50 protein-coding genes (2 of these 50 running past the window's edge) are annotated in these 57,671 nt (G+C 69.4%); 15 read left to right on the plus strand and 35 right to left on the minus strand.

The features are described 5' to 3' along the window. Positions 1-406 carry the end of an NAD(P)/FAD-dependent oxidoreductase gene (locus NQV15_RS14355; RefSeq protein WP_257125059.1) on the plus strand. The gene continues 815 nt to the left of window position 1, outside the view, so the window shows 406 of its 1,221 coding nt (coding positions 816-1,221); its start codon lies off the left edge, out of view; it ends in the stop codon at positions 404-406. An 84-nt stretch (positions 407-490) separates the two neighbouring features. Here the strand turns inward: NQV15_RS14355 and NQV15_RS14360 are convergent, their stop codons facing one another. Both NQV15_RS14360 and NQV15_RS14365 read right to left on the minus strand, forming a co-directional pair. Beyond that, positions 491-1,600, minus strand: coding sequence for an LLM class flavin-dependent oxidoreductase (locus NQV15_RS14360; protein WP_232401212.1), 1,110 nt, complete (start codon positions 1,598-1,600; stop codon positions 491-493). A 126-nt stretch (positions 1,601-1,726) separates the two neighbouring features. Further along, on the minus strand, positions 1,727-2,224 hold the full coding sequence (locus tag NQV15_RS14365; RefSeq protein WP_232401211.1) for a flavin reductase family protein: 498 nt from the start codon (positions 2,222-2,224) through the stop codon (positions 1,727-1,729). 122 nt (positions 2,225-2,346) lie between these two features. Here NQV15_RS14365 and NQV15_RS14370 point away from each other — a divergent pair, with 122 nt between their 5' ends. Then, positions 2,347-2,649 (plus strand): hypothetical protein, encoded by a 303-nt coding sequence (locus NQV15_RS14370; RefSeq protein ID WP_232401209.1) that lies wholly within the window; start codon positions 2,347-2,349, stop codon positions 2,647-2,649. A 118-nt stretch (positions 2,650-2,767) separates the two neighbouring features. Here NQV15_RS14370 and NQV15_RS14375 read toward each other — a convergent pair whose 3' ends face one another. The 3 genes from NQV15_RS14375 to deoC form a co-directional block, all read right to left on the minus strand. After that, positions 2,768-6,118, minus strand: a complete 3,351-nt coding sequence (locus tag NQV15_RS14375) for an ExeM/NucH family extracellular endonuclease (protein WP_232401199.1) — start codon at positions 6,116-6,118, stop codon at positions 2,768-2,770. Between the two features lie 87 nt (positions 6,119-6,205). Further along, positions 6,206-9,001 (minus strand): 5'-nucleotidase C-terminal domain-containing protein, encoded by a 2,796-nt coding sequence (locus NQV15_RS14380; protein ID WP_232401190.1) that lies wholly within the window; start codon positions 8,999-9,001, stop codon positions 6,206-6,208. A 176-nt stretch (positions 9,002-9,177) separates the two neighbouring features. Then, a complete protein-coding gene (deoC, locus tag NQV15_RS14385) occupies positions 9,178-9,897 on the minus strand; it encodes a deoxyribose-phosphate aldolase (protein WP_232401188.1) in 720 nt (239 codons plus the stop codon). Between the two features lie 39 nt (positions 9,898-9,936). Here deoC and NQV15_RS14390 point away from each other — a divergent pair, with 39 nt between their 5' ends. Beyond that, positions 9,937-10,515 (plus strand): uridine kinase family protein, encoded by a 579-nt coding sequence (locus tag NQV15_RS14390; protein ID WP_232401186.1) that lies wholly within the window; start codon positions 9,937-9,939, stop codon positions 10,513-10,515. A 245-nt stretch (positions 10,516-10,760) separates the two neighbouring features. Beyond that, positions 10,761-13,091: an endopeptidase La gene (lon, locus tag NQV15_RS14395; RefSeq protein WP_232401184.1), complete on the plus strand. Its 2,331-nt coding sequence runs from the start codon at positions 10,761-10,763 to the stop codon at positions 13,089-13,091. Between the two features lie 10 nt (positions 13,092-13,101). Here lon and cofC read toward each other — a convergent pair whose 3' ends face one another. The 20 genes from cofC to NQV15_RS14495 all read right to left on the minus strand — a co-directional run bounded on the left by cofC (position 13,102) and on the right by NQV15_RS14495 (position 35,495). Next, positions 13,102-13,776 carry a 2-phospho-L-lactate guanylyltransferase gene (gene cofC / locus NQV15_RS14400; protein WP_232401182.1) on the minus strand — a complete coding sequence of 225 codons (675 nt, stop codon included), beginning with the start codon at positions 13,774-13,776 and terminating at the stop codon, positions 13,102-13,104. After that, on the minus strand, positions 13,773-16,313 hold the full coding sequence (locus NQV15_RS14405; RefSeq protein WP_232401180.1) for a bifunctional FO biosynthesis protein CofGH: 2,541 nt from the start codon (positions 16,311-16,313) through the stop codon (positions 13,773-13,775). Before NQV15_RS14405 ends, cofC begins: the two co-directional genes overlap by 4 nt. A gap of 178 nt (positions 16,314-16,491) precedes the next feature. Next, complete coding sequence (locus tag NQV15_RS14410) at positions 16,492-17,493, minus strand: TIGR03557 family F420-dependent LLM class oxidoreductase (RefSeq protein ID WP_232401168.1); 1,002 nt, start codon at positions 17,491-17,493, stop codon at positions 16,492-16,494. Positions 17,494-17,502: 9 nt separating this feature from the next. Continuing rightward, entirely contained in the window at positions 17,503-18,585 is a 1,083-nt protein-coding gene (locus NQV15_RS14415; RefSeq protein ID WP_232401152.1) for an adenosine deaminase, read from the minus strand. A 12-nt stretch (positions 18,586-18,597) separates the two neighbouring features. Further along, the gene (locus NQV15_RS14420) at positions 18,598-19,053 is read right to left on the minus strand and encodes a MaoC family dehydratase (protein WP_232401150.1); all 456 of its coding nucleotides are present in this window, start codon (positions 19,051-19,053) and stop codon (positions 18,598-18,600) included. A 9-nt stretch (positions 19,054-19,062) separates the two neighbouring features. After that, positions 19,063-20,346 carry a thymidine phosphorylase gene (locus tag NQV15_RS14425; protein ID WP_232401149.1) on the minus strand — a complete coding sequence of 428 codons (1,284 nt, stop codon included), beginning with the start codon at positions 20,344-20,346 and terminating at the stop codon, positions 19,063-19,065. Beyond that, entirely contained in the window at positions 20,343-21,530 is a 1,188-nt protein-coding gene (locus NQV15_RS14430; protein WP_232401148.1) for a cytochrome P450, read from the minus strand. The genes NQV15_RS14425 and NQV15_RS14430 overlap by 4 nt, the downstream gene beginning before the upstream one ends. Positions 21,531-21,600: 70 nt before the next feature. Beyond that, positions 21,601-22,020 (minus strand): cytidine deaminase, encoded by a 420-nt coding sequence (locus NQV15_RS14435; RefSeq protein ID WP_232401147.1) that lies wholly within the window; start codon positions 22,018-22,020, stop codon positions 21,601-21,603. After that, positions 22,020-23,258, minus strand: a complete 1,239-nt coding sequence (locus NQV15_RS14440; protein ID WP_232401145.1) for an ABC transporter permease — start codon at positions 23,256-23,258, stop codon at positions 22,020-22,022. Before NQV15_RS14440 ends, NQV15_RS14435 begins: the two co-directional genes overlap by 1 nt. Next, complete coding sequence (locus NQV15_RS14445; protein ID WP_232401143.1) at positions 23,255-24,346, minus strand: ABC transporter permease; 1,092 nt, start codon at positions 24,344-24,346, stop codon at positions 23,255-23,257. The genes NQV15_RS14440 and NQV15_RS14445 overlap by 4 nt, the downstream gene beginning before the upstream one ends. Further along, positions 24,343-25,932 (minus strand): ABC transporter ATP-binding protein, encoded by a 1,590-nt coding sequence (locus NQV15_RS14450; protein WP_232401141.1) that lies wholly within the window; start codon positions 25,930-25,932, stop codon positions 24,343-24,345. Before NQV15_RS14450 ends, NQV15_RS14445 begins: the two co-directional genes overlap by 4 nt. A gap of 131 nt (positions 25,933-26,063) precedes the next feature. Further along, positions 26,064-27,140, minus strand: a complete 1,077-nt coding sequence (locus NQV15_RS14455) for a BMP family lipoprotein (RefSeq protein WP_232401130.1) — start codon at positions 27,138-27,140, stop codon at positions 26,064-26,066. 149 nt (positions 27,141-27,289) lie between these two features. Next, the gene (locus NQV15_RS14460; RefSeq protein WP_232401128.1) at positions 27,290-28,462 is read right to left on the minus strand and encodes an amidohydrolase; all 1,173 of its coding nucleotides are present in this window, start codon (positions 28,460-28,462) and stop codon (positions 27,290-27,292) included. Positions 28,463-28,497: 35 nt separating this feature from the next. Next, positions 28,498-28,935, minus strand: a complete 438-nt coding sequence (locus tag NQV15_RS14465; protein ID WP_232401126.1) for an SRPBCC family protein — start codon at positions 28,933-28,935, stop codon at positions 28,498-28,500. Continuing rightward, on the minus strand, positions 28,895-30,193 hold the full coding sequence (locus tag NQV15_RS14470) for an MFS transporter (RefSeq protein ID WP_232401125.1): 1,299 nt from the start codon (positions 30,191-30,193) through the stop codon (positions 28,895-28,897). The genes NQV15_RS14465 and NQV15_RS14470 overlap by 41 nt, the downstream gene beginning before the upstream one ends. Then, entirely contained in the window at positions 30,190-30,603 is a 414-nt protein-coding gene (locus NQV15_RS14475) for a MarR family winged helix-turn-helix transcriptional regulator (protein ID WP_232401123.1), read from the minus strand. Before NQV15_RS14475 ends, NQV15_RS14470 begins: the two co-directional genes overlap by 4 nt. Before the next feature lie 61 nt (positions 30,604-30,664). Further along, a complete protein-coding gene (locus NQV15_RS14480; protein WP_232401121.1) occupies positions 30,665-31,948 on the minus strand; it encodes a lipase family protein in 1,284 nt (427 codons plus the stop codon). A gap of 183 nt (positions 31,949-32,131) precedes the next feature. Beyond that, positions 32,132-32,878, minus strand: coding sequence for a succinate dehydrogenase/fumarate reductase iron-sulfur subunit (locus tag NQV15_RS14485; RefSeq protein WP_232401119.1), 747 nt, complete (start codon positions 32,876-32,878; stop codon positions 32,132-32,134). Continuing rightward, positions 32,875-34,836, minus strand: a complete 1,962-nt coding sequence (locus NQV15_RS14490; RefSeq protein ID WP_232401117.1) for a fumarate reductase/succinate dehydrogenase flavoprotein subunit — start codon at positions 34,834-34,836, stop codon at positions 32,875-32,877. The genes NQV15_RS14485 and NQV15_RS14490 overlap by 4 nt, the downstream gene beginning before the upstream one ends. Beyond that, complete coding sequence (locus NQV15_RS14495) at positions 34,836-35,495, minus strand: succinate dehydrogenase cytochrome b subunit (RefSeq protein WP_404801306.1); 660 nt, start codon at positions 35,493-35,495, stop codon at positions 34,836-34,838. Before NQV15_RS14495 ends, NQV15_RS14490 begins: the two co-directional genes overlap by 1 nt. A gap of 152 nt (positions 35,496-35,647) precedes the next feature. Between NQV15_RS14495 and NQV15_RS14500 the strand changes: the two genes are divergently transcribed. Then, a complete protein-coding gene (locus tag NQV15_RS14500) occupies positions 35,648-36,559 on the plus strand; it encodes a LysR family transcriptional regulator (RefSeq protein WP_232401113.1) in 912 nt (303 codons plus the stop codon). Between the two features lie 11 nt (positions 36,560-36,570). On the opposite strand, the gene NQV15_RS14505 is transcribed toward NQV15_RS14500, so the two are convergent. Continuing rightward, on the minus strand, positions 36,571-37,083 hold the full coding sequence (locus tag NQV15_RS14505) for a 2'-5' RNA ligase family protein (protein ID WP_232401111.1): 513 nt from the start codon (positions 37,081-37,083) through the stop codon (positions 36,571-36,573). Beyond that, a complete protein-coding gene (trpS, locus tag NQV15_RS14510; RefSeq protein ID WP_232402068.1) occupies positions 37,080-38,108 on the minus strand; it encodes a tryptophan--tRNA ligase in 1,029 nt (342 codons plus the stop codon). The genes NQV15_RS14505 and trpS overlap by 4 nt, the downstream gene beginning before the upstream one ends. Positions 38,109-38,162: 54 nt before the next feature. Between trpS and galK the strand changes: the two genes are divergently transcribed. From galK to NQV15_RS14550, 8 genes are all read left to right on the plus strand, one after another. Continuing rightward, on the plus strand, positions 38,163-39,284 hold the full coding sequence (galK, locus tag NQV15_RS14515) for a galactokinase (RefSeq protein ID WP_232401095.1): 1,122 nt from the start codon (positions 38,163-38,165) through the stop codon (positions 39,282-39,284). Further along, positions 39,281-40,126 (plus strand): prephenate dehydratase, encoded by an 846-nt coding sequence (locus NQV15_RS14520; protein ID WP_257125060.1) that lies wholly within the window; start codon positions 39,281-39,283, stop codon positions 40,124-40,126. Before galK ends, NQV15_RS14520 begins: the two co-directional genes overlap by 4 nt. Continuing rightward, positions 40,123-41,232, plus strand: coding sequence for a GNAT family N-acetyltransferase (locus NQV15_RS14525; RefSeq protein ID WP_232401093.1), 1,110 nt, complete (start codon positions 40,123-40,125; stop codon positions 41,230-41,232). The genes NQV15_RS14520 and NQV15_RS14525 overlap by 4 nt, the downstream gene beginning before the upstream one ends. A gap of 159 nt (positions 41,233-41,391) precedes the next feature. Further along, the gene (locus NQV15_RS14530) at positions 41,392-42,873 is read left to right on the plus strand and encodes a DHA2 family efflux MFS transporter permease subunit (protein ID WP_232401091.1); all 1,482 of its coding nucleotides are present in this window, start codon (positions 41,392-41,394) and stop codon (positions 42,871-42,873) included. Between the two features lie 122 nt (positions 42,874-42,995). Further along, positions 42,996-44,027 carry a sulfate ABC transporter substrate-binding protein gene (locus NQV15_RS14535; RefSeq protein ID WP_232401089.1) on the plus strand — a complete coding sequence of 344 codons (1,032 nt, stop codon included), beginning with the start codon at positions 42,996-42,998 and terminating at the stop codon, positions 44,025-44,027. Beyond that, positions 44,024-44,869 carry a sulfate ABC transporter permease subunit CysT gene (gene cysT / locus NQV15_RS14540; protein WP_232401087.1) on the plus strand — a complete coding sequence of 282 codons (846 nt, stop codon included), beginning with the start codon at positions 44,024-44,026 and terminating at the stop codon, positions 44,867-44,869. Before NQV15_RS14535 ends, cysT begins: the two co-directional genes overlap by 4 nt. Then, complete coding sequence (locus NQV15_RS14545; RefSeq protein ID WP_232401085.1) at positions 44,862-45,692, plus strand: sulfate ABC transporter permease; 831 nt, start codon at positions 44,862-44,864, stop codon at positions 45,690-45,692. The genes cysT and NQV15_RS14545 overlap by 8 nt, the downstream gene beginning before the upstream one ends. Beyond that, the gene (locus tag NQV15_RS14550; RefSeq protein WP_232401083.1) at positions 45,682-46,650 is read left to right on the plus strand and encodes a sulfate/molybdate ABC transporter ATP-binding protein; all 969 of its coding nucleotides are present in this window, start codon (positions 45,682-45,684) and stop codon (positions 46,648-46,650) included. Before NQV15_RS14545 ends, NQV15_RS14550 begins: the two co-directional genes overlap by 11 nt. Before the next feature lie 14 nt (positions 46,651-46,664). Here the strand turns inward: NQV15_RS14550 and NQV15_RS14555 are convergent, their stop codons facing one another. Beyond that, positions 46,665-47,840: an MFS transporter gene (locus tag NQV15_RS14555; RefSeq protein WP_232401081.1), complete on the minus strand. Its 1,176-nt coding sequence runs from the start codon at positions 47,838-47,840 to the stop codon at positions 46,665-46,667. A 305-nt stretch (positions 47,841-48,145) separates the two neighbouring features. Then, positions 48,146-50,371: an NADP-dependent isocitrate dehydrogenase gene (locus tag NQV15_RS14560; RefSeq protein WP_232401079.1), complete on the minus strand. Its 2,226-nt coding sequence runs from the start codon at positions 50,369-50,371 to the stop codon at positions 48,146-48,148. Positions 50,372-50,582: 211 nt separating this feature from the next. Between NQV15_RS14560 and NQV15_RS14565 the strand changes: the two genes are divergently transcribed. Next, positions 50,583-51,572, plus strand: a complete 990-nt coding sequence (locus NQV15_RS14565; protein ID WP_232401077.1) for a malate dehydrogenase — start codon at positions 50,583-50,585, stop codon at positions 51,570-51,572. A 101-nt stretch (positions 51,573-51,673) separates the two neighbouring features. Here NQV15_RS14565 and NQV15_RS14570 read toward each other — a convergent pair whose 3' ends face one another. The 6 genes from NQV15_RS14570 to NQV15_RS14595 are packed head-to-tail and all read right to left on the minus strand — an operon-like array spanning position 51,674 to position 56,667. Next, entirely contained in the window at positions 51,674-51,949 is a 276-nt protein-coding gene (locus NQV15_RS14570) for a DUF3017 domain-containing protein (RefSeq protein WP_232401076.1), read from the minus strand. Beyond that, positions 51,946-52,797, minus strand: coding sequence for a bifunctional methylenetetrahydrofolate dehydrogenase/methenyltetrahydrofolate cyclohydrolase (locus tag NQV15_RS14575; protein ID WP_232401074.1), 852 nt, complete (start codon positions 52,795-52,797; stop codon positions 51,946-51,948). The genes NQV15_RS14570 and NQV15_RS14575 overlap by 4 nt, the downstream gene beginning before the upstream one ends. 48 nt (positions 52,798-52,845) lie before the next feature. Beyond that, positions 52,846-53,343, minus strand: a complete 498-nt coding sequence (locus tag NQV15_RS14580) for a hypothetical protein (RefSeq protein WP_232401071.1) — start codon at positions 53,341-53,343, stop codon at positions 52,846-52,848. Between the two features lie 9 nt (positions 53,344-53,352). Beyond that, positions 53,353-54,918 (minus strand): bifunctional phosphoribosylaminoimidazolecarboxamide formyltransferase/IMP cyclohydrolase, encoded by a 1,566-nt coding sequence (purH, locus tag NQV15_RS14585; protein WP_232401070.1) that lies wholly within the window; start codon positions 54,916-54,918, stop codon positions 53,353-53,355. Next, the gene (gene purN / locus NQV15_RS14590) at positions 54,915-55,517 is read right to left on the minus strand and encodes a phosphoribosylglycinamide formyltransferase (RefSeq protein ID WP_232401062.1); all 603 of its coding nucleotides are present in this window, start codon (positions 55,515-55,517) and stop codon (positions 54,915-54,917) included. Before purN ends, purH begins: the two co-directional genes overlap by 4 nt. Beyond that, entirely contained in the window at positions 55,453-56,667 is a 1,215-nt protein-coding gene (locus tag NQV15_RS14595; RefSeq protein ID WP_232401051.1) for a cell division protein PerM, read from the minus strand. Before NQV15_RS14595 ends, purN begins: the two co-directional genes overlap by 65 nt. Positions 56,668-56,735: 68 nt before the next feature. Here NQV15_RS14595 and NQV15_RS14600 point away from each other — a divergent pair, with 68 nt between their 5' ends. After that, positions 56,736-57,671: the 5' portion of a SigE family RNA polymerase sigma factor gene (locus NQV15_RS14600; protein WP_232401049.1), read on the plus strand. The gene runs 876 nt beyond the window's last position; the window shows 936 of its 1,812 coding nt (coding positions 1-936); it begins with the start codon at positions 56,736-56,738; its stop codon lies off the right edge, out of view.

A 57,671-nucleotide genomic window follows, 5' to 3' on the forward strand; every position in this document is an offset into this window, starting at 1 on the left:
GGTTGCCGCCGGCGATGCGACTGTCCTGCCCCACCCGTTGGAACCAGCGACATTTCTTCGTCTGGAGTCGGTGCAGAACGCCACCGACCAAGCCGACATCGCAGCAGCCACGATCTGCGGCCAGACGGCCGCCTACGACTCCGTGCCGTGGTTCTGGTCCGACCAGTTCGACCTCAAGCTGCAAATGGCAGGTGCTGCCATAGGCTACGACGAGGTCGTGCTCCGCGGATCCGCGCCCGACAGGCTCACCGTCCTGTGTTATCGCCGAGGCCAGTTGGTCGCCGGCGAGTGCGTGAATGCCGGGGCAGACTTCGTGGCCGTGCGCCGTGCGCTGGCGACAGGGAAGTCCTTTCCCCAGGACATGGCGGCTGACACCTCGATCAAGCTCAAGTCCTTGTTGTCGTGAGGTTGTCGTGAGCCCGGCCCATTGAACGGGCCACGGCCCTGACGCGACAGCGGCTGGGTCGCGCCAGGGCTGTGACCGCCGGTTCTACTCCAGGCCCAGCGCGACCTTGGCGAGCCGTTCCCTGCGCGCCATGTGCTGGTGCGACTGGAACTGCGGCATCACGTACCGAGCGAAGAGTTCCAGGGAGCGGTGCCACATGTCACTGGTGACCCAGTCGCGCGAGTTGATGAGGAAAGTGCCGAAGTCACCAACCTCTTCGCGAATGTGATGAATCTGGTCGATGCAGTCCTCCGGGCTCCCAATCACCCACGGGATGTGCTCGACCATCCAGTCGAAGGTCAGGTCCGCGTCGGCCATGTTCTCGTCCTGCTTCATCAACGCGCCGAGGCCAAGTCCGAGCAGGTAGTCGTAGGACAGTTTCACACCATCACGGATCTCGTTGAGCGCATCATTGCGACTGGACGAGACATAGACTTCGCGGCTCACCCGCCAGTCGGCGACCGCAGCGCCGGCGTCCAGGCCAGCATCGGCTGCACCCTTGAGGATGGCGTCGCGGTGGGCCACCAAGTCCGGCGCCGCCGGATTGTCGGTGCTGTGCAGCGGCGCGAAGTAGACGCTGAGCGGGATCCAGCCCCTGTTGCCGCACTTCTCGAAGTTGTGGGTGCCGGTGAGTCCAGCAACCGCGATCGGGGGCACTTCCTGGTGAGGCCCGACCTGAAGCTGACGGTCCTCGTAGTGCCAGAAGACTCCCTCGTGGGTGACTGGATCCTCGGAGGTCAAGAGCTTCCAGATGATCTCGAGCGACTCGTTGGTGCGAGGCGTCGCCTCTTCAGGGGCCATCTGAAAGAGCTTCTTGTCAGTGGGCAGACCGCCGCCCCCGAAACCATAGATGAGGCGTCCGTGGGTCAGGTGGTCCAGGAAAGCCAGTCGCTCGGCGACAAGGAAGGGATCCTGGTAGGGCAGGTTGACCACTCCAGTGCCGAGCCGGATACGGCTGGTGACGGCGGACGCCTTGGCGATCATCAGCTCAGGCATCGGGACGTTCTCGAATCCGCCGGTGTGGTGCTCGCCGATCCAGAACTCATCGAACCCCAGCGACTCAGCCTTGACGATCTCGGCGATGTCGCGGTCGTAGGAAAGCGTCCAGTTCTCTCGTGGCGGATGCTCCGGCATGGTGAAGATTCCGAACTTCATGATCGTCTTCCTTGTCCTCTCGGGGCTCGTTGATGAAAATCTCGAGGTGCGGGGTATGGAGTTCGAAACTGCTCGCCCTGGGTGTCGCGGGTCGAGATGGGCGTGTGCGTCGTGTCAAAGAGCCGCTCAGGCTCCGGCGAGGGTGCGGAACTTGCTGCCGTGAAACACCAAGGGCTCGACGTGTTCGTCGCACCAGAGCGCGTGCACGCGCAGAAGCGCGATGGCGTGGTCGCCAGCGGGCACGACGGTGTGGATGCCGCAGTTCAGCCAGGCCGCCGCACCCTTGATGAAGACCGATCCGTCGCTGCTCTTCTCCCAAGCAACGCCCTGGAAGCGGTCACCCTCTGGGCGAGCGAGCTTGCGACACGCTTCGTCCTGCCCACTGGCGAGGACGCTGACCCCCAGACGCAGCAGCGACCGAAGCTGCCGCCAGGTGCGAGAACTGTTCTGTATGCAGATTGACACCAGAGCCGGGTCCAGGGAGACCGAGGTGAAGGAACTGGCCGCCATGCCGGCTGGTTGGTCGTCGACGACGGCACAGACGGCCGTGATACCGCTGGGGAAGCAGCTGAAAGCGGCTCGCAGATGGTCGGGGTTAATTTCGTCCGGCGGCAACTCGATCACTGTCGATCACGACTCTCTCGGCGATAAAACTCCGGTGGCACGGCTTGAACCGCATAACCAACCATAGAGTAGGTTACGCCGAGTGTGTCAAGCATCACACCAAGGTCGACCCGGGAGGACCCATGCATCTGATTGTCGACAGTACGAGCGCTTCACTGCAGGACGAACACAACTTTCGCGAGCTCGACCTCACGCTTGCGCCCGGACTCAGCATCAACCGCCTGCAGCAAACCCTCGCGACGGTCCTGCCCGAGTCCGAGGTCCACAGCGACCATGTGTGGGTCCCGGTCGACTCACTACGCGAACTCGGCCACCCGCTGGACGCGACCTGGCTCGAGGCGTTTGCCGGGATGATTGACTATGCCGCCAGTTATGGCTGGACCCGTCATGAGGGCCGGGAAGTCAGGCTCCATGTGACCGCGTGATGACTGGCAATGCGGAGGCGGCCTCGCGTCTCGTGCATACCTCACATGACTGAACGCTGATGCCGACCAATGAGGGTTTCGGGTAGCCATGGCTGCCCGAAACCCTCATCCTTCGTCGCTACTTCGCGCGCACCTTCACGGTGAAGGACGTCTTCGAGCCCTTCGCAACGCTGTTGCCGGAGTAGGTCGCCGTGACCTTCTTGGCCGAGCCCTTCGAGGTGAACTTCGCCAGCCGGATGCGGACCTTGCCGTTCCTGACCGTCCCGGAGTAGTTCTTGCCGCCCTGGCGCAGGGTGACCTTGCCGCCGTCGACCGTGAACCCGGTGGCCTTGACCGACAGCGTCACGAACGCCTTGGTGCGCTTGACGACGATCCTGCTCGGGCTGACCGACACCTTCTTGAGCGTCGTCGACGCCTTCGCCACGGTCACCGAGGTCGTCGTGGTCGCCGGGTCGAAGCCTGCACTGCCGGCGTAGAACACCGTCAGCTGCGACGTCCCGACCGGCAACCGGCTGGACAGGGTGATCGTCGCCGTACCGCCCGTCATCATGCCCATGCCCGCGAGCTGGTCACCGGAGGCGACGTAGACCAGGCCGGACGCACCGGGCGCGCCCGTCACGGTCAGGGCAGCGCTCGTGCCGTAGGTGGCAGGGCCCGCCGAGGCCGTGAGGCCGGACAGCGCCTTGACCACCCGGGTGGCGACCGTCGTGCTCGAGCCCTGATGCGTCGCATCGCCGGAGTAGGTCACCGTCAGCAGGTGCGAACCGATCGGCAGGCCTGCGATCACGACCTCGGCGGCACCGTCGACCAGCGTTGCCCGGCCGAGCACGGTCCCGCCCTCGGTCACCGTGACGTCTCCGGTGGCGCGGCCCGAGACCGACACGGAGACCGTGAGGTCGGCGCCGGCACGGATCGACGCAGGAGCCGTCGCGGACGTGGTCGTCGCGTCGAGCTCCGCCCCGAGATCGACCCCGACGAGCTCCGGGTCGTGGTCGCTGGCCCGGTACGGATCCGCCCGGTACAGATCGGTCGCGTTGTAGTTGTAGCGGCTGTACTCGCGCGCCAGCGCCTCGTAGGCGTTGATGTTCCAGATGTCCGCCCCCGTCACGCGCGCGTACGCAGCCGGGGAGGCGAAGACATGGTCGAGCGAGCCGACCATCCCGTCGAACTGATAGGTCTCCTTCGTGGTCCGCTCGGCCGGGACGTTGGTGTACCCCGCCTCCTCGATGATGCGAACCGGGTCCTCCTTGTTGTACGCGTTGAAGTCACCGGTCAGGAAGATCTTGTCCGTGCCGGCCGAGGTGCCGAACCGGTCGGCGAATCCGACCAGCGCCGTGGCCTGCTGGACGCGGGAGTGGTTGGACGCCCCCTGCCCGTCGCCCTGGTCGGCGTCGAGCCCGGTGCCGGAGCCCTTGGACTTGAAGTGGTTGACGATGACCGCGAACGTCGTGGTGTCCGGCCCGCCGGCCCGCTTGAACGCCTGGGCCAGCGGCTGGCGGGCGTTGGTGAAGGCCGGGTCGTCCAGGATCGACGAGGCTCCCACGGGCGCCACGATCTTCGGCTGGTAGATGAACGCCGTGCGGATGACGTCCTCAGCGGCCGGAACGGTCGCCGGGGACGCGACGAAGGCCCACCGCTGCTTGCCGGCGGCCCCATTGAGGGCATCGACCAGCGTGGCCAGCGCCTCGTCGCGGTCGGCCTTCGGGTCGACCGCCTTGGAGTTCTCGATCTCCTCCAGCGACACGACGTCGGCGTCCAGGGTGTTGATCGCCGCGACGATCTTGGCCTGCTGACGCTCGAGGTTGGCGTCGTCGGCGGCCCCACGAGGACCGTTGTTGGTGCAGGAGTTGGCGGTGACCGGATTGCCCGCCCGGTCCTTGTACGTCGTGCAGGTGCCCAGGCCGGACTTCTCGAAGTCGGCCGCGGTCGTGGAGAAGTAGTTCAGGACGTTGAAGGTGCCGATCCGCACGTCGCCGCCGACATCGGTGGGGCCCGCGGTGCGCGTCGAGCTGAACGTCACCGGCTCCTTGCCGGAGGAGGTCAGGTGCTGCGTCGGCTGCAGCTTCCAGACGCTGTTGCGCCAGTCGAGGACGACCGGGTCGACGAACGAGACGGCGGCACCGACGCGCACCTCGTTGTCGGGGCGCAGCCACGGCAGCGCGATGCCCTGGTTCGCGGCCGACAGGAAGTTGACCGATGATCCGTCGTCGAGGTTGACCAGGCGCTGGGTGTTCTCGGCCAGCAGCGCCTTGGCCGGGGCGCCCGGGGCGACGACGTTGGTGGGTGTCTGCAGCGGCTCGCTGCCGTCGGCCAGACCGATCTCGCCGTACTGGTTGGTCGCGTAGTTGTCGGTGACCGTCATGGCGCCCTGCGGCAGCAGCAGCATGCTCTCGAACGACTCGCGCTGCACCTCGCTCAACGGGAACGAGATCGTCGCGGGGAGGACCGGTGCGGGTGTCTCGGTCAGCTTCGTGAACTTGCCGGCCGCCGTCGTGAGCTCGGTGAGACCGTTGAACTCCGACACGTCACCGGTGACCTCGACGAAGTCACCCTTGTCGACGCCCGCGGCGAACGCCGAGTCGAAGACGAACAGTCCGTCGGACGTCGTGTGCGTGGCCGCGTCGACCGCGCCGCCGGTGCCGGGCGTCTGGATGACGGCGCCGTTGAACCCACCGGTCTTGTAGACCGCGGTCACGACGCCGCGGGTCGTCACGGTCTTGCCGGCCAGGGGGCTGGCCGCACCGGCGCCCTGGATCTCGGCGATCGTCGCGTCGACCGGATCGGCCGGCGGGTCGACGGGACCACCGCCGGAGTCCCCCGGTCCGTCGCACGTCGTCCCGCACGCGGCCGGGCTCGGCGCCACGGCTGCGAAGTCGGCACCGTTGTCGTCGGAGTCGGCGCCGGCGGTCCTGCGCGTGACGGAGAGGGCCAGTCCTCCGGTCGCGGCACGCGCGGAGCCCTCGAACAGGTTCGCGGTCGTGCCGTAGCCGACCAGGTCCACCAGGTTGGCGTCGGTCAGGGAGGTGGTCAGCGTGGCGGTCGACCTCGACAGGGCGATGACGCCGCTGCCGGCGGCGGAGTTCAGACCGGTGTCCGGAGCGATGTCGGCGGTCACGGGGGCGCCGGGGTTCGTCGCCGCGTTGTTGCTGGCTCCGCGGACCACGAGGGTGCCGCCGGGCTCGAGGTGCTTGTCGCCCAGCTCGGTCTTGCCGGAGAACGTGGCGCCGGTCGCGGACTTGTACTGCAACGACCAGCCGTTGACGCTGATGTCGTGGTCGGTCGGGTTGTAGAGCTCGAAGAAGCGGTGGGCGTACGAGGCGCCTGCGCTGCCGCCGTTGTTGTACACCTCGTTGATGACCAGGTTGTCGCCGGCCGGTGTGGCCATGGCGGGCGCCGCCGGGACGGCGACGAGTGAGGCGACTGCGACGGCCGCGGCGGCCACCCATCGCGTGACGATCGTTGTCTTCATGATTCCCCGAGCTCTAGAGATGACCGTGCTGATGGGTGGCGCGGCGGGTCCCCGGGGTGGTCGGACCACCCCGGGAACCCGATCGGCCTACTTGCTGCGGACCTTGACCGTGAAGGTCGTCGACGATCCCTCGGCGAGCTTGTTGCCGCCGTAGGTCGCCGTGATCTTCTTGGCCGAGCCCTTTGACGTGAACTTCGCCAGCCGGATGCGGACCTTGCCGTTCCTGACCGTGCCGGAGTAGTTCTTGCCGCTCTGGCGCAGTGTGACCTTGCCGCCGTCGACCGTGAACCCGGTGGCCTTGACCGACAGCGTCACGAACGCCTTGGTGCGCTTGACGACGATCTTGCTCGGGCTGACCGACACCTTCTTGAGCTTGGTCGGCGCCTTGGCGATCGTCAGCGAAGCGGTCGTGCTGGTCGGGTCGAACTTCTCGTCCCCGCCGAAGTAGACCGCGAGCGAGTGGGTGCCCGGCGCGAGCGCCGTGCCGTCCAGCGTGACCGTGCCGGTGCCGGCCCGCAGGAAGCCCAGGCCGATCGCACGTCCACCCTCGGTCACGTAGACCAGGCCGGATGCCTCGGGATCGGCCGAGACCTTCACCGTGGTGGGCGTCCCGTAGGTGCCCGGCGCGGCGACCGCGCCGAAGCCGGACCCGCCCTTGACGATCTCGATCGTCCCGGCTGAGGCCGTCGACGCAGCGTGCACGCCGTCACCCGAGTACGACACCGTCAGGGCGTGCTCGTCGGCCGACAGCTTGCTGGCGTTGACCGCGACCGATGCCTTGCCGTCGGTCAGGGCGGCCGAGCCGAGGACGGTGTCGCCCTCCTTGACCGAGACGGTGCCCGTGGGGGTGACAGCGGAGCCCGCGGCGGACGCGACGGCGGCCTCGACCGTGAAGGTCGTCCCGGTCTTGGCCTTGGCCGGCGCCGTGCCGGTGGTGGTCGACACGATCTTCTCGACCGACAGCGGGATGCTGACCGACGTGTTCGTGGGAGCGGCGGTCGCAGTCAGCGTCACGCCCCCCACAGCGCCTGCCGGCAGGTCGAAGGTGACCGTCGAGGATCCTGCGGCGACGGGGAAGGCGCCCAGGTCGACCGTCTTGCCGCCGTACGTCAGCGTGGCCGCCACCGTCGTGTTGGCCGGGCTGTTGCGGGAGGTGAGATCGAGCTTGGGCAGCGTCACCGACACCGTGTCGAGGGCCTTGTAGGAGCTCTTGACGCCCGTGACCTCGACCGCGTGGGCCGAGAAGTCCGGGGTGATCGGGCTGTTGGCCGCGATGTAGTCGTTGAAGCCCGTGTAGTCGACGACACCGCTGTCGACCGCCGTGCCCTCGGTGAAGGCCCGGAAGTTGTCACCGCCGGAGGTCAGGAACGACGGAACGGCGACCTTGAAGCTGTCGGTGGGCTGCACGACCTTGCCGTTGATCGTGATCGACGTGATCCGGTCGCCCTCGGGACGAGTCGAGTCGAACGTGTAGGTCAGGTTCTTCGACATGCCCAGCTGCAGGTAGGCCCGCGTCGGGACGCTGCCATCGGCATTGCGCTGCCACTGCTGCTCGAAGACCTTCTTCAACGAGGACCCGCTCAGCGTCACGGTGCTCAGCTGGTTGGCGAACGTCAGGACGTTGAGTGCCTCGGAGAACAGGATCGTGCCGGGCGCGTCGGGCGCGGCACCGGCGGCGTACAGCAGGTCGGCCCGGACGCCTCCGGGATTGTTCAGGCCGATGTCGGCGCCTGCCGGGGTCCTGGACACGCTGGCGCGGAGGGACTCGGCAATCAAGTTGCTCAGGGTCGACTCGGCACCGCGGTTCTCGGTGTTGCCGGTGTACGCGCGGGTGATGTCGGCGGTCTGGGAACCGACCGGCTTGCTGCCGACCTCCGCGGCGTACGCGAGGGCGGCATCGGTGATGGTCTTGACCTCGGCGACCCGCGGGTAGCTCGTGGTCAGCTCGCCGGCGGCCGTCGTGGTGCGGGCCTGGTTCTTCTTGGTGTGGCCGGTGACCTCGCCCGTGTCGGGATCGAACGTGAGCTTGATCTGGCCGACGTTCGTGCCGTAGTTGCCCGTCTGCAGCACCGGACGCGTCTTGCCGGCCTGGCCGGGGATCGGGGCGTCGTAGGCGTAGGCCTGGTGCGTGTGACCCATGAAGATCGCGTCCACGGCGGGATCGGTCTGCTCGACGACCTTCTTGAACACCGGGCTCGATGTCGCGTTCTGCTCCAGCGTCTTGGAGCCGTCCGGGGCGCCCTCGTGGATCGATGCGACGATGACGTCGGGCTGCTGGGGGGCCGGCAGCGCCTCGATCTCGTCGACCGTGTCGTTGATCGAGTCGACCGGGTCGGCGAACGTCAGCCCCTGGATGCCCGCCGGCGAGACCAGCGAGGGGGTCTCCTCGGTGACCGCGCCGATGACGGCGATGTCGACGCCGTCGACCGTGAACAACTCGTACTTCTTCAGCAGCGGCGTCTTGTCGGCCTTGAAGGTGTTGGCCGACAGGAACGGGAAGTCGGCTGCGTCCGACAGGCGCCCGGTCAGGTCGTCCGCGCCCTGGTCGAACTCGTGGTTGCCGGCAGCCGACGCGTCGAGGTCGAGCGCGTTGAGCACGTCGATCGTCGGGATGTCCTTCTGCACGGACGACGCGAACAGCGACGCGCTGACGTTGTCGCCCGCCGAGATCAGCAGCGAGCTGGTCGGGTTCTCGGCGCGCAGCGCCTCGACCGTGCCGGCGAACTGGACGGTGTTGGCGTCGATACGACCGTGGAAGTCGTTGATGCCGATCAGGTTGATCGTGACGTCGTCGGCGGCATGGGCCGATGTGACGGCCAGCATCGGTGCGCCGAGCAGCGTCGCGGTGGCGACCACCGTCAGGCGGCGGAACAGAGAACTCACGCAGGTACCTCTCCGGGTTCGATCGAAGAGGCGGCCCAAGCGGCTCATCCCCCCGATGAGTGTGCCCCTGAGAGAGCTCTCAGGATGTCTTCAGCAAGAAGACCCTGAGCGGCCTGCGAAGTCAACGCATTTCACGGAGACGAAACATGTCGAAACGGTGAAGTTCCCGCTGGCGGTCAGTAGGAGGACTCGTCGGTGGAGGCGGACGACGCCTGGCCGGCCTCGCGGGCGGCGACCTCGTCGAGGATCGTGGCGGTCGCGCTGGTGCCGAAGCGGGTGACGCCGAGGTCGCGCATCTCCAGCAGGGTGTCCAGGCCGCGGACGCCGCCGGACGCCTTGACCTGAACGGCGTCACCGACGGTGGAGCGCATGAGCCGCAGGTCCTCGATCGTGGCCCCTCCCCCGGCGAATCCGGTGGAGGTCTTCACGAAGGCCGCGCCGGCCCGCTCGGCAGCCTGGCAGCCCGCCACGATCTGGTCGTCGTCCAGCAGGGCGGTCTCGAGGATGACCTTGACGACGTGCTCGCCCGCCGCCGTGACGACGGCGTGGATGTCGGCCTCGACATCGTCGACCAGGCCGCTGCGCAGGCGGCCGATGTTGAGCACCATGTCGAGCTCGGACGCCCCGTTGTCGAGCGCCTCGGTGGCCTCGGCGACCTTGGTCTGCGTCGTGGTGGTGCCGTGCGGGAAGCCGATCACGGCGCAGACGGCGACGCCCGAGCCCTCGAGCACGCGGAAGGCGTGCGCGACGTCGCTGGGACGCACGCACGCGCTGAAGACGCCGTACCGGGCCACGAGGGCCAGCTGCTCGTCGACCTCCGCGCGGGTCAGCTCGGGCTTGAGGATGGCGTGGTCGATGGTGGCGGCGATCTCGGCAACGGTGACGGGTGAGGACATGCCTCCATCCTAGGAGTGGGCGGCGACTAGGCTCGTCCGGTGGGCGCACCCTCTGGAGTCGTGATCGTGGCAGGACCATCGGGATCGGGGAAGTCCCACCTCGCGGAACGGCTGGGCTGGCCGATCCTGCGTCTGGACGACTTCTACCGCGACGTCGACGCACCCAACATGCCGCGGTCGACGCTCGGGATCATCGACTGGGACCACCCGGGTTCGTGGGACGCCGTGGCCGCGGTGGGTGCGATCGCCGAGCTGTGCGCGTCCGGGACGGCGGAGGTTCCGGTGTACGACATCGCCACCAGCCGGCGGACGGGAACGCAGATCCTGTCCGCCCCGGACGGTCGCTTCATCGCCGAGGGCCTGTTCGCGCCCGTCATCGTCGACGCCTGCCGCGAGGCCGGGCTGCTGCGCGCGGCGATCTGCCTGTACCGCCCGGCGTCGGTGACCTTCGCGCTGCGGCTGTTCCGCGATCTGCGGGAGGCACGCAAGCCGCCGTCGATGCTGGTGCGCCGCGGCTGGCGGCTCATGAAGGACGAGCCGCGCATCGTCGCCGAAGCGGTCGCGCACGGCTGCGAGGCGATGTCCCCCCGGGAGGCGCGCAGGCTGCTCGGCAGCTGACCCGGGCCCGCCCGCAGCAACGGTTTACCACGGTCCCCAGGCAAACCGTCGACCTCGATGACTCCGCCCGGGGCAAGCGTCGTCCGCCCCATGCAAATCTCCCCTGGGCGGACGAGGTTTGCGGAGGGACCGTGGTAAACCGATTTCCCCTGGGACGTCCGCCGTCAGCGAACAGGGGGGACGCGCAGGAACAAGGACGGCGCCCTGCAGGTTGAGCCGGTCAGACTCAACTTTCAGGAGCAGGCATGACCGAACTGCAGCAGTTCCCCGTTCTGGCCCTCGAGGACGTCGTCGTCCTCCCCGGCATGGTCGTCCCGATCGAGCTGGACGATGCGGCCCGCGCGGCCGTCGACGCGGCTCGCACCAGCAATGACGACCGACTCCTCGTGGCTCCCCGCCTCGAGGACCGCTACGCCACCCACGGCGTCATCGCCACGATCCAGCAGGTCGGCCGGCTCCCCGGCGGTGGGCCCGGCGCCGTCCTGCGCGCCGAGCAGCGCGCCCACATCCAAGGCGGGGTGACCGGCCCCGGCGCCGCCCTGTGGGTCGAGGCCCAGCTGATCGAGGACGCCGAGCCGTCCGAGGCCGTCCTCGACCTGGCCCGCGACTACAAGAGCCTGCTCGTCACGATCCTGCAGAAGCGCAACGCCTGGCAGGTCATCGACGGCATCCAGCGCCTCACGGACCCCAGCGCGCTGGCGGACACGGCCGGCTACGCCTCGTACCTCGAGAACGAGCAGAAGCGCCAGCTGCTGGAGACCGAGGACGTCGGGCAGCGCCTGACGTTGCTGATCGGCTGGGCACGCGAGCACCTGGCCGAGGCCGAGGTCAACGAGAAGATCTCCGAGTCCGTCCAGGAGAGCATCGACAAGAACCAGCGCGAGTTCGTCCTGCGCCAGCAGCTCGCCGCGATCCGCAAGGAGCTCGGCGACGACGAGCCGGAGGACACCAAGGACTACCGCGAGCGCGTCGAGGAGGCTGATCTTCCCGACGACGTCCGCAAGGCGGCGCTGCGCGAGGTCGGCAAGCTCGAGCGCGGCAGCGACCAGAACCCGGAGAACGGATACATCCGCACCTGGCTGGACACCGTCCTCGAGCTGCCGTGGGGCGTCAAGACCGATGACAGCACCGACATCGCCGCGGCCCGCGCCGTGCTCGACGCCGACCACCACGGCCTCGACGACGTCAAGGACCGCATCGTGGAGTACCTGGCCGTCCGGGCGCGTCGCAACGACCGCGGCCTGGAGGTCGTCGGCGGACGCGGATCGGGTGCCGTCATGGCACTCGTGGGCCCTCCCGGCGTCGGCAAGACCTCGCTGGGCGAGAGCGTCGCGCGCGCCCTGGGGCGCACGTTCGTCCGCGTCGCCCTCGGCGGCGTGCGGGACGAGGCGGAGATCCGCGGCCACCGGCGCACCTACGTCGGCGCGCTCCCCGGCCGTCTGGTCCGGGCCATCGGCGAGGCCGGCTCGATGAACCCGGTCGTGCTGCTCGACGAGATCGACAAGGTCGGCGCCGACTACCGCGGCGACCCGTCGGCGGCGCTGCTCGAGGTGCTCGACCCGGCGCAGAACCACACCTTCCGCGACCACTACCTGGACCTCGACCTCGACCTGTCGGACGTCCTGTTCCTGGCGACGGCCAACGTCATCGAGCAGATCCCCGAGGCGCTGCTGGACCGCATGGAGCTGGTGCAGCTCGACGGCTACACCGAGGACGACAAGATCGCGATCGCCCGGCAGTACCTGGCACCCCGCCAGCTGGAGCGGGCGGCCCTGAGCGATGACGAGGTCACCGTCACCGACGAGGCGCTGCGGCAGATCGCCGCGTCGTACACCCGCGAGGCGGGCGTCCGGCAGATGGAGCGGCTGCTGGCCAAGGTGTTCCGCAAGGTCGCGACCAAGCTGACCGATCCGGACACCGAGCAGCCGGTCGTCGTGGACGAGTCGACGCTCGTCGACTACGTCGGACGGCCGCGCTTCGTCCCCGAGGTGGCCGAGCGCACCGCGGTGCCAGGTGTCTCGACCGGGCTCGCGGTCACGGGCCTGGGCGGTGACGTGCTGTTCATCGAGGCCAGCGCCTTCGACGGCGAGCGCAACCTGGCCATCACCGGCCAGCTCGGCGACGTCATGAAGGAGTCGGCGCACATCGCGCTGACGTACGTGCGGTCGCACGCCCAGGAGCTCGGGATCGACCCGGCGACGCTGGAGCGCTCGATCCACCTGCACGTGCCCGCAGGAGCGGTGCCCAAGGACGGACCGTCCGCGGGCGTCACGATGGTCACGGCGCTGACGTCGCTCGCGCTGGGCCGCAATGTCCGCGCCGATGTGGGCATGACCGGCGAGGTCACCCTCAACGGCCGGGTCCTGCCGATCGGCGGCGTCAAGCAGAAGCTCATGGCGGCGCAGCGCGCCGGGCTGAAGACCGTCTTCATCCCGGCCCGCAACGAGGTCGACCTGGCCGATGTGCCGGACGAGGTGCTGGCCGAGCTGGACGTGCGTCCGGTCGCGGACGTCGCCGAGATCCTGGCCCACGCGCTCGAGCCGGCGTCCGGGACGGTCTCCACCGTCGCGGCCTGACCGACGCGGCTCAGCCGGCCGGCATCCTCATGCGATCGCGGCCCTCACGGATGGCAGACGTCATCTGCTCGAGGGCCGCGATCGTGTGCGGTCCCACCCCCAGGGCCCTCGCCTCTGCCAGGTCGGCGGCCGTGTCGACGTCCCGCCGGCAGCGCTTGTCGACCTGGGGAACCGCGCGGTAGCCGGCATCGGAGTGATGCATCGCCGACCGCTCGCCGTAGGCGGGGATCAGCAGCTCCGGCCGCGCGGCCGCCAGCAGCGTCGTCCCCATCCCCGAGGCGTCCGGGACGAAGGCGCGCTCCTGCTGGGCGAGGAGCCCGAGCGTGGCGTCGAGGACGCCGGCGTCCAGCGCGGCGAGATCGCCCGGCACGACCACGATCGGGGCGCCGGCTGCGTTGATCTTGGCCCACTGGCGTCCGGCGTCGACGGCCCGGTTCAGCAGGCCACGGGCCAACATCGGCCGGTCGGTCAGGACGGCCGCGCCACGGCGCCGGGCGATCGCGCCGAGCTCGGCCTCGGCGGTCACGACCACCACCCGGTCGACGGACGCGGCGGCCAGCACGACGTCCAGGACGTCCAGCGAGAAGGCGCGCGCCAGCCGCATCCGGTCGTCGTCGGGCAGGTCGAGCCGGCTCTTGGCCAGCCCCCACGGCTTGACCGGGACGACGGCGGTCCAGCCGGTCATGACGCGATCCCCTCCTGGGACCGGATGTGCCCGTATGTCGTGGTGCGCTGGCGGGCCGGACGTCCGGCCGCGTGCGCCATGGCCTCCAGCTCCTCGCGCTCCTTGCGCGATCCGTTGGTGGAGCCGGCCATCCGGCTGATGGTCTCCTCCATCAGGGTGCCGCCGAGGTCGTTGACGCCGCCGTTCAGCACCTGGGTCAGCTGCTGCGGTCCGAGCTTGACCCAGGACGTCTGGATGTTCGGGATCAGCCCGTGCAGCATGATCCGGGCCATCGCGTGCACCGCCCGGTTGTCGCGGACCGACGGCCCGGGGCGGGCGACACCGGCCAGGTAGATCGGCGACGACTGGTGCACGAACGGCAACGGCACGAACTCCGTGAACCCGCCGGTGTCGCGCTGGATGTCGGCCAGCACCTGCAGGTGCTTGACCCAGTGCCCCGGGTGGTCGACGTGGCCGTACATCATCGTGGACGTCGTGGGCAGGCCGACCGCGTGCGCGGTGCGCACGACCTCGATCCACTGCGCGGTGGGCAGCTTGCCCTTCGTCAGCACCCACCGCACGTCATCGTCCAGGATCTCCGCGGCGGTGCCCGGCAGGGAGTCGACGCCGGCCTCCTTGGCCGCGGCCAGGAACTCCGCGATCGACAGGCCCGTGCGGGACACGCCGTTCATGACCTCCATCGGGGAGTAGGCGTGCACGTGCAGGGACGGCTCGGCATCCTTCACGGCCCGGGCGATGTCGAAGTACGCCGTGCCGGGCATCTCCGGGTCGATGCCGCCCTGCATGCAGACCTCGGTCGCGCCGACGGAGACCGCGATGCGCGCTCGGGTCGCGATCTCGTCCAGGCTCAACGTGTACGCGTCGACATCGGTCTTGCGCTGCGCGAAGGCGCAGAACCGGCAGCCGGTGTAACAGATGTTGGTGAAGTTGATGTTGCGGTTGACGATGTAGGTGACCTCGTCGCCGACCGCGTCACGGCGCAGCTGATCGGCCAGTGCGGTCACGGCATCCAGCGCCGGCCCCTCCTCGGCGGTCATCAGCGTCGTCGCGTGCTCGGTGCTCAGGCCCGACGGGTCGCGCTCGGCCGCCCGCAGCGCCGCGGTGACGTCGCTGCTGAGCCGCTCGGGCACGGCGTCACGGGCGACCTTGTCGCGCAGCACGCCCCAGTCGCCGTACACGTCCTCGAAGTCGCTGCGCCGGTCACTGGTGCGGCCCTCCGTGTCGACCGCGGTGTGCAGGTCGGAGCGGCCGCTGGTGACGTCGAAGCCGCCGTCGGGCTCCTGCCAGGGCAGGCCCACCGGCATCGCCTCGGCCCGCGCCAGGCCGTCCGGTCCGCGCAGCGCGTCCACGTGCGAGCGCAGCCGCGGGTCGAGCCACGGGACGTCGAGATACTGCGGGTGCGCCGTGAGTCGCTCGCGCAGGACGAATCCGGCGTCCGCGGTCAGCGCCGTCAGCTTGTCGATCTGCGGCCAGGGACGCTCGGGATTGACGTGATCGGGGGTCAACGGCGACACCCCGCCGAAGTCGTCCACACCGGCGTCCAGCAGCGCCCGGCACTCGGTCAGGTCGACCAGGTTCGGCGGCGCCTGGATCCGCATCGCCGGACCCAGCAGGACGCGGGTCGTGGCGATCGCCGCCAGGTACTCGTCCAGCGCGAGGTCGTCGTCGTGGCGCATCGCGGTGTCGGGCTTGGCCCGGAAGTTCTGCACGATGACTTCCTGGATCGACCCGTACTGCTTGGCGATCCGGCGCAGCTCGAAGATGCCCTCGGCGCGCTCCGCGAGATCCTCGCCGATGCCGATCAGCAGCCCGGTCGTGAACGGGACGTTGAGGCGTCCGGCGTCCTCCAGCACCTGCAGCCGCACGGCCGGGTCCTTGTCGGGGGACTTGTAGTGCGCCTCGCCCTTGGTCTCGTACAGGCGGCGGCTCGTCGTCTCCAGCATCATGCCCATCGACGGCGCCACCGGCTTCAACCGGCTCATCTCGGCCCACGACATGACGCCCGGGTTGAGGTGCGGCAGCAGCCCGGTCTCCTCCAGCACCCGGATGCTCATCGCCCGCACGTACTCCAGCGTCGAGTCGTAACCGGCCTCCTCGAGCCACTGCTTGGCCTCGGGCCAGCGGTCCTCGGGACGGTCACCCAGCGTGAACAGCGCCTCCTTGCAGCCCATGGCGGCACCCTCGCGGGCGATCGCCAGCACCTCGTCGGCACTCAGGAACGGTGCCTTCTCGTCCTTGGCCAGCAGCGTCGGCGTCGTGACGAACGTGCAGTAGTGGCACCGGTCGCGGCACAGCCGGGTCAACGGGATGAAGACCTTCTTGGAGTACGTGACCACGCCCGGACGCCCGGCGGCCTCCAGCCCCGCGTCGCGGACGCGCCCGGCCACGGCCATCAGCCGGTCGAGGTGCTCGCCGCGGGCGCACAGCAGCGCCTGGGTCTCGGTGGCGTCGAGGCTCTTGCCGGCCTCGGCACGGGTCACCGCGCGCGCCACCTGGCGGTCGTTGGGTCGCTCCGGGCTCGGGATCGCCTGCGTCATGATTTGCTCCTCTGGCGTGGACTGCACGGGACGCGCGATCGAACGCGCGACGGACATGCGGCTCGCACAGCTACGAGCACCAGATCAGACGGTCCCAGGATGAGGACAGAACTCCGGACCAAGGGTGCCCGAAGGATCTCTTGGCACTATACGCATCTGTGGCGCTGCGCGCAGCACCTCAGCCGATGGTGGGCAGGACCTGAGCGCCGAACGTCTGGATGAAGGCGCGCTGGTTCAGGCCGACGTTGTGCAGGTAGATGCGGTCGAAGCCGATGTCGGCGAACTTCTGCACCCGGGCCCGGTGCGCGTCGACGTCGCTGCTGATCAGCATCCGGTCATCGAAGCCCTCGGGGCCGACGAGCCGGGCCATCTGCTCGAACACCTGCGGACTGCGGATGTCGCCCTTCGGGAAGGCCATCGCGCCCAGCGGCCACTGCTCGATCGCATGAGCCATGGCCTCCTCCTGGGTCGGGGCCCAGCTGAGATTGAGGTGCAGGACCTTCAGCATCGCGCGCGGGTCACGACCCGACTCACGAACGCCCAGGTCGAAGCGCTCCAGCAGCGTCGCTGCCCGGTCGTACGACGTCCCCACCGTGACGATGCCGTCGGCGATCTTGCCGGCCCGGCGCGCGGTGACCGGGCCGCTCGTGGCGACCAGGACGGGTGGCGCGACGGCCGGCATCGTCCACAGCCGGGTGGACTCCATCCGGTGGAACGTCCCGGCGAACCGGGTGTCGCGCCCCGCGATGGACGCCGCGAACAGCTTCTTGATCAGGTCGATGGCCTCGAACATCGAGTTGATGCGGTCCGAGGCCTCGGGCCAGTAGCTCGCCGTCACGTGCTCGTTGAGCGCCTCGCCCGGGCCGATGCCCAACCAGTGACGCCCCTCGTACATCGAGGCCAGCGTCGCGGCGGCCTGCGCCAGCGTCGCCGGGTGGTACCGGTAGCCCGGCACGGCCATGCCGGGCCCGAAGTTGGACGACGTCCGCTCCCCCAGTGCCGTCAGGACGCTCCAGACGAACGGGGCCTGCCCCTGGCCGGGCAGCCATGGCTGGAAGTGATCGGTGGCCAGCGTCCCGACGAATCCGTGCTGCTCGGCCAGGGCCGCGAGCTCGACGGCCTCGGCAGGGGCGTACTTCTCCAGCGCAGCGGCGTAGCCGACCTCGACTCGAGCACTCATCGGTCGAACCTACAGCGCGGCGTACGCCGGCTTGATGACCTCGTTGATCAGCACCAGCCGCTCGTCGAAGGGCAGGAAGGCGCTCTTCATGGCGTTGACGGTGAACCAGCGCAGATCGTCCAGGTCGTAGTCGAAGGCGTCGACCAGCAGCTGGAACTCCCGCGACATCGAGGTGCCGCTCATGAGCCGGTTGTCGCAGTTGACGGTGACGCGGAAGCCGAGGTCCTTGAGCAGGCCGATCGGGTGGTCGGCGATCGACGTCATGCCGGGCACGGCGTGGGTCTGCAGGTTCGACGAGGGGCACATCTCCAGTGGGATGCGGCGGTCGCGGATGTACGCGGCCAGGCCGCCCAGGATCGGGCTGTCCGGATCGCTGAAGTCGATGTCGTCGACGATGCGCACGCCGTGGCCGAGGCGCTCCGCGCCGCAGCGCTGGATGGCCTGCCAGATCGAGGGCAGCCCGAACGCCTCGCCGGCGTGGATCGTGAAGTGCGCGTTCTCGCGCCGCAGGTACTCGAAGGCCTCCAGGTGCAGGATCGGCGGGAAGCCGTCCTCGGCGCCGGCGATGTCGAAGCCGGCGACGCCGCGGTCGCGGTACTCCACGACCAGCTCGGCGATCTCCAGACCGCGGTCGGCGTGCCGCATCGCGGTCAGCAGCTGGCCGATCTCGATGCTCTGCCCCTCCAGGGCGGCGATCTGCTTGCCCTCCTGGATGCCGGCCTGCACCGCGTCCACCGTCTCGCGCAGGCTCAGCCCGGCGGAGAGGTGCTGCTCGGGCGCCCACCGCAGCTCGGCGTAGACGACGCCGTCGTCGGCCAGGTCGAGCACGGCCTCACGAGCGACCCGCGCCAGGTCCTCGGGACGCTGCATGACCGCAACGGTGTGGACGAAGGTCTCGAGGTAGCGCTCGAGCGATCCGGAGCTGGACGCCTCCTCGAACCAGGCGCCGAGCGCCTCGGCACCCTCGGCGGGCAGGTCGTGGCCGATCTCATCGGCGATCTCGGCCACGGTGGCAGGACGGACGCCGCCGTCGAGGTGCTCGTGGAGGGCGACCTTGGGGGCCTTCTTGATCTGTTCAGGGGTAGCAGTCACGCCCTCATCGTGTCATGGGCCCATCAAGAGGGTGACAGTCTCCGCGACGCAGGCCGGCTTGTCGTGCCCCTTGATCTCGATGGTGTGCTGCATCGTGACCTGCTGGCCCTTCTCGATGTCGACGACCTCGAGCATCTCGACCCGGTTGCGCACCTTGGAATTGACCCGCACCGGCGCCACGAACCGCACCTTGTTCAGGCCGTAGTTGACCCGGGCGACGTCACCGGCGAAGGCGAACACCTGGGCGCCCAGGAACGGGAGCATCGAGAGCGTGAGGTAGCCGTGGGCCACCGTCGCGCCGAAGGGACCACCGGCGGCCCGCTCCGGGTCGACGTGGATCCACTGGCGGTCCCCCGTGGCGTCGGCGAACATGTCGATCCGGTCCTGGGTGATGGCGACCCACTCGCTGACACCGAGCTCCTGGCCTGCCGCGTCGGCGATCTCTCTGCTGTCGTTCAGGATGCGCATCGCCCCAACCTAGCCAATACGGTCGATGACCACCGAAGGCGCGTCGAACGGAGCGTGACCCACGTCATACGATCCCTCGAGGGCGGCGACGGCCCGCTCGAACCGCTCGGGCGTGTCGGTGTGCAGCGTCATCAGGGGCTGACCGGCGACGACCGCATCGCCCGGCTTGGCGTGCATCACCACGCCGGCAGCGAGCTGCACCTGCTCACCGGGGCGCGAGCGTCCCGCGCCCAGGCGCCATGCGGCCACGCCGACGCTCAGCGCGTCCAGGCGCGACAGCGTGCCCGACGCGGGCGCCGTGACGACGTGCGTCTCGCGGGCGACCGGCAGGGGTGCGTCGGGGTCGCCACCCTGCGCCGAGATCATCCGCCGCCACACGTCCATCGCGGCGCCGGAGGCCAGGACCTCCGCGGGGTCCTTGTCGTCCTTGCCGGCGGCCGCCAGCATCTCGCGCGCGAGCGCCACGGTCAGCTCGACGACGTCCGCGGGTCCGCCACCGGCCAGCACCTCGACCGACTCGGCGACCTCGCAGGCATTGCCCGCGGTCCGGCCCAGCGGCGTCGACATGTCGGTCAGCAGCGCGACGGTCTTGACCCCGGCATCCGTGCCCAGGGCCACCATCGTCTCGGCGAGCTCCCGGGCCTGGTCGAGCTCCTTCATGAACGCGCCCGAGCCGGCCTTGACGTCGAGCACGAGCGCCCCGGTCCCCTCGGCGATCTTCTTGCTCATGATCGAGCTGGCGATCAGCGGGATCGCCTCGACCGTGCCGGTGACGTCGCGCAGCGCGTACAGCTTCTTGTCGGCCGGCGCGAGCCCGGCGCCAGCAGCGCAGATGACCGCGCCGATGTCCTCGAGCTGCGCGAGCATCTCCTCGTTCGTCAGGTTCGCCCGCCAGCCGGGGATGGCCTCGAGCTTGTCCAGCGTGCCGCCGGTGTGCCCGAGGCCGCGTCCGGACAGCTGCGGCACCGCGACGCCGCAGGCCGCGACGAGGGGCGCCAGCGGCAGGGTGATCTTGTCGCCCACTCCCCCGGTGGAGTGCTTGTCGGCCGTCGCCCACGACAGTGACGAGAAGTCCATCCGCTCACCGCTGTCGATCATCGCGTGGGTCCAGCGGGAGATCTCGCGGCGGTTCATGCCGTTGATCAGGATCGCCATCGCGAGCGCCGACATCTGCTCGTCGGCGACGACCCCTCGGGTGAACGCGTCGACGACCCAGTCGATCTGCGGATCGGTCAGCTCGTGCTTGTCCCGCTTGGTGGCGATGACCTCTACGGCGTCGAACAACTCAGTCATGGTGCAGCTTTCACGTCGATCTTCTCGTAGCCGCGCAGCACCCAGGTCGGGCGGCGCGGCGCCTCCCCCGCCAGCTCCAGCGAGGGGAACCGGCCGAGCAGGGTCTTGATGCTGATCTGCAGCTCCAGGCGCGCCAGCGGCGCGCCCAGGCAGAAGTGCAGGCCCATGCCGAAGCCGACATGGGGGTTGGGATCGCGGCCGACGTCGAAGGTGTCGGCATCGGCGAACACGGCGGCGTCGCGGTTGGCCGAGCCCATCAGGCAGGCGATCTTCTCGCCGGTCCGGATCAGCTGGCCCGACACCTCGACATCGGCGGTCGCCGTGCGCTCGAACAGCTGCAGAGCCGCGTCGTAGCGGATGAGCTCCTCCAGCGCGGTCTCCACCGGCACCTCGCCGGACGTGATCCGGGCGAGCTGGTCGGGATGCTCCAGCAGCGCGTGGAAGCCATTGCCGAACACGTTGACGGATGCCTCGTGCCCCGCGTTGAGCAGCAGGACGACCGAGGCGACCAGCTCGTCGTCGCTGAGCTTCGAGCCGTCGTCGCGGGCCTGGATCAGATCGGTGATCAGGTCCTCCCCGGGCGACGACCGGCGCTGCTCCACGACATCGCGCACGTAGTCGGAGAAGGCGGTGCTGGCCTCGATCGCGGCAGCCTTGGTCGGCGCGCCGACACCGGGCTCGTACATGTGCACGATGGCCTGCGACCAGTCGCGCAGGCGGGCGTGGTCCTCCCGCGGGACGCCGAGCATGTCGGCGATGACGTACACCGGCATGGGCTCGGCGTAGTCGCCGAGCAGGTCGAAGGAGTCGCCCAGCTCGTCGACCATCTGCGCGGCGAGCGACTCGATGCGCGGCCGCATGCGCTCGACGTGGCCGCGCCCGAAGGCGGCAGCCACGAGCCGCCGCAGGCGGGTGTGCGTCGGCGGCTCGTTCTCCATCATCTGGTTGCGGTGCAGCGCGTTGAACGGCTCCATCTCGGCCGTGGGCTCCCAGTCGGTCCAGATCCGACCGAACGCCCGGTTGCGCAGCACCTGGCTGACCGAGTCGTGCGTCGTGGCCAGCCACATGCCCATCGGCTCGTGCCAGAGCACGGGACCGGTCTCGCGCAGCGCGGCCAGCGTGGGATAGGGGTCCTGCAGGAACTCCGGCGCGCTGGGATCGAGCTGGAGGGTGTTGCTGGTCATCGTTCGCCTCCGGGGAAGTGGTGTTTCTGCGTTCGAGTAGCTGGGACGACCGGAACGTCCAGACGTCCGATCACACCGTCCCCAGGTCGTCGGCACCGAAGGCGTCGGGGAGCACCTCGGTCATGGTCTTGACGCCGCTGGGCGTCATGAGCTGCATGTCGGGCCCACCGTTCTCCCACAGCAGCTGGCGGCAGCGGCCGCACGGCATGAGCGCCGCGCCCCTGGAGTCGACGCAGGCCACCGCGATGAGACGTCCGCCGCCGGTCGAGTGCAGCGCCGACACCATGCCGCACTCGGCGCACAGCGCCACACCGTAGGCGGCGTTCTCGACATTGCAGCCGAGCACGACCCGGCCGTCGTCGACGAGCCCGGCCGCGCCGACCCTGTAGTTGGAGTAGGGCGCATAGGCGCGTCCCATCACCTCGGTGGCGTACTTGGTCAGCGACTCCCAGTCGATGGGGTCGCCGGCACCGCTGATCCCCAGAGCCATCAGCCCGCACTCCCTCGTCGGTACTGGGCGCCATCCGCGGCCGGCATCCGTAGTCGTTGCGCCCCGAGCGCCAGCACGAACAGCGTCGTGACGTACGGCGTCATGACCGTGAACTCGCGCGGCACGGCGTCGGTCAGCAGGAACCAGGCCATGACCGCCACACCGACGACCGCCACGGTGACGGCGCCGCGCACCTGTCGGCGGTAGGCACGCCACGCCGCGAAGGCCAGCAGACCGATGGCCACCACCAGCAGCAGCGAGTGCACCGACTGCGTGTCGCGCAGGCGCAGCGAGTCGGTGTAGCCGAAGGTCAGCGCACCGGCGAGCAGGCCGCCGGGACGCCAGTTGCCGAAGATCATCGCGGCCAGGCCGATGTAGCCGCGTCCGCCGGTCTGACCCGTGCTGAAGCCGCTGGACGCCACGAGCGCCAGGAAGCCGCCGCCGATTCCGGCGAGGGCGCCGGAGATGAGCACCGCGATGTACTTGTAGCGGTACACGTTGACGCCCAGGGTCTCGGCGGCCTGCGGGTTCTCGCCGCAGGAGCGCAGCCGCAGGCCGAAGGACGTGCGCCACAGCACCACGGCCGAGACCACGACGAGCGCGAAGATCAGCAGGCTCAGCGTCGAGATGTTGGTCGTCATGGCCTGGATGAACGCGGCCACGTCCGACACGAAGAACCAGTGCTGGTCGGCGATGTCCTTGGCCAGGTCGGACACGCCGGGAATCGTGATCTGGGCCGGCGCCTCCAATCCGTTGAGCTGGCGAGGGCCGCCGCCCTCGTAGTCGGAGAAGATCGCCTCGGCCAGGTACGTCGCCACGCCCGCACCGATCAGGTTGATCGCGACGCCGGACACGATGTGGTCGACGCCGAAGCTGATCGTGGCGATGGCGTGCAGGAGACCGCCGATCAGACCCAGCAGGGCCGCGCCGAGAATGCCGACCCACGGGCCGTAGTGGTAGGTGAAGAACGCCGCTCCCCAGGTGCCGAGGATCATCTGCCCCTCGAGGCCGATGTTGACGACGCCGGCCCGCTCGGCCCAGAGACCTCCGAGGGCGGCCGCCAGGATCGGGCAGGTCGCGATGATCGCGGCGCGGATCGTCCCGGCAGCGGTCAGGTCGTTGGTGTCGGTGATGATCCGGACGAACGACACCAGACCGATGCCGATCAGGCCGATGTACAGCCAGCTCTTGCTCACGCGCTCGACGATGCCGCGCTTCTGGACCGTGGCGGTGCTCATGCGGTCACCTCCGTGGGTCCGGCCAGCTCGCGGCTGACTGCTCGTTGCTCGAGTCTGGTGCGCCATCGACGCACCACCTCATAGGTCACCACGACGGCCAGCACCGCGACGCCCTGGGTGATCTGGACGATGCTCGGCGAGACGTCCGTGCCGAAGGTCAGGTCATTGGACTTGACCGAGAGGAAGGCGAACAGCAGCGCGCCGAACAGCATGCCCAGCGGACGGTTGCGGCCCAACAGGGCCACGGCGATGCCGAGGAAGCCCAGCCCGGCCTGGAAGGACGTGCCGTAGTTGCGCGCCCCGCCGAACAGCGCCGGCATCCAGATCAGACCGGCGACCGCTCCCGAGAGGACCATCGAGATCAGGATCATCCGCTTGGGGTTGATGCCGCTGGCCAGGGCCGCGCTCTCGGACTGGCCGCTGGCGCGCAGGTCGAAACCGAACCGGGTCTTGTTCAGCAGCACCCAGAAGCCGACGCCCACGAGCACCGCGATGAGCCCCAGCGCCCAGATCTCGCCGTCGCGGTCCTCGAAGGGCGAGAACCCACCGACGGTGCTGCCGGGATCGAGGTTCTTGGTGTGGACGCTGTTGCCCTCCTTGACCCCGTAGTTGTTCAGGAAGTAGCCGACCAGGGTGATGGCGATCGAGTTGAGCATGATCGTCGCGATGACCTCGCTGACCCCACGGGTCGTCCGCAGGATGCCGGCGATGCCGGCCCACGCGCCACCGACGACCAGCGCCACCAGGACCGAGGCCGCGACGTTGGCGAACCCGCTCAGGTAGGCGGCGCCGGCGAAGGTCGCGGCGGCGAAGGAGGCCAGCGTGTACTGGCCCTCCAGACCGATGTTGAACAGGCCCATGCGGAAGCCGATCGCGGCAGCGATGGCGGCGATGTAGATCATCACGGTCTGGTTGAGGATGTCGACGCGCAGCCGGGGCTTGGGCATCTCGAACATCGTCGACCAGAACTCGCCCGGCGAGCTGCCGACGGCGGCGATGACCAGCGTCGTGACGATGATGCTGAGCACGATTGCGATCGCAGGCGCCAGCAGGCTCAGCCCGACGGCGCGTAGGTTGAACCGGTTCATGCGGCCTCTCCCCCGGTCATGGCGGTGCCGAGGTCCTGGGGGGTGACCGTCGACGGGTCGAACGTGCCCACGAGACGTCCGCGGAGGATGACCTGGATCGTGTCGGACAGACCGATGAGCTCGTCCAGGTCTGCCGAGATGAGCAGGACCGCCAGGCCCTTGCGGCGGGCCCGCTTGATGTGGTCCCAGATGGCTGCCTGGGCGCCGACGTCGACGCCGCGGGTGGGATGCGATGCGATCAGCAGGACCGGGTCGCCGCTCATCTCGCGGCCCACGATCAGCTTCTGCTGGTTGCCGCCGGACAGCGCGCGGGCGGGGGTGTCGATGCCCGGGGCACGCACGTCGTAGTCGCGGACGATGCGCTCGGTGTCCTTGCGGGCGCCCTTGCGGTTGATCCACATGCCCCCGACGCGGGGCGGACGGGTCTGCTCGCGAGCGTTCTTGCGCTTGAACCACGTGCCCTTGCGGTTGAACCACATGCGCTTGACGCTGGGCGGGCGGGTCTGGTGACCCAGGATGCGGTTCTCCCACAACGGGGCGTCCAGCAGCAGCCCGTGCCGGTGCCGGTCCTCGGGGATGTAGCCGATACCGGCCTCACGCAGCTTGCGGGTGTGCCACTCGGTGACGTCCTTGTCGCCGAGGCGGATCGTCCCGGACGTCGGGATGCGCATGCCCATGATGGTCTCGACGAGCTCGGCCTGCCCGTTGCCCTCGACTCCGGCGATGCCCAGGACCTCGCCGCGGCGGATGTCCAACGACACGTCGGTGAGCAGGTTGCGGCCGAACTCGTCGGTCAGGGTGATGTCGGTCAGCGAGAGCTCCACGACATCGGTGACCGTGGACTCGCCGGTCTCGGGCGACGGCAGCTCGGAGCCGACCATCAGCTCGGCCAGCTCGTGCTTGGTCGCGGTGCGCGGATCGGCCGTCCCGACCGTCGTGCCGCGGCGCATGACCGTGATGTCGTCGGCGATGTCGAGCACCTCGTCGAGCTTGTGCGAGATGAACAGCACCGAGTTGCCGGCGTCCTTGAGCTCGCGCAGGTTGGCGAACAACGCGTCGACCTCCTGCGGCACGAGGACGGCGGTGGGCTCGTCGAGGATGATGACGCGGGCGCCGCGGTACAGGACCTTGGCGATCTCGAGGCGCTGGCGGGCCGCCACGCCGAGCTTCTCGACCATCACGTCGGGGTCGAGGTCGAAACCGAAGCGGTCGGAGATGCGGCGGATCTCGGCGCGCGCGCCGTCGCCGATGCCGTGCAGCTTCTCGGCGCCGAGCACCATGTTCTCCAGGACCGTCAGGTTGTCGGCCAGCATGAAGTGCTGGAAGACCATGCCGACGCCGGCCTCGATCGCCTCGGTCGGCGACTTGAGGACCACTTCCTTGCCCTCGATCGTGATGGTGCCCTCATCAGGGCGCTGGACGCCGTACAAGATCTTCATCAGCGTCGACTTGCCGGCGCCGTTCTCGCCGATCAGCGCGTGGACGGTGCCCGCCCGGATCGTCAGGTCGACATCATGATTGGCGATGACACCGGGGAATCGTTTGCCGATTCCCCGCAGCTGCACCGCGTCAACTGCAGACGGCACGGACACTCCCTACGTACGACATTCGCGACGGACAAGGCATGGTAGACGACGACGAACCTGGGCTGGACGCTACCGCGCCGGCCCAGGCTCGTCATCGGGGTGTTACTGGTCTTGCAAGGTTTTCTGCGGTACTACGGCTTGGTCGGGATGTCCTTGATCTCGCCGTCGACGATCTTGGCCTTGTAGCCGTCGATGTCGGCCTGCAGGTCCTTGATCTCCGGGTTGGCCGTGGAGTAGCCGACGCCGTCAGCCTTCAGGTCGTAGACCTGGAAGCTGGTCAGCGGCTTGCCGTCGTTGACCGACTTGACGAAGTCGTACGACGCCGTGTCGACGCGCTTGAGCATCGACGTCAGGATGAACGGCTTCTGCGCAGCGGTGGCCGTCAGGTACTGATCGGAGTCGACACCGATCGCCCAGTTGCCCTCGCCGGCCTCGACAGCGGCGTCGAAGACGCCCGAGCCCGAGCCGCCGGCAGCGTGGTAGACCACGTCGGCGCCCTTGTCGAACTCACCCGTCGCGGCAGCCTTGCCACCGGCGGGGTCACCGAAGCCGGACAGGTCCGACTCCTGGATGTACGCGACCTCGACCTTGATGTCGGGCTTGGCGGCCTTGGCGCCCGCGGTGTAGCCGGCCTCGAACTTCTGGATCAGGTCGTTGTTGACGCCACCGACGAAGCCGATGGTGCCCGACTTGCTCTTCGTGGCGGCGGCGACGCCGACCAGGAAGGAGCCCTGCTCCTCGGCGAAGCCGAGGTACGCGACGTTGTCGTTGGCCTTGTCGTCGGGGTCGAATCCGTCGACGACCGCGAAGTTCACCTCGGGGAAGTCCGGAGCGACGGCGTTGACCGACTCGCTGTAGGCGAAGCCCACACCGATGATCGCGGTGGCGCCGTTCTCGGCCATGTTGCGCAGACGGTCCTCGCGAGCCGACTCGGCCTCGTCGTCGGTCGCCTCGCCCTCGATGCAGGTCGCGTCGAAGTCGGCAACGGCCTTCTCGACACCGGCGTAGGCCGAGTCGTTGAAGGAGCGGTCGCCGCGGCCGCCGACGTCGTACGCCAGGCCGATCTTCGGCCCGTCGCCATCAGCGGTCTTGCAGACATCGTCACTGGCGGCCTTCTTGTCCTTGCCGCTGCCACCCTCACTGTCGCTGCCCCCACAGCCCGCAAGAGCGATCGCTGCAACGGCGGCAACAGCGGAAAGCTTGGTCAATCGACGCAAAATTCCTCCTCGGTACGGAGCCGGGGAGCCCGGCACTCGAGTCTGACCTTAATGTCAGGGCCATGGGTCCCGGACACCGATCCCCCAAAAGGAGTGCGGCGTAACCGTATCTTCACCTGCGCGGTTGCAGGGGGTGAGACTCAGCTCACAGCAGCCATCGCGAGCACCTTCGCGCCGACGGCGATCGCCCGCTCGTCGACCCGCAGGTTGCCCTGGTGCAGGTCGTAGGTCGGGCCGTCCGGGGTGCGGGTGCCCAGGCGCCCCATCGATCCCGGGACCGCCTCGACGTACCAGGCGAAGTCCTCGCCGCCGAGGCTCTGCGCCGTGGTGGCCACTCCCCCGGGGCCGAGGGCCTGTGTCACGGCGCGCCGCAGGGTCTGGGTCGCGCCGAAGTCGTTGACGACGGGCGGGACGCCTCGGACGTAGTGGACGTCGGCGCTGACACCGAAGGGCTCGATGATGTCGCTGATCAGCCCTCGGACGAGGTGCTCGGCCTGGTGCCACGCGGCCGGGTCGAGCATCCGCAGCGTGCCGCTGAGCTCACCGGTGGACGGGATGACATTGGCCGCGTTGCCGGAGTGGATCTGGCCCCACACCATGCTGGCGCCGGCCCGCGGGTCGAAACGCCTGGACAGCACGGCCGGCAGCTGGGTCAGCAGATTGCCCAGCGCGAAGGTCAGGTCCTCGGTGAGGTGAGGGCGCGAGGTGTGCCCGCCCCGTCCGCTGAGCGTGACGTGGATCTGGTCCGAGGCGCCGGTGATGGGCCCCTCCCGCAGGCCGACCTGACCGACGTCCAGTGATGGATCGCAGTGCAGCGCGAAGATGCGGGACACGCCCCTCAGCGCGCCGGCGGCCAGCAGCTTCAGTGCTCCGCCGGGCATGACCTCCTCGGCGGGCTGGAAGATCATCCGGACGCGCACGGGCAGGAGGCCATCGACGTGGGCCTCCGCGAGGGCGACGGCGGCGCCCAGCATGGCTGCCATGTGCACGTCGTGGCCGCAGGAGTGGGAGACGCCGGGCACGATCGACTTCCAGGGATCCTGGGAGGTCTCGATGACCGGCAGGGCGTCCAGATCGGCCCGCAGGGCCACGACGGGGCCTGCCTCGGGCCCGATCTCGGCCATCAGCCCGGTGCCGTCGAACCGTTCGAACGGGATGCCGATCTTGTCCATCCAGGTCGCGATCAGGTCGGTGGTGCGCTGCTCGTGCCAGGACAGCTCGGGGTGCGCGTGCAGGTCACGACGCACCTCGATGAGGTCGGGCGCGACGATGTCCACAGAACGCGCGAGCGACTCGGCCAAGGTCAACGACATTCCTTCAGGTTATCCCTCACCCGGGACCGTCGTCCTCAGGAGGTGCCGGGCTCCAGCGAGCGGCGGATCTGCTCGACCGTCTCGTCGGCCAGGGCCGCGAGCTTCGGCTTGACCACCAGCGGTGCGACGAAGCGGACCGGGCCGTGGAACTGGAAGTCGGCGCGATAGTGGATCTGCGTCCGGTCACCGTCGCGGGTGAACGTCATCGAGTCGGTGGCCGTGGCCGTCTTGTTCATGCCCCGCGCGCAGAAGAACGTGGGCCGGTCGAAACCGATCGTCTCGTAGGTCAGGTCGGTCTCACGGCCGGCGAAGCGGGACCGGTTGGCGTACGTCGTGCCGAGCCCACCGTCACCCGCGGTCCGCTCGGTCCGGATCGTGCCGGGGTCCCACTGGTTGGTGTTCTCGAAGTTGCTGAGGTAGTCGAAGACGTCCTCAACCGATCTCGACACCGTGAAGGTCCGCTCGACGTGCATTCCTCCACCGTAGATCGCGCAGCACCTGCCGCAACTCCTCGCGCTCGGCGTCCTGGTTGCGGTAGAACCAGGCCAGGCCGGCCGCGATGCCGAGCAGGGTGATGCCGCCGCCACCGATCATCATCCAGCGGGCGCCGAAGGTCTCGCCGACCCAGCCGACCAGCGGTGCCCCGACGGGGGTGCCGCCCATGAACACCATCAGGTACAGGGCGGCGACGCGGCCGCGCATCATGGGGCTGGAGGTCAGCTGGATCGTGGCGTTGGCCGAGGTGATCATCGTCAGCGCGCACAGCCCCAGCACCGGGAGGATCGCGGCGAAGGTCGCGTACGTGGGCATCAGCCCGGCGATGATCTCGACGACGCCGAAGGCTGCGCCGGCGAGCACCACGACGCGCAGGCGCGGCCGGGAACGTCGGGCCGCGAGCAACGCTCCCGCGAGCGATCCGATCGCCATGATCGAGGCCAGCAAGCCGTATCCCCCCGCACCCTTGCCGTAGACCTCGGTGGCCATGAGGGCGCTGGTCATCTGGAAGTTCATCCCGAACGTGCCCACGAAGAAGACCGAGATCAGGATCAGCACCAGGTCGGGGCGCGACCGGACGTACGCGACGCCGTCGCGCACCGCGCGCTTGCGGGAGCCGGTGACCTGCGCCGGGGTGAGCCGCGACGGGTCGAGCATCTGCAACGACATCAGCACGGCCAGATAGCTCAGCGCGTTGACCAGGATGACCCATCCGGCGCCCTCGACGCCCGAGCCGAGGGCCGCGATGAGCCCGCCGGCGATCGCCGGACCGATCATGCGGGCCAGGTTGAACGAGGCCGAGTTCAGTCCGACGGCGTTCGACAGGTCCTTGGAACCGACGATCTCCACGACGAACGACTGGCGCGCGGGCGCGTCGAACGCCGTGCCGATGCCGAACAGGAACGACAGCAGGTAGACGTGCCAGGTCTGCACCGCCCCGGTGACGGCCAGGATGCCCAGCAGTGCGGCGGGCAGCGCCATCGCCACCTGCGTGATCCGCAGGACGGTGCGCTTGGGCATCCGGTCGGCCACGACGCCGGCGATGGGCGAGAACAGCAGCGCAGGCAGCAGCTGCAGGCCGGTCGTGATGCCCAGTGCGGTGCCGCTGTTGGTCAGCTGCAGCACCAGCCAGTCCTGGCCGATGCGCTGCATCCACGTGCCCGTGTTGGAGACGATCGCCCCGAGGAGGTAGATGCGGTAGTTCCGCACCGCCAGGGCGCTGAACGTGGGGCTCACGAAGTGGCCAGCCGTTCCTGGAGCGCGGCAGCCTCCTTCAAGGTGGCGCGCTCGGCGGCGGTCAGCTGGGCCAGGGCGGTCGACAGCCACAGGTCACGGCGGTCCCGCTCCTCGGCCAGCACCGCATCGCCCTTGGCGGACAACGAGATCAGCACCTGCCGCCCGTCGTCGGGGTGCGGCTCGCGGATCGCGAACCCGTCATCGACCAAGCAGGTCAGCGTGCGCGTGATCGACGGCGGACGGACCCGCTCGTGGGACGCGATGGCGCCGGGCGTGGACTTGCCGAGCGTGTCGATCGCGCCCAGCACCGACAGCTGGGTGGGGGTGAGATCGCTCTGCCGCTCCTGGCGGAGGCGACGGTTCAGGCGCGCGACGGAGCGCGCTATCTGGTGGGCTTCATCGGTCGGCATGTCTCCTTAGCGTAGCAAATTACCTATGCTAATCAAAACCGCTGACCGTCCACCGGTCCCGTCACGGCATCAGGCCCAGACTGCCGCAGTTGCTCGGCGCCGCGGCCCCGGACAGCCGATCGGTCATCCATGCCAGAGCCGTCGGGTAGGCCAGCAGCATGCCCTCGAGGTGGTGCAGCACCAGCTGGTCCCGGTCGCCCGGCAGTGCCGGGAGCCCCACCGGCAGGTAACGGACCGCCGCCCCCTTGCCACACCAGTCCTTGGCCAGCTGCTTGACCATGCCGTGCGGCACGGTGTTGTCACCCAGCGCGGTCGCGATCAGGGTCGCGCCCTTCGGCTTGAGCCGGCCGATGCGCTGGTCGTCGATGACCTTGGCCAGCAGCGGCTCGGAGTCGACGACCTGGCCGAGTGTCTTGCCGTCGACGGTCCACGCGCCGGACTTGGCCAGCGGGTAGCTCGCGATCACGTCGGCGATGCACATCGTGGCGGTGTCGGCCAGCATCTTCTTCCCGCTGGCATTGAGGTTGCGGTCGAAGACGGGCACCAGCTCGGGGTTGGAGTCGAGGAACCCGTTCATCGCCAGCCCCATGGCCGCGCTGATCAAGCCGCCCTCTGCGCCGGCCATCGTGGTGCGGGCATTGGCCGGCGGAGCACCCACGTAGGACGCCACCAGGTTCACGTCGGGCGCGTACGTCGGCTGCAGCTCCACGGCCGCGCCGGAGGCTCCGCCGCCCTGGCTGTAGCCCCAGGCGCCGAACTTCGTCCCGGCCGGGATCGAGACGCCTGGCAGCTTCTTGACCGCGCGCGCGACGTCCAGCATGGCGTGCCCGGTCGAGACCCGGTTGAGGTAGTGGTGCCGCCGGTCGGTGGCGCCAAGACCCACGTAGTCGGTGAGGGCGACCGCCACCCCCTTGTTGAGCAGACCGCTCATCTGGATCAGGTCGTAGGTCAGCGTCAGCGTGTTGCCGTCACTGCCGATGCCCAGGTTGATCGGGTGCTCCAGCCCCAGCGAGGGCGCACACTGGTCGCCCGATCCGATCGTGCCCGAACCGAATGCCACGACGGGCCGCGGGCCGGGCCCGCGCCACGCGACCGTGGGCTCGATGTAGGCGCCGGTCACCGCGACCGGACGGCCGGCTGAGTCGATCGAGCTGTACATCAGCCGCGTCGCCTTGCCCGGGAACACCACCGGGAGGTTGAGCGACAGCGGCATCGGCTCGGACCTGATCAGCGAGCCCGGACTGGCCGGGATCTGCGCCGGCGGGTCGTAGAACGCAGGAATCTGGATGCCTCGCGACTCGCCGGCAGTTGCCGCCGGCGGCACCACCGCCCAGCTTGCGGCCACCAGGCCTAGCGACATCAGGACGGCGATCGGACGGTGACGACGACGCTTCACAGTTCCCCCAGTGTTGTAAATCACAGTTGCGCGTCACCCTAGGGCCTCCCCGTCGTCGAGGGAAGAGTGGGAACAACGACGTCATCCCGGGCGAGCCGCGTGCGGCTCTCCCGGGATGACGTCAGGGGTTGCTCAGGCCTTGCCCTTGGAGAGCGCTCCGAGGAGGTCCCGGTTGAGCCGGCTGATGGTGTCCAGCGGGATGCCCTTGGGGCATGCCGCCGTGCACTCACCGATGTTGGTGCAGCTGCCGAAGCCCTCGTGGTCGTGCTGCTCGACCATGCCGATGACGCGCGAGTCACGTTCCGGCTGACCCTGCGGGAGCAGGCCCAGGTGGGTGATCTTCGCGGCGGTGAACAGCATGCCCGAGCCGTTGGGGCACGCCGCGACGCACGCGCCACAGCCGATGCAGGCCGCCGACTCGAAGGCGTGGTCGGCATCCTTCTTCGGCACCGGGAGGTTGTTGGCCTCGGGAGCCGAACCGGTCGGCGCGGAGATGTAGCCGCCGGCCTGGATGATGCGGTCGAACGAGGACCGGTCGACGACGAGGTCCTTGATGACCGGAAAGGCACCGGCACGCCACGGCTCGACGTCGACGACGGCGCCGTCCTCGAAGCTGCGCATGTGCAGCTGGCAGGTCGTGGTGACCTGCGGGCCGTGCGCCTGCCCGTTGATCACGACACCGCAGGCGCCACAGATGCCCTCACGGCAGTCGTGGTCGAAGGCGATCGGGTCGTCACCGGCCAGCGTGAGCTGCTCGTTGAGGACGTCGAGCATCTCCAGGAACGACATGTCCTTGCTGACGTTCTCGACGCCATAGGTGACCATCTTGCCCTTGTCGTCGGCGTTCTTCTGACGCCACACCCGTACGGTGATGTTCACTTGTAGCTCCTGGCCTTCATCTCGACGTACTCGTATTCCAGCGGTTCCTTGTGCAGGATCGGCGTGTCCCCACCGAACTCCCACGCGGCGACATAGGCGAACTCCTCGTCGTGCCGCAGCGCCTCGCCGTCCTCGGTCTGGCTCTCGGCGCGGAAGTGGCCGCCGCACGACTCGCGGCGGTGCAGCGCGTCGATGCACATCAGCTCACCGAGCTCGAAGAAGTCGGCAACCCGGCCGGCCCGCTCGAGGGTCTGGTTGAGCTCCTCGTTGACGCCGGAGACCTTGACGTTCTTCCAGAAGTCCGCCTTGAGCTCGCGGATCAGGCCGATCGCCTTGGTCAGGCCCTCCTCGGTGCGCTCCATGCCGCAGTACTCCCACATGATCTGGCCGAGCTCCTTGTGGTAGGAGTCCACCGTGCGGGTGCCGTTGATCGACAGGAACGTGTTGATCCGGTCGGTCACCGCCTGCTTGGCGGCCACGACCTCCGGGTGGTCGTCGGAGATCTTCTCGAACGGGCCGTCGGCCAGGTAGTTGGCGATCGTGTTCGGCAGGACGAAGTAGCCGTCTGCCAGGCCCTGCATCAGCGCCGAGGCGCCGAGGCGGTTGGCGCCCTGGTCGGAGAAGTTGGCCTCGCCGGTGACGAACAGGCCGGCGAGGTTGCTCTGCAGGTCGTAGTCGACCCACAGGCCACCCATCGTGTAGTGGACGGCCGGGTAGATGCGCATCGGCGTCTTGTACGGATCCTCGCCCGTGATCTGGGCGTACATGTCGAACAGGTTGCCGTACTTGGCCTTGACGGTGTCCAGGCCGAGACGCGCGATGGCGTCGGCGAAGTCCAGGTAGACGCCCAGGCCGCCGGGGCCCACGCCCTTGCCGTCGTCGCACTGGTACTTGGCCGCACGCGACGCGATGTCGCGGGGCACCAGGTTGCCGAAGGCCGGGTAGATGCGCTCCAGGTAGTAGTCGCGCTCGTCCTCGGGGATCTGGTCGGCCGGACGCTCGTCGCCGGCCTTCTTGGGCACCCAGATGCGGCCGTCGTTGCGCAACGACTCGCTCATCAGGGTCAGCTTGGACTGGTAGTCGCCGGAGACCGGGATGCAGGTGGGGTGGATCTGCGTGTAGCAGGGGTTGCCGAAGTAGGCGCCCTTGCGGTGCGCACGCCACGTCGCCGTGGTGTTGCTGCCCATCGCGTTGGTCGACAGGAAGTAGACGTTGCCGTAGCCGCCGGTGGCCAGCACGACGACGTCCGCGGTGTGCGTCTCGATCTCGCCGGTGACCATGTTGCGGGCGATGATGCCGCGGGCCCGGCCGTCGACCATGATCAGCTCGAGCATCTCGTGGCGCGTGTGGACCTCGACGGTGCCGGCGGCGACCTGGCGCTCGAGCGCCTGGTAGGCGCCGATCAGCAGCTGCTGGCCGGTCTGGCCGCGGGCGTAGAACGTGCGGGAGACCTGCACGCCGCCGAAGGAGCGGTTGTCCAGCAGTCCGCCGTACTCACGGGCGAACGGGACACCCTGCGCGACGCACTGGTCGATGATGTTCACCGACACCTGCGCGAGGCGGTACGAGTTGGACTCGCGCGAGCGGAAGTCGCCGCCCTTGACGGTGTCGTAGAACAGCCGGTAGATGCTGTCGCCGTCGTTGCGGTAGTTCTTGGCGGCGTTGATGCCACCCTGCGCGGCGATGGAGTGGGCACGGCGCGGGCTGTCCTGGTAGCAGAAGCTCTTGACGTGGTAGCCGGCCTCGCCGAGCGTGGCGGCGGCAGCGCCGCCGGCCAGGCCCGTGCCGACGATGATGACGCTGAGCTTGCGGCGGTTGGCCGGGTTGACCAGCTTGGCGTTGAACTTGCGGGTGTCCCAGCGCTGCTCGATGGGACCGCTCGGCGCCTTGGTGTCGTGGATGTCCGCGCCGACGCCGTAGAACTCAGACGTGTTGGTGGTTGTGGTGGTGGTGGTCATCAGGAACCAGCTCCGAAGAAGAGGACAGCGAACGGGACGGAGAGGAAGCCGACCGTGATCAGCGTCGCGAGGGCGATCGAGATGGCCGTCCAGTGCGAGCTGCGACGGGTCGAGCTGCGGTTCTGACCCAGGGTGGTCAGTGCGCTCCAGAATCCGTGCGCGAGGTGCAGACCGACGGCCAGCATGCCGATCGTGTACAGCAGGACGACCCACCAGATCTCGAAGCCGTTGACGACACGGTCGTACTTGCTGTCGCTGGCGCCGCCGGGCGACAGCCAGTTGGGCATCATCTGCGCGACGTGGCCGATGATGAACAGCAGCAGGATGACGCCGCCCCACCGCATCGTGAACGAGGAGTAGCTGCGCTGCACGCCGGTCTTGTTCTGGGTCGTGTGGTAGCGCTTGCCGCCCACGTAGCCGGCCGCGGCCTTGTTGCGGCGCCACAGGGTGGCGGCGCAGTAGACGTGCACGACCAGCGCGACGACCAGCAGCACCCGGATGATCCAGAGCGCGCCGTCCTCGGGCAGGTACGGGTAGAACATGTGCGGCAGGGTCTCGCCCAGGTAGGAGTCGAACTTCTCCTCGCCCTGGAAGAACTTGAGGTTGCCGTACATGTGGACGAGCAGGTAGCCCAACATGATGAGCCCCGACACCGCCATCGCGTATTTATGAGCGACCGTCGACCGGCTGGCCGGAACGCGCTTCTGAGTAAGGGTAGTTGCCACCCACCCACACTAGAACTCTTGAACGATTCGCGCTAAGTCATCATGAGGGCATCCTTCATAGCCAATGGCTATGACACACTGGCTCAGTGCAGATCCATCAGCTGTCGTACTTCGTCGCGGTCGCCCGGACCAAGCACTTCACCCGCGCCGCCGAGATGACGGGCGTGTCGCAGCCGACACTGTCCAAGCAGATCCGCGTCCTGGAGAACAATCTCGGGACGCCTCTGTTCGTGCGCGGCCGAACCGGGGTCGAGCTGACCAGCGCCGGCGAGGCCCTCCTCCCCCATGCCCAGCGCATCCTGATCGACGTCGAGAGCGCGCAGCGCACGGTTCACGAGGTCGCCAACCTGCGCCGGGGACGGGTGCGGCTCGGCGCCACCCCGTCGCTGTGCGACGGGCTCCTGCCGGAGGCGCTGACCCGCTTCCACCGGACGTATCCCGCGATCGACCTGGAGGTCCAGGAGGCCGGATCGCGCGTGCTGACCCGCGAGCTGGCCCAGGGACGCCTCGACGTGGCCCTGCTGATCGTCCCGCTGCCCACCGACGAGCCGGACATCGAGACGACGCCCGTGCTGCGCGAGCACCTCGTGCTGGCGAGCCCCGCGACATCGGACCTGCCCGAGCGGATGTCGGTCGCCGAGCTGCGCGATGTGCCGCTGGTGATGTTCCGCGAGGGCTACGACCTGCGCGAGGTCACCCTGCGGGCATGTGCCCGCGCGGGCTTCGAGCCCCGCCTGGCGGTCGAGGGCGGCGAGATGAGCGCTGTGCTGCGATTCGTCCAGGCCGGCCTGGGCCACGCGGTCGTGCCCAGCATGGTGCTGGCGACCCGGCCGCAGCTGCGGGCGACCCAGCTCATCGACCCACCACTGGATCGCGTCATCGCCCTCGCGCACCGCAGCTCCGAGACGTTGCCACTGGCCGCGCAGGCCTTCAAGTCCGAGCTGCTCGAGCACCTCACGGTCTTCGCCGGCGGCGACCTCGAGCTGGAGCTGGTCTGACCCGACCGCGGCTACTGGCCGAGCGGGAAGGCCCGCTGCGGGACCCAGCCCGATTCCTGCTCGTGGTGGTACAGCGCGAACTCGGTGACGGTGAACTGGCACTCGAAGTCACGCAGGTCCTCATAGGCGCGGTCGAGGCTCGCATCGTCCAGGTTGTGCGCCACCGTGACGTGCGGATGGAACGGGAACTCCGGCTCCGCGCCGCCGATCGCGGTGCGCACGCACCGGGCCAGCATCTCGGTGTAGGAGATGCCCTGGCTGACCGCGACGAACACCACGGGCGAGACCGGGCGGAACGTCCCGGTCCCCCGCAGCCGCATCGGGAACGGCGGCAGCGTCGCCGAGGCCCGGTCCAGCGCCGCGCAGACCGCCTCGAGCTGGTCGTCCTCGACCTCCGTGGGCGGGATCAGCGTGACGTGGCTGGGCACCGTCTCGGCCATCGGGTCGCCGAACTCGGCGCGCTTCTCGCGCAGCTGCGTGCCATAGGGATCCGGGACCGGGATGGCGACGCCGATCGTCGTCATGCCTGGATGCCCCGGACGAATCCGGAGCGCTCGTACACCAGCTCGAGCGTCTTCGAGGCGACCTCACGGGCCTGGAGGGCGCCCTGCGCGAGGATCCGGTCGAGCTCCCCGCGGTCGTCCAGCAGCTCGCGGGTCCGGTTGCCGAACGACTCGACGAAGTCGGCGACCAGATCGGCCAGTGCGACCTTGAGGTGGCCGTACTGCTGACCCTCGTACTGCTTGACGATGCTGTCGATGGGCTGGTCGGTCAGCGCCGAGTAGATCGACAACAGGTTCGCGATGCCGGGCTTGCCGGTCGGGTCCCAGGTGATCTCGCTGCCGGAGTCGGTCACCGCCGAGCGGATCTTCTTGGTGACCTGCTTGCGCGAGTCCAGCAGCGAGACGACGCCATTGGGCGACAGCGAGGACTTGCTCATCTTCGCGGTCGGGTCCTGGAGGTCGTAGATCTTGGCCGTCGCCTTGACGATGTGCGCCTCGGGCACGACGAACGTCTCGCCGAAGCGGTGGTTGAAGCGCTGCGCGAGGTTGCGGGTCAGCTCGACGTGCTGGCGCTGGTCCTCGCCGACGGGCACCCGGTCGGCCTGGTAGATCAAGATGTCGGCGGCCATCAGGATCGGATAGGTGAACAGGCCGACGCTGGCGGAGTCGGAGCCGTTCTTGGCCGACTTGTCCTTGAACTGCGTCATGCGGCTGGCCTCGCCGAAACCGGTGATCCCGCCCAGGATCCAGGCCAGCTGGGCGTGCTCGGGCACGTGGCTCTGGACGAACAGCGCGCTGCGCGACGGGTCGACGCCGGCGGCCAGCAGCTGGGCGGCGGCGATGTATGTCCGCTCGCGCAGCTGGGCGGGGTCGTACTCGACCGTGATCGCGTGCAGATCGGGGATGAAGTAGAACGCCTCGAACTCGTCCTGCAGGGCGACCCACTGCTTGAACGCCCCGAAGTAGTTGCCCAGGTGGTACGAGTCAGCCGTGGGCTGGGCCCCGGACAGCACGCGTGGTCGGCGGTCGGCAGGCATGCCCTCCATTCTGCCAGCCATGCTGCGAGGGCCCGCCGTGAGGCCGGAGCCTATGGTGGAGTGGTGACTGACGTGTGCCGGTGGGACGTGCCAGGCCGGGTGAACCTGATCGGTGAGCACCTGGACTACAACGGGGGTCCGGTGCTCCCGCTCGCGATCGACCGATCGGTGACGGTCAAGGCCCGTTCACGCAATGACGGGGTCGTCAATGTCTGGAGCGATCTGCCCGGCGCCGCGAAGGTCTCCTTCCCCGTCGGCGTCCAGCCCGGTGAGGTCGACGGGTGGGCGACCTACGTGGCCGGGACGGTGTGGAGCCTGGCCGAACGTGGGCACCCGATCCCCGGCGCGGACCTGGTCATCGAGTCGCGGCTGCCATCGGGTGCCGGGCTCTCGTCCTCGGCCGCGACGACGTGCGGTGTCGCGTCGGCCCTGAACGACCTGTTCGGCTTCGGTCTGGACATCACGACGATCGCCCTGGTCGCGCAAGGTTCGGAGTCCGGTTTCGTCGGCGCCCCCGTCGGCCTGATGGACCAGCTGGCCGTGCTGCACGGGTCCGCCGACCACGCGCTGCTGATCGACACCGCGGTCACCCCGCACACGGTCACGCCGGTCGCGCTCGGCTGGGAGGCCGACGGGCTCGTCCTGGCCGTCATCGCCACCGGCGCCCATCACTCGCTGGCCGACGGCGAGTACGCCGCCCGCCGTGAGGAGTGCGAGCGGGCCGCCGCCGAGCTGGGCCTGGAGTGGCTGGCGCAGGCCGGCCTCGACGCGACCGTCCGCCTCGAGGACGAGACGCTCAAGGCCCGCACCCGCCACGTGCTCACCGAGACCGCCCGCGTGCGGGGCGCCGTCAACGCGATCAGCCGCCGCGCGTGGGAACAGCTCGGCACGATCCTCACCGCGTCCCACGCCTCGCTGCGGGATGACTTCCAGGTCAGCTGCCCCGAGCTGGACGTCGCCGTGGAGGCGGCCCTCGAGGCCGGCGCGCTCGGCGCCCGCATGACCGGCGGCGGATTCGGCGGCAGCGCGATCGCCCTGGTCGCCCCCGAGCAGGTCCAGGCGCTGCGGGAGCGGGTCGAGGCCCGGTACGAGGCCCGTCAGTGGGGACGTCCGGAGGTCTTCGTCGTGCACGCCGCCGACGGTGCCCACCGGGTGCCGGACCCAGGTGTCAAACTGGGCGGGTGACTTCTCGACGCATCGCCTACCAGGGTGAGCCCGGCGCCAACTCCGACATGGTGTGCAAGCGGCACTACCCCGACCGCGAGACGCTGCCGTGTGCCTCGTTCGAGGACGTGTTCGCCGCGGTCAGCAGCGGCGAGGCCGAGCTGGCGATGATCCCGATCGACAACTCGATCGCCGGCCGCGTGGCCGACATCCACCACTTCCTGCCCACGTCGGGCCTGCACATCATCGCCGAGCACTTCCTGCGCATCCAGTTCAGCCTGATGGGCGTGCGGGGGGCGACGATCGACCAGGTCAAGACGGTCCACAGCCACGTGCACGCCCTGGGTCAGTGCCGCAAGTTCATCAAGCAGCACGGTCTCACGACGGTCATCTCGGGTGACACCGCCGGCGCCGCCCGCGAGATCGCCGACGCCGGCGACCCCACCCAGGCCTCGATCTCGCCACCGCTGGCCGCCGAGATCTACGGTCTGGACGTGCTGGCGACCGACATCGAGGACGAGGAGCACAACACGACCCGCTTCGTCGTGCTGTCCCGCGAACCGCAGCGCGCGGACGCAGGATCCGGACCCGTCGTCACGAGCTTCATCTTCAACGTCCGCAACCTGCCCGCCGCTCTGTACAAGGCACTCGGCGGTTTCGCGACCAATGGCGTCAACATGACCAAGCTGGAGAGCTACATGGTGGGCGGGCAGTTCGCCGCGACGCAGTTCCTGGCCGAGGTCGACGGGCATCCGGACGATCTCCCGCTGTCCCGGGCACTGGAGGAGCTGGCCTTCTTCACCACCGACGTCCGCATCCTCGGGGTGTACCCGGCCGACGCGTCCCGCTCCTCCCGGTCGTGAGGTGGCCGCTCACCGTTCCCGTCCTCAGTGACGGTGTGGTGACGCTGCGCGCCCATGCACCGCAGGACGTGGACCCCATGGTCGAGATGGCGGTCGATCCGCAGATGGTGCGGTGGACCGCGATCCCGACGCCGTACACGCGCGACATGAGCGAGCAGTTCGCCTTCGCCGCGATGCCGCGCGGCTGGGAGACCGGGTCCCACCGCGGCTGGGCGATCGAGGCGACCGACGACGACGGACGATCGCGCTTCGCCGGCAACATCGACATCCGCAACAAGCCCATCGCCGACATCGGCTTCGCGCTGCACCCGTGGGCCCGGGGCCGCGGCATCATGGCGCGCGCCGTTCGCCTGGCGGTGGACTGGTCACTGACCGAGGGAGGCGTCGAGATCGTCCACTGGCGCTCCCACGTCGGCAACGAGGGCTCGCTGCGGGTCGCCCACGCCACCGGTTTCACCCTGCACGGACTGGTGCCCGGCATGCTCCTGGAGCGCGGAGCCGTCCTGGACGCGTGGACCGCCTCGATCCGGTTCGGTGACGCGCCGTTCGCCCGGACCGCGTGGGCGGAGTCGGCGGTCCTGGAGTCGGACCGACTGCGGCTGCGCCCGTTCACCGGCGCCGACGTCCCCCGCATCGTCGAGGCGTGCAGCGATCCGCTGAGCCGGCACTTCCTGGCCGCGCTCCCCCACCCGTACACCGCCGCGACCGCTCGCGCGTACCTCGACGACTGCGTGTGGCAGGCCGCGACGGGCGCCAAGGCGACATGGGCGATCGCGGACCGCACCACCGACGAGCTGCTGGGCAACATCTCGGTGATGGACATGCTGGGGGTCAGTGCCGAGCACGGAGAGATCGGGTACTGGCTGCACCCGGACGCGCGCGGGCGCGGCGTGATGACCGAGGCCGTCCGCACGGTCATCAGGCACGCCTTCTCCCCCGATGGCCTCGACCGACGCCGGCTGGTGCTGTACGCCGCCGTCGACAACCCGGCCAGCAACGCCGTCGCGGTCGCCGCGGGCTTCGACCTGTACGGCACCCAGCGGGTCGCCGAACGTCTCGGCGACGGCTCCTACGACGATCTGAACGGGTACGAGCTGATCCGCTGACGGCTGCGCGACGGCCTCATCGCGAGCCTGGAGATCTGAGCCGCACCCGACTGTCGGCCCAGGACGGTAACGTCCAAACGTCGAGGTCTGGCCCGGGCCCGCTCGCAACGCGGTCAGACTCCACGCAGCTCATCACCCGCATCGAGAACAGGACGTCCCATGGCAAGCACATCTGCGGTGAGCACCGAGCTGCCACCGGACTACAGGCCCTGGCCGGCGCTCTGGGCCATGGTCATCGGATTCTTCATGATCCTGGTCGACAACACGATCGTGTCGGTCGCGACGCCGGCGATCCGCGATGACCTGCGCACCGACTACAACAGCGTCATCTGGGTCACCAGCGCCTATCTGCTGGCGTACGCGGTGCCGCTGCTGGTCACCGGCCGCCTCGGGGACCGCTTCGGCCCCAAGAACATCTACCTCGTCGGCCTCGCGATCTTCACCCTCGCCTCGCTGTGGTGCGGCCTGACCGACTCGATCGAGATGCTGATCGTCGCCCGCGTGGTCCAGGGCTTCGGGGCCGCACTCATCACCCCGCAGACCATGGCGGTCATCACCCGCACGTTCGCACCGGCCAACCGCGGCGCTGCGATGGCGCTGTGGGGCGCGACCGCCGGTGTCGCGACCCTCGTCGGACCGATCCTCGGCGGCGTCCTGGTCGACAGCCTCGGCTGGGAGTGGATCTTCATCATCAACGTGCCGGTCGGCATCATCGGGTTCGTCCTGGCCGTCCGGCTGGTGCCGGCACTGCCCACCCACACCCACACCTTCGACTGGCTCGGCGTGGTGCTGAGCGGCGTCGGCGTCTTCCTGGTGGTGTTCGGCATCCAGGAGGGAGAGAAGTACGACTGGGGCCGGATCACCGGCCTCGTCAGCGTCCCGCTGCTCATCGCGCTGGGGGTGATCGTCTTCGCCGCCTTCATCTGGTGGCAGGCCCGCATCAAGGCCGAGCCCCTCGTCCCGCTCGGGCTGTTCCGCGACCGCAACTTCTCGCTCGGCAACGGTGGCATCGCCCTGGTGTCGCTGGCGATCACGGCGATGTCGCTGCCGTTCTTCTTCTACGCCCAGGGCGTGCGGGGCTGGAGCCCGACCGAGTCGGCGCTGCTCATGGCGCCCATGGCGGTCATGCTGATGGTCCTGTCGCCGTTCGTCGGCAAGCTGGTCGACCGCATCCATCCCCGCAACATCACGATCGTCGGGTTCGGCACGGCCGCGATCGCGATGACCTGGCTGTCCCAGCTCATCGCCCCCGACACACCGGTCTGGCAGCTGTGCCTGCCGATGGCGCTGTTCGGCATCTCGAACGCCTGCCTGTGGGCTCCGCTGAGCGCCACCACGACCCGCAACCTGCCGATGGCCTCGGCGGGCTCGGGAGCCGGGGTGTTCAACACGACCCGCCAGATCGGTGCGGTGCTGGGCAGCGCGGCGATCGCCGCCCTCATCCAGGCCCGGCTCACGGCCCACGGCCTGGAGGGCGCGACCGAGGCCGGACAGGGCTCCGGCCCGATGCCGGCGCCCGTGCAGACGGCCTTCTCCGAGGCGATGGGTCAGACCCTCTACCTGCCGGTGGCGGCGTTCGTGGTCGGCCTGGTCCTGGTCCTGTTCCTGGCCAGACCGACCCACGCGCGCCCCGGCTCGTAGCGCACCGTCTCACCATCCGAGGCAACTTCTCGCATCCTGAGACCCGATTTCTGAGGCTCGTTTTCTGCCTACGTTGAGGTTCGAGCACGCACGGTGGCGTGTCCGGATCCGAGGCAGGAACCATGAAGATCTTCTCCCGCAGGAAGGTGGCCACGGCCATCGCAGTGGCGCTGAGCGCGGCGGTCCTGTCCGCCTGCGGTGGCGGCGCGTCGGGCAGCGACGGTGCGCAGCTGTCGCTCGTGGGCTTCGCGGTGCCGAAGGCCGGCAACAACGCCGCACAGAAGGCCTTCGCCGCGACCGACGAGGGCAAGGGCACGACGTGGAAGGAGTCGTACGGCGCCTCCGGCGACCAGAGCCGCGCCGTGGCCGGCGGCCTCAAGGCCGACTACGTGCACTTCTCGGTGACCCCGGACGTGACCCGTCTGGTCGACGCCGGGCTCGTGGCCAAGGACTGGAACGCCGGCCCCAACAAGGGCATCGTGACCGACTCGGTGGTCGTCTTGGTGACCCGCAAGGGCAACCCCAAGAACATCACCGGCTGGGACGACCTGGTCAAGCCCGGCATCGGCGTCGTCACTCCCAACCCCGGGTCGTCGGGAGCCGCCCGCTGGAACATCCTGGCCGCCTACCAGCACGCGATCGGCGAGGGCGGCAGCGAGCAGGATGCGTCCGACTTCCTGGCGAAGCTGTTCAAGAACGTCAAGGCCCTGCCCGGCAGCGGTCGTGACGCCACGACCGCCTTCCAGGGTGGCACGGGCGACGTCCTGATCTCCTACGAGAACGAGGCCATCCTGGCCCGTCAGAACGGCGAGGAGATCGACTACGTGGTCCCGGCCGACACGCTGAAGATCGAGAACCCCGCCGCCGTCACGACCAAGGCCGATCCCCAGGCCAAGGCGTTCTTGGACTTCGTGCTGACCAAGGCCGGCCAGCAGCAGTACGTCTCCAAGGGCTTCCGCCCGCTCGAGTCCGTGGAGGGCGTCGAGGTCGGCACGGTCAAGGGGGCCAACGACGAGTCCGATCCCTTCCCCACCCCCGAGAAGCTGTTCACGATCGACGGCGACCTCGGCGGCTGGGAGGCCATCAACAAGAAGTTCTTCGACGAGAACGACGGCATCATCACCAAGCTGCTGGCGGAGTCCGGCAAGTCGTGACGGTCGACGCTCCCCTCGCTCCGGGCGCCGCGCGCAGGCGCCGCGCCCGGAGCACGACCTCGCTGACGCGATCCTCGGGCCTCGGCCTGGGGCTCGCGCTGACGTGGTTCAGCCTGCTCGTCCTGATCCCCCTCGCCCTGGTCGTCATCCAGTCGATCGACGGCGGATGGGAGACCTTCCGCCAGACCCTGACCAATCCGCAGACCGCCGCGGCCCTGCGCCTCACCGTCAGCCAGGCGCTGATCGTCACCCTGATCAACGTGGTGATGGGCACCGTCATCGCGTGGGTGCTGGTGCGTGACGACTTCCCCGGCAAGCGCCTGCTCGAGGTCGTCATCGACATCCCGTTCGCCCTGCCGACGATCGTCGCGGGACTCGTCCTGCTGAGCCTGTACGGCCCCGGCAGCCCGCTGGGGGTCAATGTCGCCAACACCGAGCGGTCGGTCTTCCTGGCCCTGTTGTTCGTGACCCTGCCCTTCGTCGTCCGCACCGTGCAGCCCGTGCTGATGGAGCTGGACCGCGATGTCGAGGAGGCGGCCGCGTCGCTCGGCGCGAGCCGCTTCACGACGCTGCGGCGCATCATCCTTCCGAGCCTCGCCCCGGCCATCACCGCGGGCGCGGCCTTGTCCTTCGCCCGCGGCATCAGCGAGTACGGCTCGCTGGTGCTCCTGTCGGGCAACCTGCCGATGAAGACCGAGGTCGCGTCCGTGCGCATCCTGACCTACATCGAGAACGGCAACGAGGCCGCCGCGGCATCGGTCGCCGTGATCCTGCTGCTCGTCGCGCTGGGCGCGATCATCGTGCTGCAGGTGCTGTCCTCGTGGGTGGCACGACGTGGCTAGCCGTCGCGCGCAGCCCAAGACCGCGGGCACGTACGTCCGGCGCCTGCTGGTCATCGGCTACCTGTTCCTGCTGGTCATCTGGCCGGTCGCGCTCGTGGTGCAGAAGACGTTCGAGGGCGGCCTGGACAACCTCCGGACGGCTCTGACCGATCCGGTCGTGACCGATGCGCTGCAGCTGACGGTCGTCGTGGCCCTGTGGGCCGTGGCGATCAACACCGTGTTCGGCATCGTCATCTCGCTGCTGCTGGTGCGCCACGAGTTCCGTGGCCGAGGGGTGCTGTCGGCACTGATCGACCTGCCTCTGTCGGTCTCCCCCGTCGTCGTCGGCCTGGCCCTGCTGCTGGCGTACGGCGGCACCAACGGGACGTTCGGGCCCGCGCTCGAGGACGTCGGCCTGCAGGTCGCCTTCGCGACACCGGGCATCGTCATGGCCACGGCGTTCGTCAGCCTGCCGCTGGTCATCCGTGAGATCGTCCCGGTGCTGCAGGAGATCGGCACCGAGCAGGAGCAGGCGGCCAAGAGTCTCGGGGCCGGTGGCTGGCAGACGTTCTGGCGCATCACGCTGCCCTCGATCAAGTGGGCGCTGGTCTACGGCGTCGTGCTGAGCCTGGCCCGGTCGCTGGGCGAGTTCGGCGCGGTCAAGATCGTGTCGGGCAACGTGGCCCAGCAGACCCAGACCGCGACCCTGGTCGTGGAGCAGAAGTACCAGGACTTCGAGCAGGGATCGGCGTACGCGACCTCCTTCCTGCTCGCTCTGATCGCGGTCGCGGCGCTCGTCGTCGTGACCATCCTTCGACCCAAGGACGACACTGATGGGGATTGAGATCCGCGGCGTCAACAAGAACTTCGGCGACTTCACCGCGCTGCAGGACATCGACCTGAGCATCCCCAGCGGACAGCTCACGGCCCTGCTCGGGCCCAGCGGCGGCGGCAAGTCGACGCTGCTGCGCATCATCGCCGGGCTCGAGTCGTCCGACAGCGGCACGATCGAGATCGAGGGCCTGGACGCCACCGGGCTGCCGGCCCAGAAGCGCAACGTCGGCTTCGTCTTCCAGCACTACGCCGCGTTCAAGCACATGACCGTGCACAAGAACGTCGCCTTCGGCCTGGAGATCCGCAAGAAGCCCAAGGCCGAGGTCAACAAGCGCGTCACCGAGCTGCTCGAGCTGGTCCACCTCGATCATCTCGCGCACCGACTGCCCTCTCAGCTGTCCGGTGGTCAGCGCCAGCGCATGGCCCTGGCCCGCGCCCTCGCGATCGAGCCGAGCGTCCTGCTGCTCGACGAGCCCTTCGGCGCGCTGGACGCCAAGGTCCGCAAGGAGCTGCGCGAGTGGCTGCGCCGGCTCCACGACGAGGTGCACGTGACGACCGTGTTCGTGACGCACGACCAGGAGGAGGCGCTGGAGGTCTCCGACAACCTGGTCGTCATCAACGAGGGACGCATCGAGCAGATCGGCACCCCCGACGATCTCTACGATCGTCCGGCCAGCGAGTTCGTCCTGTCGTTCCTCGGCCCGGTCACCCGGCTGGGCGACAAGCTGATCCGTCCGCACGACATCGACATCACGCGCTACGAGCACGCCGCGACGACATCCGGTCGCATCACCCGGTGGACGCGGGTCGGCTTCGAGATCCGGCTGGAGGTGACGCCCGACGACGTCCGGCACCCCGATCCCGTCCAGGTCACCGTGACGCGCACCGAGGCCACCGCGCTGCAGCTGCACGAGGGCGCCCTGGTGTGGCTGCGTCCGCGGGCGGGCGCGGAGGCGGTCGTCGGCTGATCCGTCCCGCCGGCTCAGACTCGCTGAGCCGCACCGCCGGCGGAACGGGAGCGGCGCTGGGCGGCCAGGCCGACGGCGAAGATCGCAGCGCCCACCAGGGACAGGACGACCCCGACCCAGGCGGTCGCGCGGTAGCCGTGGCCGGCGGTGATGATCACCGAGCCGAGGAAGGCGCCCAGGCCGTTGGCCAGGTTCAGCGCGGAGTGGTTGAGAGCGGCGCCGAGCATCTGGGCGTCGCCCGCGGCGTCCATCAGGCGGATCTGCAGCGTGATGGCCACGACCGAGCCGAGGACGCCGACCAGCAGCACCAGGAGCAGCGCCGGCACGACATAGGGCACCGAGACGTAGAAGACCACCAGCACGATGGCCGTGGCCAAGAAACCGAACAGCACCGAGCGCTCGACGTTCCAGTCGGCCAGGATGCCCGCGGCCCACGAACCGAGCACGGAGCCGGCGCCGTAGGCCAGCGTGAACGCCGCGATCCACGAGTCCGACAGGTCCATCTCCTTGGTGACGATGGGCGCGATGTAGCTGTACATCGCGAACAGCCCACCGAAGCCGATCATGCCGGCCGATACCGCGAACAGCACCTGCGGCTGCTTCAGCGCAACCAGCTCACCGCGCAGCGACGCCTCCGCGTTGGCGGGCGAGTGCGGCACGAACAGGTAGATCATGGCCGCTGCGGCGATCGTGATGATCAGCACCGCCCAGTAGGCGCTGCGCCAGCCCAGCGTCTGCCCCAGGATCGTGCTGGCCGGGACACCGGCGACCGTCGCGACGGACAGGCCCAGCATGACCGAGCTGACCGCCCGGCCCTTCAGCTCGGGCCGCACGAGGGAGGCCGCCAGCAGCGAGGCGACGCCGAAGTAGGCGCCGTGCGGGAGACCGGCGACGAAGCGCGCCAGCATGACCGGCAGGTAGCCGCTGGCGACCGCCGTGATCGCGTTGCCGACGCCCAGCGCGAGGATCAGCCCGATCGCGAGCCCCTTCTTGGGCAGGCGTGCGCCCAGCGACACGATGATCGGGGCACCCACGACCACGCCGAACGCGTACGCGGTGATGATGTGACCGGTCTCGGCATTCGTGCGACCGATGCCGTCGGCGATCTCCTCCAGCAGGCCCATCGTCATGAACTCGGTGGTGCCGATGGCGAATCCGCCCAGCGCCAGGGCCAGCAACGCGAATGCCACGTGCCGCGTGCGGGCAGGAGCAATGTCGGTGACAGTCACACTCTGGTTCAAGCCGGGCGCGCGGCGGGTTGTTCCGGGGCGTACCTGCGACCTGGGTCACGCGGTCAGCTGCTCGGCACCGCGCGGGCCGCTCTTCAGTGCATTCACGTGTGGGGGGCGGGCGCCCCCGAGAGAACTGCGCCCGCACCGTTTCAGAGACGGTGGGCGGCGATCCATGACGCGAACCGCTGCGGTGTGCAGGGCGCCGGACGCAGACGAGGCCCCGCCCCCGTGGGGCGAGACCTCGTCGGGTCAGCTGCGGTCGATCACACCAGGCGCGACGACAGGTCCTTCAGCACCGCGGTGAACGTGCCGGAGGGACGCATGACGGCGTTGACCTTCTCGCTGTCGGGGTGGAAGTAGCCACCGATGTCAGCCGGGCTGCCCTGCACTGCGAGCAGCTCGTCGACGATCTTCTGCTCGTTCGAGGCCAGATCGCCTGCGACGTCGGCGAAGGCTGCCGCGAGATCGGCGTCCTGCGTCTGCTTCGCCAGCTCCTGGGCCCAGTAGAGCGCCAGGTAGAAGTGGCTGCCGCGGTTGTCGATCGTGCCGAGCTTGCGTCCGGGCGACTTGTTCTCGTCCAGGAACGTGCCCGTGGCCCGGTCGAGCGTGTCGGCCAGGATCTGCGCCCGGGCGTTGCCGGTCGTCGTGGCCATGTGCTCGAAGCTCGAGGCCAGCGCCAGGAACTCGCCCAGGCTGTCCCAGCGCAGGTAGTTCTCCTTGACCAGCTGCTGCACGTGCTTCGGCGCCGAGCCGCCGGCACCGGTCTCGAACAGCCCGCCACCGTTGATGAGCGGGACGATCGACAGCATCTTGGCGCTGGTGCCGAGCTCGAGGATCGGGAACAGGTCGGTGTTGTAGTCACGCAGCACGTTGCCGGTCACCGAGATGGTGTCCTCACCCTTGCGGATGCGGTCGACCGAGTACTTCGTCGCGTCGGCGGGCGACATGATCTCGATCGTCAGGCCGCTCGTGTCGTGCTCGGGCAGGTACGCCTTGACCTTCTCGATCAGGTTGCGGTCGTGCGCGCGGGTCTCGTCGAGCCAGAAGACGGCCGGCGTCTCCGACGCGCGGGCGCGGGTCACGGCGAGCTTGACCCAGTCGCGGATCGGGACGTCCTTGGTCTGGCAGGCGCGCCAGATGTCGCCCTGCTCGACCTGGTGCTCGATCAGCACGGTGCCGTCGGCGTCGACGACCTGGACCGTACCGGCCGACGCGATCTCGAAGGTCTTGTCGTGGCTGCCGTACTCCTCGGCCGCCTGGGCCATGAGGCCGACGTTGGGGACCGTGCCCATCGTGGTCGGGTCGTACGCGCCGTTGGCGCGGCAGTCGTCGATGACCGTCTGGTAGACGCTCGCGTACGAGCTGTCGGGGATGACCGCGAGCGTGTCGGCCTCGTTGCCCTCGGCGTCCCACATGTGGCCCGACGTGCGGATCATGGCCGGCATCGACGCATCGACGATGACGTCGCTGGGCACGTGCAGGTTCGTGATGCCCTTGTCGGAGTCGACCATCGCCAGGGCCGGGCCGTCGGCCAGTCCCTGCTCGAAGGCGGCCTTGATCGCAGGCCCGTTGGGCAGCTTGTCCAGACCGGCCAGGATGCCGCCCAGGCCGTTGCTGGCGCTGAGGCCGGCGGCCTCCAGGTCGGCGCCGTACTGCTCGAACACGGCCGGGAAGAACGCCTTGACGACGTGACCGAAGATGATCGGGTCGGAGACCTTCATCATCGTGGCCTTCAGGTGCACCGAGAACAGGACACCCTCGTCCTTGGCGCGGGCGACCTGGGCCTTGAGGAACTCGTCGAGCGCCGCGGCGCTCATGACCGTGCCGTCGACGATCTCGCCGGCGAGGACGTCGAACGCCGGCTTCAGCTCGGTCGTCGTGCCGTCGGTGGCGACGTGCTGGATCGAGATCTGCGTGTCGGAGTCGATGACGACCGACTTCTCGTTCGAGCGGAAGTCGTCCTGCCCCATCGTGGCGACGTTGGTCTTGGAGTCGCTGCTCCACGCACCCATCGAGTGCGGGTGCTTGCGCGCGTAGTTCTTGACCGATGCGGGGGCGCGACGATCGGAGTTGCCCTCACGCAGCACGGGGTTGACGGCGCTGCCCTTGACCTTGTCGTAGCGGGCGCGGACCTCCTTGTCGGCGTCCGTCTGCGGATCGTCCGGGTAGTCCGGCAGGTCGTAGCCCTGCGACTGCAGCTCGGCGATCGCGGCCTTCAGCTGCGGCACCGAGGCGCTGATGTTGGGCAGCTTGATGATGTTGGCCTCGGGCGTCTTGGCGAGCTCGCCGAGCTCGGCCAGCGCGTCGCCGACCTGCTGCTCGGGGGTCAGGCGGTCACCGAACAGGGCGATGATGCGACCCGACAGCGAGATGTCGCGAGTCTCGACCTCGACGCCGGCCGTCGAGGCATACGCCTCGATGACGGGAAGGAACGAGTAGGTCGCCAGCGCGGGCGCCTCGTCGGTGTGGGTGTAGATGATCTTGGCCATGAGTGCGGCAGCTCCTACGTGTGGATGCCCGGAAAAAAGTTGTTTGACATCAAGATAACCCACTGCGCACCCGACGGCGCCGCCCGTCCGTCGCCCCGTGGCACACAGCTCGGACGGCTCGCCCGGCGCGCTCCGGCGGGTCATCCGGTGCGCGCTGCGCTACTTTCAGAAGGTATCTCCCAGATTCCGCACCGTTCAAGGAGCACATCTCGTGAGCACAACTCCCGTCAAGGTCGCCGTCACCGGCGCCGCCGGCCAGATCGGCTACAGCCTCCTCTTCCGTCTGGCGAGCGGTGCCCTGCTGGGCCCGGACACCCCCGTCCAGCTGCGGCTGCTCGAGATCACCCCGGCGCTGAAGTCCCTCGAGGGCGTGGTCATGGAGCTCGACGACTGTGCCTTCCCGACACTGGACTCGGTCGAGATCGGCGATGACCCGAACCACATCTTCGACGGCGTGAACCTGGCCCTGCTGGTCGGCGCGCGGCCCCGCACCAAGGGCATGGAGCGCGGCGACCTGCTGTCCGCGAACGGCGCCATCTTCACCGGCCAGGGCAAGGCGCTCAACGACCACGCGGCCGATGACGTCCGCATCGGTGTGACCGGCAACCCGGCCAACACCAATGCGCTGATCGCGATGCACAACGCCCCCGACATCCCGCAGGAGCGTTTCTCGGCGCTCACCCGGCTCGACCACAATCGGGCCATCTCGCAGCTGGCGGCCAAGACCGGCTCGAAGGTCGCCGACATCACCCGGATGACGATCTGGGGCAATCACTCCGCCACGCAGTACCCCGACATCTCCCACGCGCTGGTCGGCGGTCGCAGTGCCGCCGAGGTCGTCGACGACAAGGGCTGGGTCGAGAAGACCTTCATCCCCACCGTCGCCAAGCGCGGCGCCGCCATCATCGAGGCCCGCGGCGCCTCGTCGGCGGCCTCCGCCGCCTCGGCCACGATCGACGCGGCCCGCACCTGGCTGACCGGCACCCCGGAGGGCGACTGGGCGTCGATGGCGGTGCGCTCGGACGGCTCGTACGGCGTTCCCGAGGGACTCATCTACTCCTTCCCCGTCACGACGAAGGACGGTGACTGGGAGATCGTCCAGGGTCTGGAGGTCGACGACTTCAGCCGGGAGCGGATGGACGCCACGGCGCAGGAGCTCATCGAGGAGCGCGACGCGGTCAAGGAGCTCGGTCTGATCTAGCCCGCTGACGAGCCACTCAGATCCCGTGACGAGTCACTCAAGGTGGCGACGCCGCGAACCTACGCGACTCCTCGGCGGACCTACGCGACTCCTCGGCGGACCTATCCCGGCTGGTTCGGGATCAGGATCGGCAGGATGACCAGGGCGACGCCCAGCGTCGTCATCCACACCACGTCGAAGGCCTTGCCGCGCACACGGAGCATCCCCGTGTGGTCGATCGGCACGACCGAGCGCGCCAGTGCACCCACGATGAACGCCAGCCCCATCGCGACGACGCCCACCCGCCACGGCCCCACCGCGACCAGGACCAGACCGACGGCCACGACCACGAGCTGCAGCAGGTACAGCTGCGACCCGCGGCTGCGTGGTGCCCTCACGGGTTGAGGCGCTCGGCGGTGTCGACGACGTTGGCCAGCAGCAGCGCGCGGGTCATCGGGCCCACTCCCCCGGGGTTGGGCGAGATCCAGCCGGCGACCTCGTGGGCGGCCGGGTCGACGTCACCCACGATGCCGTTCGCGTCGCGGCTGACCCCGACGTCCAGCAGGGCGGCGCCGGGCTTGACCATGTCGGCCGAGATGATGCCCGGGACGCCCGCGGCGGCGATCACGATGTCGGCCCGGCGCACCTCGGCCGCCAGGTCCCTGGTGCCGGTGTGGCACAGCGTGACGGTCGCGTTCTCGGTGCGGCGGGTCAGCAGCAGCCCCATCGGACGGCCGACGGTGATGCCGCGGCCCACGACCACGACGTGCTGGCCGGCGATCGGGACGTCGTGGCGACGCAGCAGCTCGATGATGCCGCGCGGCGTGCACGGCAGCGGCGCCTCCTTGCCCAGCACCAGCCAGCCCAGGTTCGTGGGGTGCAACCCGTCGGCGTCCTTCAGCGGGTCGATGCGGCCGATCGCGGCGTTCTCGTCCAGGCCCTTGGGCAGCGGCAGCTGCAGGATGTAGCCCGTGCAGCTCGGATCGTCGTTCAGCTGGTCGATCGCGGCCTCGACCTCGGCCTGCGTCGCGGTCTCGGGCAGGTCCACGCGGATCGACTCGATGCCGACCTCCGCGCAGTCACGGTGCTTGCCCGCGACGTACCACTGGCTGCCGGGATCGTTGCCGACCAGGATCGTCCCCAGCCCCGGGACGATGCCGCGCTCACGCAGTGCCGTCACCCGCTCGCGGAGCTCGCCCTTGATCGCGGCCGCAGCCGCCTTGCCGTCCAGGATCTGCGCAGTCACGGGGACGAGTCTTTCATGGCTGGGCGCTCCCGCGTCCACAGACCGTCGTCAGCGGGCCGGGCGTGTCAGCCAGTCCTGCAGCAGCGGCGCGAGCCGATCGGGGCGACGGCAGTAGATCACGGCGTACCGGCCGGTGCCGGCCTCACGCAGCACGACCCCGCGCAGACCGAGCGTCCGCCCGTGACTGCCGCCCACGACTCGCACGTTCTCCCCGGCCGGGGTCGGGAACGGCCCGTCGGCCATGGCCCACTGGCGATCGGACAGCACCGTCATGGGCTGGGCGCCGAACCCGGCGTCGAAGTCGTCCGGGGACAACCGCTCCCGCCCGACGACGAGCCGCTCGGAGGTCAGCTCCAGGCCACCGTAGAAGGCCACCGACCACACCGTGATCCCCACGATGAGCACGAAGATCGACGCCAGCACGCCCCACCCCTGCAGCCCGAAGCCCGAGGCGACGTCGGCGATCGCCAGCGCCAGGCCGACCGCGATGACCACCTTCCCGATCCGGCGCGGGGCCCCCAGCTCGGAGTGGACGGTGGTCGGCACGGCCGCAGCCTAGTGGAAGAAGTGCCGCGTGCCGGTGAAGTACATCGTCACGCCGGCCGCCTTCGCCGCCTCGATCGACTCCTCGTCACGCACCGAGCCACCGGGCTGGACGACTGCCTTGACCCCGGCGTCCAGCAGCACCTGCAGGCCGTCGGAGAACGGGAAGAAGGCGTCGGAGGCCGCGACGGCACCCGTCACCCGCTCGGCGCCGGCCCGCTCGACCGCGAGACGGCAGGAGTCGACCCGGTTGACCTGGCCCATGCCGACGCCCACCGAGGCGCCGTCCTTGGCCAGCAGGATCGCATTGGACTTGACCGCCCGGCACGCGGTCCAGGCGAACTGCAGGTCCGCGAGGGTCGCCTCGTCGGCCGGCTCACCGGCGGCAAGCGTCCACGCGGACGGCGCATCGCCCTCGGCATCCACGTGATCGCGGAACTGCATCACGGCGCCGCCGCTGATCTGGCGGTACTCCCCCGTCGTGGTGTCGTCACCGGCGCAGCGCAGGATGCGGATGTTCTTCTTGCCCTGCAGCACCTCGACGGCGCCGGGCTCGTAGTCGGGCGCGACGATGACCTCGGTGAACACCTCGGCGACCTGCTCGGCCATCGCGACGCTCACCGGTCGGTTGGTCGCGATGACTCCACCGAAGGCCGAGACGGGGTCGCAGGCGTGCGCGCGAGCGTGCGCCTCGGCGACATCGGCGCCGACCGCGATGCCGCACGGGTTGGCGTGCTTGATGATCGCGACGGCCGGCTCGTCGAAGTCGTACGCGGCACGGCGGGCCGCATCGGTATCGACGTAGTTGTTGTACGACATCTCCTTGCCGTGCAGCTGCTCGGCCTCGGCCAGCCCACCGGTGCCGTCGGTGTACAGCGCAGCCGGCTGGTGGGGGTTCTCGCCGTAGCGCAGCACCGCGGACTTGGTCCACGCCTCCGCGGCGAAGTCGGGCCAGCCGTCCTCGGACGGGGCGTAGGAGCTGGCGAACCACGACGCCACCGAGACGTCGTACGCCGCGGTGTGGGCGAACGCCTGGGCGGCGAGCCGCTTGCGCTGCTCGAGGGTGAAGCCGCCGGCCGCGATCGCGGCGCGGACGTCGTCGTACGCCGAGGGCGAGACGACCACGGCGACGCTCGGGTGGTTCTTGGCGGCAGCGCGGACCATCGACGGACCGCCGATGTCGATCTGCTCGACGCACTCGTCGGGCGACGCGCCCGAGGCGACCGTCTCGCGGAACGGGTACAGGTTGACGATGACCAGGTCGAAGGGCTCGATCTCGAGCTCCGCGAGCTGCTCGACGTGCGAGTCCAGACGCAGATCGGCCAGGATGCCGGCGTGGACGCGCGGGTGCAGCGTCTTGACTCGGCCGTCCAGGCACTCGGGGAAGCCGGTGAGCTCCTCGACGGGGGTCACCGGGACGCCCGCCGCCTCGATGGTCTTGGCGGTCGAGCCGGTCGACACGATCGAGACGCCCGCGGCGTGCAGGTCGCGGGCGAGCTCCTCGAGGCCGGTCTTGTCGTAGACCGAGACGAGGGCGCGCTTGAGCGGGCGGGTCGAGGATTCAGGACTGCTGGTCATGTGTGATCTCCTGCGAGCCGTACGGCCCGGTCATCGATGTGGAAGCCGTGGCGGGCCAGCTTGCCGACCCAGTCGACCAGCATGGCGCGCTCGCTGGTCTTGATCCGTTCGTGCAGCGAGCTCTCGTCGTCGCCGTCGAGCACCGGCACCGCGACCTGGGCCACGATCGGGCCGGTGTCGACACCCTCGTCGACGACGAACAGCGTCGCACCGGTGATCTTGACGCCGTACGCGAGCGCGTCGCGTGGGCCGTGCATCCCGGGGAAGGCCGGTGACAGGGCCGGGTGCGTGTTGAGCGTCCGACCGCCGAACAGCCCCAGGAAGGCGGGCCCGGTCAGCTTCATGAAGCCGGCCAGCACGACCAGGTCGGGATCGTAGGACGCGACCGTGTCGGCCAACGCGACGTCCCAGGCCGCCCGGTCGTCGAACTGCGACGTGCGCAGCACGAAGGTCTCGATCCCGTGACGCTCGGCGCGGGCCAGCCCTTCGATGCCGTCACGGTCGGCGCCGACTGCGACGATCTCGGCGCCGTAGTCAGGCTCCGCCGACGCGTCGATCAGCGCCTGGAGATTGGTGCCGCTTCCAGAGACGAGGACCACCAGGCGCGCTGGTGTCCGAGGGGCGGGGGGCACGAAGACCACGATAGTGGGCCAGGGCCGCACCGAGCGCGCCGCCCAGTGCCATGACCGGGACGGCGACCAGCAGGGGGGTGAACATCGGCGGCCCGGCGTCCGCCAGCCGGCCCGGGCCGACCGCACCGCCGGACATCCCGACCAGGACGCCGAGGACGAGCCCCGCCACCGCTCCGGCGGCCGCGCCGAGGGCCAGCCGCGGCACCAGGTCGGTGCGTCCGCCCGGGTCGACCCGCCATCCGCTGAGCATCCCGCCCAGCAGCGGCACCAGCCCCAGGACGAACACCCAGCCCGGGAACGTCCCCGGTGTCGGCAGCGCCGCGAGCAGCGGGAAGCCGGGGACCTGGCCGAGCTGCGAGCCGGTCAGGTCGACGGACGTGCCCGTGCCGATCGCGAAGCCGGGGCCGAGCAGTGCCGAGGCGGTCCACAGGACGAGCGTCGGCACCGCGAGCACCGAGCCGGCCGCGAGCGCCACGCCACCGCCCACGCCCGGGTCCAGCAGGGCCCACAGATCGCCCGCCCGCTGGACGTGGGTCACCAGCAGCACCGCCACGATCGCGGCGGCAGCACCCAGCACCGCCAGCACCCCCGGGACCGCGGCGCGCACCGCCGCTCGGACGTCCGGGACCGCCGTGAACCACCAGCGGTCGGCGTCACCGTGTCGCCGCACCGATCCCCACACGGCCCCGAGCCCGCCCACGACGAAGGCGCCGAAGGCGGCCCGGACGACCGAGGTGTCCACGTCGCCGACATTCGTCGCGGCGGATGCGATCGCCGCGATCGTCCCGTAGGCGCCCGCTGCCGTCGCGGCGAAGGCAGCCAGCTCCACCAAGGGATCGGCCACGACCCACACGGCGGCCTGGGCGACCAGCGCGATGCACAGCAGGGTGGCGCCGATCGGGACGACGCCGATCGACACGGGACCCGCGTCGATCCCGGCGCCGAGGGCCACGAGCCAGGTGCGGATCGTGGTGCGTGCCAGGGACCCGGCGGACAGCCCGGAGGCGCCCTGGGCGATCACCACGAAGACGGCCGCGACCGCCCACGACACGATCGTGGCGACGATCGCGGTCAGGAAGGCCGGCCGGAGGTATGGGGTCTCTACGGGCGCAGGCACCGCTTTATCCTCCCTGTAAAGTTGCCGCGTTGCACACAGGCACGCCGGAGCCCCGAGGAGGCTGATTCATGACTCGCGTCGACGAGTTCAACAGCTTCTACTCGTCGACTTTCACGGGCGTGACCCGCGTCACCTATGCCTTGTGCGGCGACCGGCAGGTGGCCTTCGAGTCCACCGTCGACGCCTATCGGCGGGCCTGGCGTGACTGGTCCAAGATACGCGATCGCAATCCGCTGTCCTACGTCCGCAACGAGGCATGGAAGATCACCGCGCTGAACCGCGGCAGCCATCCCCTGCGTCGCCGCCAGGAGGGCGACAGCGACACCGAGCTACTCGCGGCGCTGCAGGACCTGTCCGCCGACGACCGGCGACTCATCGTGCTGATGACTCTGGGCCACAGCGATCTGGAGGAGGCGTCCAGGGAGGTCGGGCAGCCGGCCGAGGAGGGCATCGAGAACGTCACGACGGCGCTCGCCCAGCTCGAGACGGCGCTCGGCGAGAGCATCGACGCGATCGAGCGGCGCATGCACGGGCTCGCCTCGGCGACCGATTCCTTCGAGGTGCCCCCGGCAGCCGATGTGCGATCGGCCGCCCGGCGCGGCCGTCGGCGCAACACCGTCCTGCTCGTCCTGGCATCCGTGGCCCTCATCGTGGGTGGCGGGTTCGTCGCGACCGACGGCGATGCCCTGGCCACCAGCTCGGACCTCCCCCGCCGCGAGAAGATCGGCGCCGAGAGCCCCGATGTCGTGCTGGACGCCCACAAGATCGACGCCGGCAACCTGCTGTCCGCCGGCCAGCTCGAGCCCTTGAGCCCGGGCACCACGTGGACGGTGGAGGGCACCGACGAGAACGTCGCGAACACCACGCCGTACGCGACCTGCCCGGTCAAGCGGTTCGCCGACAAGGATCCGCTCAAGGTCTTCGTCCGGACATTCACCGACAGCGGACCCGGCAACGCCCGGGTCGCCCAGTCGATCGAGGTCTCGCGCAGCGACCGCATCGCC

Origin of the sequence: Aeromicrobium wangtongii (assembly GCF_024584515.1) — a bacterium.
GTDB lineage: Bacteria > Actinomycetota > Actinomycetes > Propionibacteriales > Nocardioidaceae > Aeromicrobium > Aeromicrobium wangtongii.

Coding starts and splice junctions, on each gene's coding strand:
- NQV15_RS14460 (WP_232401128.1), bottom strand. CDS start 28,462: ATGTCGTTGACCTTGGCCGAGTCGCTCGCGCGTTCTGTGGACATCGTC.
- NQV15_RS14560 (WP_232401079.1), bottom strand. CDS start 50,371: ATGGCCAAGATCATCTACACCCACACCGACGAGGCGCCCGCGCTGGCG.
- NQV15_RS14360 (WP_232401212.1), bottom strand. CDS start 1,600: ATGAAGTTCGGAATCTTCACCATGCCGGAGCATCCGCCACGAGAGAAC.
- NQV15_RS14430 (WP_232401148.1), bottom strand. CDS start 21,530: ATGACCAGCAACACCCTCCAGCTCGATCCCAGCGCGCCGGAGTTCCTG.
- NQV15_RS14530 (WP_232401091.1), top strand. CDS start 41,392: ATGGCAAGCACATCTGCGGTGAGCACCGAGCTGCCACCGGACTACAGG.
- deoC (WP_232401188.1), bottom strand. CDS start 9,897: ATGTCCTCACCCGTCACCGTTGCCGAGATCGCCGCCACCATCGACCAC.
- NQV15_RS14420 (WP_232401150.1), bottom strand. CDS start 19,053: ATGCGCATCCTGAACGACAGCAGAGAGATCGCCGACGCGGCAGGCCAG.
- NQV15_RS14475 (WP_232401123.1), bottom strand. CDS start 30,603: ATGCCGACCGATGAAGCCCACCAGATAGCGCGCTCCGTCGCGCGCCTG.
- NQV15_RS14550 (WP_232401083.1), top strand. CDS start 45,682: ATGGGGATTGAGATCCGCGGCGTCAACAAGAACTTCGGCGACTTCACC.
- NQV15_RS14505 (WP_232401111.1), bottom strand. CDS start 37,083: ATGACGACGATCGGCGTCGCCATCCCGGTCCCGGATCCCTATGGCACG.
- trpS (WP_232402068.1), bottom strand. CDS start 38,108: ATGGAGGGCATGCCTGCCGACCGCCGACCACGCGTGCTGTCCGGGGCC.
- NQV15_RS14405 (WP_232401180.1), bottom strand. CDS start 16,313: ATGACGCAGGCGATCCCGAGCCCGGAGCGACCCAACGACCGCCAGGTG.
- NQV15_RS14425 (WP_232401149.1), bottom strand. CDS start 20,346: ATGACTGAGTTGTTCGACGCCGTAGAGGTCATCGCCACCAAGCGGGAC.
- cofC (WP_232401182.1), bottom strand. CDS start 13,776: ATGACCGGCTGGACCGCCGTCGTCCCGGTCAAGCCGTGGGGGCTGGCC.
- NQV15_RS14375 (WP_232401199.1), bottom strand. CDS start 6,118: ATGAAGACAACGATCGTCACGCGATGGGTGGCCGCCGCGGCCGTCGCA.
- NQV15_RS14370 (WP_232401209.1), top strand. CDS start 2,347: ATGCATCTGATTGTCGACAGTACGAGCGCTTCACTGCAGGACGAACAC.
- NQV15_RS14490 (WP_232401117.1), bottom strand. CDS start 34,836: ATGACCACCACCACCACAACCACCAACACGTCTGAGTTCTACGGCGTC.
- NQV15_RS14535 (WP_232401089.1), top strand. CDS start 42,996: ATGAAGATCTTCTCCCGCAGGAAGGTGGCCACGGCCATCGCAGTGGCG.
- NQV15_RS14440 (WP_232401145.1), bottom strand. CDS start 23,258: ATGAGCACCGCCACGGTCCAGAAGCGCGGCATCGTCGAGCGCGTGAGC.
- NQV15_RS14410 (WP_232401168.1), bottom strand. CDS start 17,493: ATGAGTGCTCGAGTCGAGGTCGGCTACGCCGCTGCGCTGGAGAAGTAC.
- NQV15_RS14465 (WP_232401126.1), bottom strand. CDS start 28,935: ATGCACGTCGAGCGGACCTTCACGGTGTCGAGATCGGTTGAGGACGTC.
- NQV15_RS14445 (WP_232401143.1), bottom strand. CDS start 24,346: ATGAACCGGTTCAACCTACGCGCCGTCGGGCTGAGCCTGCTGGCGCCT.
- lon (WP_232401184.1), top strand. CDS start 10,761: ATGACCGAACTGCAGCAGTTCCCCGTTCTGGCCCTCGAGGACGTCGTC.
- purH (WP_232401070.1), bottom strand. CDS start 54,918: ATGACCAGCAGTCCTGAATCCTCGACCCGCCCGCTCAAGCGCGCCCTC.
- NQV15_RS14435 (WP_232401147.1), bottom strand. CDS start 22,020: ATGGCTCTGGGGATCAGCGGTGCCGGCGACCCCATCGACTGGGAGTCG.
- NQV15_RS14495 (WP_404801306.1), bottom strand. CDS start 35,495: ATGGCGGTGTCGGGGCTCATCATGTTGGGCTACCTGCTCGTCCACATG.